General features: G+C 63.6%; 52 protein-coding genes (2 of these 52 running past the window's edge). 28 read left to right on the forward strand and 24 right to left on the reverse strand.

Annotated elements, in window-relative coordinates:
* The 8 genes from ACZ7GB_RS14810 to ACZ7GB_RS14845 form a co-directional block, all read right to left on the reverse strand.
* On the reverse strand, positions 1-297 hold the beginning of the coding sequence (locus ACZ7GB_RS14810) for a type II secretion system F family protein (RefSeq protein ID WP_078521894.1). Its footprint begins 663 nt before the window's first position; 297 of the gene's 960 nt are visible here — the first part of the coding sequence; its start codon is at positions 295-297; its stop codon lies off the left edge, out of view.
* A 12-nt stretch (positions 298-309) separates the two neighbouring features.
* Complete coding sequence (locus ACZ7GB_RS14815; protein ID WP_078571446.1) at positions 310-1767, reverse strand: CpaF family protein; 1458 nt, start codon at positions 1765-1767, stop codon at positions 310-312.
* A 19-nt stretch (positions 1768-1786) separates the two neighbouring features.
* Positions 1787-3058 (reverse strand): AAA family ATPase, encoded by a 1272-nt coding sequence (locus ACZ7GB_RS14820; protein ID WP_472159295.1) that lies wholly within the window; start codon positions 3056-3058, stop codon positions 1787-1789.
* Positions 3059-3319: 261 nt separating this feature from the next.
* The gene (locus ACZ7GB_RS14825) at positions 3320-3949 is read right to left on the reverse strand and encodes an OmpA family protein (protein ID WP_472159297.1); all 630 of its coding nucleotides are present in this window, start codon (positions 3947-3949) and stop codon (positions 3320-3322) included.
* Between the two features lie 17 nt (positions 3950-3966).
* A complete protein-coding gene (locus ACZ7GB_RS14830) occupies positions 3967-5358 on the reverse strand; it encodes a type II and III secretion system protein family protein (RefSeq protein WP_078545230.1) in 1392 nt (463 codons plus the stop codon).
* 210 nt (positions 5359-5568) lie between these two features.
* Complete coding sequence (gene cpaB / locus ACZ7GB_RS14835; RefSeq protein ID WP_078545232.1) at positions 5569-6438, reverse strand: Flp pilus assembly protein CpaB; 870 nt, start codon at positions 6436-6438, stop codon at positions 5569-5571.
* A gap of 115 nt (positions 6439-6553) precedes the next feature.
* The gene (locus ACZ7GB_RS14840; RefSeq protein ID WP_143595147.1) at positions 6554-6775 is read right to left on the reverse strand and encodes a hypothetical protein; all 222 of its coding nucleotides are present in this window, start codon (positions 6773-6775) and stop codon (positions 6554-6556) included.
* Between the two features lie 194 nt (positions 6776-6969).
* On the reverse strand, positions 6970-7239 hold the full coding sequence (locus ACZ7GB_RS14845) for a hypothetical protein (RefSeq protein ID WP_078545236.1): 270 nt from the start codon (positions 7237-7239) through the stop codon (positions 6970-6972).
* A gap of 354 nt (positions 7240-7593) precedes the next feature.
* Here ACZ7GB_RS14845 and ACZ7GB_RS14850 point away from each other — a divergent pair, with 354 nt between their 5' ends.
* Positions 7594-8484: a lytic transglycosylase domain-containing protein gene (locus tag ACZ7GB_RS14850; protein WP_347432029.1), complete on the forward strand. Its 891-nt coding sequence runs from the start codon at positions 7594-7596 to the stop codon at positions 8482-8484.
* 36 nt (positions 8485-8520) lie between these two features.
* Here the strand turns inward: ACZ7GB_RS14850 and ACZ7GB_RS14855 are convergent, their stop codons facing one another.
* From ACZ7GB_RS14855 to tldD, 5 genes are all read right to left on the reverse strand, one after another.
* Positions 8521-9150, reverse strand: a complete 630-nt coding sequence (locus ACZ7GB_RS14855) for a CoA transferase subunit B (RefSeq protein WP_078521878.1) — start codon at positions 9148-9150, stop codon at positions 8521-8523.
* A 3-nt stretch (positions 9151-9153) separates the two neighbouring features.
* The gene (locus tag ACZ7GB_RS14860) at positions 9154-9858 is read right to left on the reverse strand and encodes a CoA transferase subunit A (RefSeq protein ID WP_078521876.1); all 705 of its coding nucleotides are present in this window, start codon (positions 9856-9858) and stop codon (positions 9154-9156) included.
* 236 nt (positions 9859-10094) lie between these two features.
* A complete protein-coding gene (topA, locus tag ACZ7GB_RS14865) occupies positions 10095-12698 on the reverse strand; it encodes a type I DNA topoisomerase (RefSeq protein ID WP_472159299.1) in 2604 nt (867 codons plus the stop codon).
* 102 nt (positions 12699-12800) lie between these two features.
* A complete protein-coding gene (dprA, locus tag ACZ7GB_RS14870) occupies positions 12801-13931 on the reverse strand; it encodes a DNA-processing protein DprA (RefSeq protein ID WP_472159301.1) in 1131 nt (376 codons plus the stop codon).
* A 204-nt stretch (positions 13932-14135) separates the two neighbouring features.
* Positions 14136-15560 (reverse strand): metalloprotease TldD, encoded by a 1425-nt coding sequence (tldD, locus tag ACZ7GB_RS14875; RefSeq protein ID WP_472159302.1) that lies wholly within the window; start codon positions 15558-15560, stop codon positions 14136-14138.
* A 168-nt stretch (positions 15561-15728) separates the two neighbouring features.
* Between tldD and coxB the strand changes: the two genes are divergently transcribed.
* The 10 genes from coxB (at position 15729) to ACZ7GB_RS14925 (ending at position 24724) form a co-directional block, all read left to right on the forward strand.
* A complete protein-coding gene (gene coxB / locus ACZ7GB_RS14880) occupies positions 15729-16607 on the forward strand; it encodes a cytochrome c oxidase subunit II (RefSeq protein ID WP_093476891.1) in 879 nt (292 codons plus the stop codon).
* A 34-nt stretch (positions 16608-16641) separates the two neighbouring features.
* Positions 16642-17577, forward strand: a complete 936-nt coding sequence (cyoE, locus tag ACZ7GB_RS14885) for a heme o synthase (RefSeq protein WP_078545244.1) — start codon at positions 16642-16644, stop codon at positions 17575-17577.
* A 3-nt stretch (positions 17578-17580) separates the two neighbouring features.
* Positions 17581-17775: a hypothetical protein gene (locus tag ACZ7GB_RS14890; protein WP_078571429.1), complete on the forward strand. Its 195-nt coding sequence runs from the start codon at positions 17581-17583 to the stop codon at positions 17773-17775.
* Positions 17772-18365, forward strand: a complete 594-nt coding sequence (locus tag ACZ7GB_RS14895; protein ID WP_078521866.1) for a cytochrome c oxidase assembly protein — start codon at positions 17772-17774, stop codon at positions 18363-18365. The genes ACZ7GB_RS14890 and ACZ7GB_RS14895 overlap by 4 nt, the downstream gene beginning before the upstream one ends.
* Positions 18366-18382: 17 nt before the next feature.
* On the forward strand, positions 18383-19186 hold the full coding sequence (locus tag ACZ7GB_RS14900) for a cytochrome c oxidase subunit 3 (protein WP_472159303.1): 804 nt from the start codon (positions 18383-18385) through the stop codon (positions 19184-19186).
* A 72-nt stretch (positions 19187-19258) separates the two neighbouring features.
* Positions 19259-19939 carry an SURF1 family protein gene (locus tag ACZ7GB_RS14905; RefSeq protein ID WP_472159305.1) on the forward strand — a complete coding sequence of 227 codons (681 nt, stop codon included), beginning with the start codon at positions 19259-19261 and terminating at the stop codon, positions 19937-19939.
* A 9-nt stretch (positions 19940-19948) separates the two neighbouring features.
* Entirely contained in the window at positions 19949-21346 is a 1398-nt protein-coding gene (thrC, locus tag ACZ7GB_RS14910; RefSeq protein WP_078540226.1) for a threonine synthase, read from the forward strand.
* A complete protein-coding gene (locus tag ACZ7GB_RS14915; protein WP_078571425.1) occupies positions 21343-22602 on the forward strand; it encodes a M16 family metallopeptidase in 1260 nt (419 codons plus the stop codon). Before thrC ends, ACZ7GB_RS14915 begins: the two co-directional genes overlap by 4 nt.
* Positions 22602-23186 (forward strand): GNAT family N-acetyltransferase, encoded by a 585-nt coding sequence (locus ACZ7GB_RS14920; protein ID WP_078521856.1) that lies wholly within the window; start codon positions 22602-22604, stop codon positions 23184-23186. The genes ACZ7GB_RS14915 and ACZ7GB_RS14920 overlap by 1 nt, the downstream gene beginning before the upstream one ends.
* A gap of 134 nt (positions 23187-23320) precedes the next feature.
* Complete coding sequence (locus tag ACZ7GB_RS14925) at positions 23321-24724, forward strand: FAD-binding oxidoreductase (protein WP_472159307.1); 1404 nt, start codon at positions 23321-23323, stop codon at positions 24722-24724.
* A 123-nt stretch (positions 24725-24847) separates the two neighbouring features.
* Here the strand turns inward: ACZ7GB_RS14925 and ACZ7GB_RS14930 are convergent, their stop codons facing one another.
* The 3 genes from ACZ7GB_RS14930 to ACZ7GB_RS14940 are packed head-to-tail and all read right to left on the reverse strand — an operon-like array spanning position 24848 to position 26677.
* Positions 24848-25270, reverse strand: a complete 423-nt coding sequence (locus ACZ7GB_RS14930; RefSeq protein WP_078545260.1) for an NUDIX hydrolase — start codon at positions 25268-25270, stop codon at positions 24848-24850.
* Positions 25267-25797, reverse strand: coding sequence for an adenine phosphoribosyltransferase (locus ACZ7GB_RS14935; RefSeq protein WP_078521850.1), 531 nt, complete (start codon positions 25795-25797; stop codon positions 25267-25269). Before ACZ7GB_RS14935 ends, ACZ7GB_RS14930 begins: the two co-directional genes overlap by 4 nt.
* 7 nt (positions 25798-25804) lie before the next feature.
* Positions 25805-26677: an S-methyl-5'-thioadenosine phosphorylase gene (locus ACZ7GB_RS14940; protein ID WP_078604297.1), complete on the reverse strand. Its 873-nt coding sequence runs from the start codon at positions 26675-26677 to the stop codon at positions 25805-25807.
* Positions 26678-26814: 137 nt separating this feature from the next.
* Between ACZ7GB_RS14940 and ACZ7GB_RS14945 the strand changes: the two genes are divergently transcribed.
* Positions 26815-27693: a DMT family transporter gene (locus ACZ7GB_RS14945; protein WP_472159309.1), complete on the forward strand. Its 879-nt coding sequence runs from the start codon at positions 26815-26817 to the stop codon at positions 27691-27693.
* Here the strand turns inward: ACZ7GB_RS14945 and ACZ7GB_RS14950 are convergent.
* A complete protein-coding gene (locus tag ACZ7GB_RS14950; RefSeq protein ID WP_098409919.1) occupies positions 27683-28282 on the reverse strand; it encodes a flavin reductase family protein in 600 nt (199 codons plus the stop codon). The two genes, ACZ7GB_RS14945 and ACZ7GB_RS14950, sit on opposite strands and share 11 nt — an antisense overlap.
* A gap of 77 nt (positions 28283-28359) precedes the next feature.
* Between ACZ7GB_RS14950 and ACZ7GB_RS14955 the strand changes: the two genes are divergently transcribed.
* Together ACZ7GB_RS14955 and ACZ7GB_RS14960 are read left to right on the forward strand one after the other, a co-directional pair.
* On the forward strand, positions 28360-28842 hold the full coding sequence (locus ACZ7GB_RS14955; protein WP_472159310.1) for a GNAT family N-acetyltransferase: 483 nt from the start codon (positions 28360-28362) through the stop codon (positions 28840-28842).
* Between the two features lie 48 nt (positions 28843-28890).
* Positions 28891-29646: an EcsC family protein gene (locus ACZ7GB_RS14960; RefSeq protein WP_078545270.1), complete on the forward strand. Its 756-nt coding sequence runs from the start codon at positions 28891-28893 to the stop codon at positions 29644-29646.
* A 140-nt stretch (positions 29647-29786) separates the two neighbouring features.
* On the opposite strand, the gene ACZ7GB_RS14965 is transcribed toward ACZ7GB_RS14960, so the two are convergent.
* Positions 29787-31382 carry a GMC family oxidoreductase gene (locus ACZ7GB_RS14965; RefSeq protein ID WP_472159312.1) on the reverse strand — a complete coding sequence of 532 codons (1596 nt, stop codon included), beginning with the start codon at positions 31380-31382 and terminating at the stop codon, positions 29787-29789.
* A 168-nt stretch (positions 31383-31550) separates the two neighbouring features.
* Between ACZ7GB_RS14965 and ACZ7GB_RS14970 the strand changes: the two genes are divergently transcribed.
* The 4 genes from ACZ7GB_RS14970 to ptsP all read left to right on the forward strand — a co-directional run bounded on the left by ACZ7GB_RS14970 (position 31551) and on the right by ptsP (position 36955).
* Complete coding sequence (locus ACZ7GB_RS14970; RefSeq protein ID WP_472159313.1) at positions 31551-32759, forward strand: 3-deoxy-D-manno-octulosonic acid transferase; 1209 nt, start codon at positions 31551-31553, stop codon at positions 32757-32759.
* A 67-nt stretch (positions 32760-32826) separates the two neighbouring features.
* Complete coding sequence (locus ACZ7GB_RS14975) at positions 32827-33261, forward strand: DUF1178 family protein (RefSeq protein ID WP_078545274.1); 435 nt, start codon at positions 32827-32829, stop codon at positions 33259-33261.
* 156 nt (positions 33262-33417) lie between these two features.
* Positions 33418-34671 carry an aspartate kinase gene (locus ACZ7GB_RS14980; protein ID WP_078521836.1) on the forward strand — a complete coding sequence of 418 codons (1254 nt, stop codon included), beginning with the start codon at positions 33418-33420 and terminating at the stop codon, positions 34669-34671.
* Between the two features lie 40 nt (positions 34672-34711).
* Entirely contained in the window at positions 34712-36955 is a 2244-nt protein-coding gene (ptsP, locus tag ACZ7GB_RS14985) for a phosphoenolpyruvate--protein phosphotransferase (protein WP_472159315.1), read from the forward strand.
* Between the two features lie 143 nt (positions 36956-37098).
* On the opposite strand, the gene ACZ7GB_RS14990 is transcribed toward ptsP, so the two are convergent.
* Positions 37099-40167, reverse strand: coding sequence for an efflux RND transporter permease subunit (locus ACZ7GB_RS14990; RefSeq protein ID WP_472159316.1), 3069 nt, complete (start codon positions 40165-40167; stop codon positions 37099-37101).
* A gap of 10 nt (positions 40168-40177) precedes the next feature.
* Entirely contained in the window at positions 40178-41434 is a 1257-nt protein-coding gene (locus tag ACZ7GB_RS14995) for an efflux RND transporter periplasmic adaptor subunit (RefSeq protein WP_472159317.1), read from the reverse strand.
* Positions 41435-41752: 318 nt separating this feature from the next.
* Between ACZ7GB_RS14995 and ACZ7GB_RS15000 the strand changes: the two genes are divergently transcribed.
* Positions 41753-42055, forward strand: a complete 303-nt coding sequence (locus ACZ7GB_RS15000; RefSeq protein WP_078545282.1) for a hypothetical protein — start codon at positions 41753-41755, stop codon at positions 42053-42055.
* A gap of 50 nt (positions 42056-42105) precedes the next feature.
* On the opposite strand, the gene ACZ7GB_RS15005 is transcribed toward ACZ7GB_RS15000, so the two are convergent.
* The 3 genes from ACZ7GB_RS15005 to ACZ7GB_RS15015 all read right to left on the reverse strand — a co-directional run bounded on the left by ACZ7GB_RS15005 (position 42106) and on the right by ACZ7GB_RS15015 (position 45210).
* Complete coding sequence (locus ACZ7GB_RS15005) at positions 42106-43206, reverse strand: quaternary amine ABC transporter ATP-binding protein (protein WP_472159319.1); 1101 nt, start codon at positions 43204-43206, stop codon at positions 42106-42108.
* Positions 43199-44110: an ABC transporter permease gene (locus ACZ7GB_RS15010; protein ID WP_472159320.1), complete on the reverse strand. Its 912-nt coding sequence runs from the start codon at positions 44108-44110 to the stop codon at positions 43199-43201. The genes ACZ7GB_RS15005 and ACZ7GB_RS15010 overlap by 8 nt, the downstream gene beginning before the upstream one ends.
* A gap of 92 nt (positions 44111-44202) precedes the next feature.
* Positions 44203-45210, reverse strand: a complete 1008-nt coding sequence (locus ACZ7GB_RS15015; RefSeq protein ID WP_078602056.1) for an ABC transporter substrate-binding protein — start codon at positions 45208-45210, stop codon at positions 44203-44205.
* Between the two features lie 249 nt (positions 45211-45459).
* Here ACZ7GB_RS15015 and ACZ7GB_RS15020 point away from each other — a divergent pair, with 249 nt between their 5' ends.
* Together ACZ7GB_RS15020 and ACZ7GB_RS15025 are read left to right on the forward strand one after the other, a co-directional pair.
* Complete coding sequence (locus ACZ7GB_RS15020) at positions 45460-46545, forward strand: diacylglycerol/lipid kinase family protein (protein WP_472159321.1); 1086 nt, start codon at positions 45460-45462, stop codon at positions 46543-46545.
* On the forward strand, positions 46542-47327 hold the full coding sequence (locus ACZ7GB_RS15025; protein WP_078602054.1) for a metallophosphoesterase family protein: 786 nt from the start codon (positions 46542-46544) through the stop codon (positions 47325-47327). The genes ACZ7GB_RS15020 and ACZ7GB_RS15025 overlap by 4 nt, the downstream gene beginning before the upstream one ends.
* Here the strand turns inward: ACZ7GB_RS15025 and ACZ7GB_RS15030 are convergent, their stop codons facing one another.
* Positions 47328-47807 carry a MarR family winged helix-turn-helix transcriptional regulator gene (locus ACZ7GB_RS15030; protein WP_078522117.1) on the reverse strand — a complete coding sequence of 160 codons (480 nt, stop codon included), beginning with the start codon at positions 47805-47807 and terminating at the stop codon, positions 47328-47330.
* Positions 47808-48060: 253 nt separating this feature from the next.
* Between ACZ7GB_RS15030 and ectA the strand changes: the two genes are divergently transcribed.
* The 7 genes from ectA to ACZ7GB_RS15065 all read left to right on the forward strand — a co-directional run.
* Complete coding sequence (gene ectA / locus ACZ7GB_RS15035; RefSeq protein WP_255266394.1) at positions 48061-48591, forward strand: diaminobutyrate acetyltransferase; 531 nt, start codon at positions 48061-48063, stop codon at positions 48589-48591.
* A gap of 48 nt (positions 48592-48639) precedes the next feature.
* Positions 48640-49926 (forward strand): diaminobutyrate--2-oxoglutarate transaminase, encoded by a 1287-nt coding sequence (gene ectB / locus ACZ7GB_RS15040; RefSeq protein ID WP_093476885.1) that lies wholly within the window; start codon positions 48640-48642, stop codon positions 49924-49926.
* Positions 49927-49979: 53 nt separating this feature from the next.
* The gene (locus ACZ7GB_RS15045) at positions 49980-50381 is read left to right on the forward strand and encodes an ectoine synthase (RefSeq protein ID WP_075775937.1); all 402 of its coding nucleotides are present in this window, start codon (positions 49980-49982) and stop codon (positions 50379-50381) included.
* Between the two features lie 10 nt (positions 50382-50391).
* Positions 50392-51822: an aspartate kinase gene (locus ACZ7GB_RS15050; protein WP_281481441.1), complete on the forward strand. Its 1431-nt coding sequence runs from the start codon at positions 50392-50394 to the stop codon at positions 51820-51822.
* 165 nt (positions 51823-51987) lie between these two features.
* A complete protein-coding gene (locus tag ACZ7GB_RS15055) occupies positions 51988-53406 on the forward strand; it encodes a cytochrome ubiquinol oxidase subunit I (RefSeq protein ID WP_472159323.1) in 1419 nt (472 codons plus the stop codon).
* Entirely contained in the window at positions 53403-54416 is a 1014-nt protein-coding gene (gene cydB, locus ACZ7GB_RS15060) for a cytochrome d ubiquinol oxidase subunit II (RefSeq protein WP_472159324.1), read from the forward strand. The genes ACZ7GB_RS15055 and cydB overlap by 4 nt, the downstream gene beginning before the upstream one ends.
* Before the next feature lie 186 nt (positions 54417-54602).
* On the forward strand, positions 54603-56361 hold the 5' portion of the coding sequence (locus ACZ7GB_RS15065) for an FdhF/YdeP family oxidoreductase (protein WP_472159325.1). The gene runs 524 nt beyond the window's last position; the window shows 1759 of its 2283 coding nt (coding positions 1-1759); its start codon is at positions 54603-54605; the stop codon falls past the right edge of the window.

Genomic DNA, 56361 nt, shown 5'->3' on the forward strand with positions numbered 1-56361 from the left:
ACAGGCGAAGGCCATGATGCCGATCAGGGCCATCGGCGAGAAGGCGATATTACCCTTCTGCGCCTTGTCGGCCAGCAGCGAATAGAGCGGGATCGAGCGCGCATCGTTATGCTGCGTCGCTTCCTTGCGCAGGCGTTCCAGCACCTCTTCGCGCCGCTCGCCCTTGTTGAGCATCTCGAGGCGGCGATTGACCCGCTTGTTGAGCGAGATCGACTTGCCGAAGAACAGCAGATAGACGCCTTCGACGAGCAGAAGCACTGCGACGAAGATCAGCAGGTAGATAATGGGGGTCGCCATGGCGGGGTGTCCTTAGTCCTGCACGGGTTCGTAGATCGAAGCCGGCAGGTCGTAGCCCCATTGCCGGAACCGATCGGAATAATGCGAGCGCACGCCGGTCGCGGTGAAGCGGCCGATGATCTTGCCGTCGGGGGCGAGGCCGAGACGCTCGTAGCGGAAGACTTCCTGCATCGAGATCACGTCGCCTTCCATGCCGGTGACTTCCGTCACCGAGACCATGCGGCGCGAGCCGTCCTGCAGACGCGAGGCCTGCACGATCAGGTTCACAGCCGACGCGATCTGACTGCGCATCGCCTTCATCGGCATCTCGATGCCCGACATCGAGATCATGTTCTCCAGACGCGCCACGCCGTCACGGGCGGAGTTCGCGTGGATCGTGGTCATCGACCCGTCGTGGCCGGTGTTCATGGCCTGCAACATGTCGATCACTTCCTCGCCGCGCGTTTCGCCGACGATGATGCGGTCGGGACGCATCCGCAGCGCGTTCCTGAGACAGTCGCGCTGCGTGACCGCGCCCTTGCCTTCGACGTTGGGCGGACGGCTTTCCATCCGGCCCACATGGGTCTGTTGCAGCTGAAGTTCGGCCGTGTCCTCGATCGTCAGAATGCGCTCGGCGTTGTCGATGAAGGACGACAGCGCGTTGAGCGTCGTCGTCTTACCCGAACCCGTCCCGCCCGAGACGATCACGTTGAGACGCGTCGCGACCGCGGCTTGCAGATAGGCCGCCATTTCCTCGGTGAAGGCACCGTAATTGACGAGATCGTCGATCCCGAGCTTGTCCTTCTTGAACTTACGAATGGAGACGAGCGAGCCGTCCACCGCGATCGGCGGCACCATCGCGTTGAAACGCGAGCCGTCAGCGAGACGAGCGTCGACGTAAGGGTTGGATTCATCGACGCGACGACCCACGGCCGACACGATCTTGTCGATGATCCGCAGCAGGTGGCGTTCATCCTTGAAGGTGATGTCGCTCAGTTCGAGCTTGCCATCGCGTTCGATGAAGATCTGCTGCGGGCCGTTGACCAGAATATCGTTGACGGTCTCGTCCTTGAGCAGCGGCTCGAGCGGGCCGAGACCCATGACCTCGTCGTAAAGCTCCTGCTGCAGCGCCTGACGGTCCTGCGCGTTCAGCGCGACCGATAGCTCGGTCATCGCCTCGGCGGTGATGTCGGCGATCTCTGCGCGCAGTTCGCGTTCGGAGGCGTGCTCGAGCGCGGCGAGGTTCAGGTTCTCCAGCAGGCGCTTGTGCAGCTCCACCTTGAGTTCCTGAAGGCGCTGCTTGCGCTTCTTTTCCTTGTCGACGGCCACTGGATCGGCAGCGACCTTCGCGGGGCCCATCTTGCGATGGACCACCTGCGTCTTCGGCGCAGCGTCGATCGGCGGCGGCTTGGCGGCACCGGGCGCGGGCGGCGGGGGGGCGGCCTTGCCGTTGGTGGGCTTTGCCCCGTCTTTCTTGTAGCGCGAAAACATCTGGACGTGTCCTTTCGGGTCAGGCGGCCGCTTCGACGGCTTCGTTCAGCTCTACCAGCGAGCCGGCGAGCTTCTGGAATTCCTTGCGCAGCGGCACTTTCGGCGCCGAGAGCGCCAGCGGGAGCCCATGGTCGTTGGCCTGCGTGATCTGCTTGCCGCCATCGCTCATCAGCAGTTCGAGCGAGATATCGAGGCTCTCGGCCAGTCGCTTCACGCGGGCCTTGCCGTTCAGATCGGTGAATTTCGGCGCGCGGTTGAGCACGTAGCGCAGCTTCTCGGTCGGCAGCCCTTCGGATTTCAGTGCGCGCTGCATCCGCAGCACGTTCTGGGCCGAGCGCATGTCCAGCTCGATCAGCGCGAAGTAGAGATGCGCCTTGTTCAGCACCGTCTCGGTCCAGCTGACCACGGTCGAGGGCATGTCGATCACGACGAAATCGTAATGCGCGCGCGCCATGTCGATCAGGCGCTCCAGATCCTCGCCGCTCAGCAGATCGAGCGGCAGCATGTCGGTCGGCGCGGTCAGCACATCGAGCTTGTCATTGAAGCTGAGCATCGCCTGCCGGAAGGTTTCCTTATCCATATGCTCGGTATCGGCGAGCATCTCGTAGATCACCTCGCGACGCGGCAGGTCGAGATAGGTCGCCGCAGCGCCGAATTGCAGGTCGAGATCGAGCAGGCAGACCTTCGGCGAGGTCGACGGCGCTTTCTTCTTCTTCTTTTTGCCGTCGTGGATCGTCGCCATTTCCCAGGCGAGGTTCATCGCGAAGGTGCTCGCGCCGACACCGCCGGACAGGCCGTGGACCGGAAGAACGACACCATCATGGTTGCCGGTCGCCGCAAAGGTCGGGGCGTGCATGGGGGTCGACATCTCGGGTGGAGGCGCGGCTTGGCCCAGACGCTCGATCGCGTCATGGAGCGCACCTTCGGGAAGCGGGTAGGGGACGAAATCATCGGCCCCGAGGCGCAGCAGCTGATGCAGCGCGATCGGGCTGACCTCGTCGGCGATCAGGATGACGCGAATATTACGGTCCTTGGCCTCGGTGATGATGCCGGAGATCTTGGTCAGCTCATCCTCGTCTTCGCCATCCACGGCGATCGCGATGAACTCGAGCTGTTCCGCATCGGGTTGGCTCAGGAAGATCGCCGCTTCGTCAAAGGTAAGGTCGCCCCAGCTTTCACCAAGCTCGGTCTCCATATCCTCGATCAACAGGTCGAAATTCGACACATCGCGTGACACGGTGCACGCCTGAATCGGGGCCGGCTCCGAAGTCATGATAGCTGCTGCAGTCATTGCCTCTGTCCTCTTTTTCGTGACCCGCGGCGGGGTTCGGTTAACTCTGTTGCTACGCCGCAGACCGGACGCGACTCGCTGGACGCGCCTATTCCGTCGAGGATCAATCTCGTTTCCAATCTGGGCGACATTGGGGCCAGACTGTTTCAATTGTGGGATAAAGAGAGACGATAAAGAAAAACGGCGGGCTTTGTTGAAAGCGCCCGCCGTTCGGTACTGTGTCGTCTCGCCGCAGCGAGACAAATAGGTGAATCCAGAGCCTTAGTTGCCTTCGCCCCCGGCGCTCGCCGAGGCGATGTAGTCGCGATAGATCACCGCCGCATACTTGCCGTCGAGCAACATCGGTTTGCCCTTGGTCACGAAACCCGAGACCTCGGTGACGGTGCGGCGATTCTGTTCGTTCGGGGCCTGCGTGTAGACCAGCGGATGCGTTTCGCCGTAGGACACGAGCGCCTCGAGCCGAGACCGCGAGATGCCCTGCGAGACGAGGAAATTCACCACGGCCCGCGCGCGCCGCAGCCCCAGAGCCTTGTTGTAAGCGTTGGAGCCGACGAGGTCGGTGTGTCCGTAGACGCGGAAGCGCACTTCCGGGTTCTGCCGGATCCAGTTCGCCTGCATCAGCAGCGCATTGCGCGCCTGCGCATCGAGCACCGAAGAGTTGAAGGCGAAGTGCACCGTGTTGGGCACGTCAGCGGCGAATTTGCGCGTCATGTTGATGACGTAGCTTTGGCTGCCGCTCATCATCGCCTGATTCTGCGCGATGGCCGAGCCGAAGCCCAGCGACCCTTCCGTGGTCGAGCCGACCTCCGAGTTGAAGGTCTTGGTGCCTTCCGAACAGCCAGCCAGTACGGCCACGGCACCGACGGTGATCGCGAGAGTGCGTAGTTTCATGTTTCCAGCCATCTCGCTCACTCCATCACATAGCCATAGGAGCCGGAGAAGTCCTGCTTGGCGACTTCTGCAGCAGGGCCTTTTTGCGGCGCTTTGCCGCCCGAGGTTCTGCCGTTGAGGAACAGCTCGGACTCGGTTGGCGGCTTCAGGCGATCCGTCGGCAGCGCCAGCGTGTCACCCTTGACGGGCGAGACAAGATGCGGCGTCACGATGATCACCAGTTCGGATTGCTTGCGTTCGAATTCGGTCGAGCGGAACAGCGCGCCGAGCACCGGAACATCGCCGAGCCACGGGATCTGGCCCACGGAATCGTTGAAGTCGTCCTGAAGGAGGCCCGCGATCGCGAAGCTTTCGCCGTCGCGCATCTCGACCGTGGTCGAGGTCGAGCGTTTCTTGAAGGCGCTGACGTTGAACGTACCGCTCGTATAGCCGTTCGCCGTGTCGATCGAGGAGACCGAGGCGGCGATTTCGAGGTTGATCACGTCACCGTCCACCACACGCGGCGTGAAGGACATCTCGACGCCGAAGGGTTTGTACTGGATCGAGACATCGCCGTTGTTGAGCACCGGGATCGGATATTCGCCACCGGCGAGGAAGTCTGCGGACTGGCCGGAAAGCGCCGTCAGGTTCGGTTCCGCGAGGGTGCGCACCACGCCTTTGTTTTCCAGCGCTTGGATGAGAACGCCCAGCTGGAACGTGCCGCGGCCGATGCCAATGCCGATCCCGTTGTCGTAGGTCTGCGCGGGTGCGGTTGCGGTGGTGGTCCTCGTGCCGCCGAAGCCCGCACCCGCGCCCAAGGTTCCGTTCGGCCCAACGCTTGCATTGATCGAGGAGCTGAGGCTTTTGGCAACCGAGCGCTGCATCTCTGCGAAGCGCACTTTCAGCATGACCTGCTGCGTACCGCCGACCATCATCAGGTTCGACACCCGGTCCGGCGCGTAGCGATTGGCCAGCTCAAGCGCGCGGCTGAGTTTCTGCGCCGAGGAGACCGTGCCCGAAAGGACGATCCCGTCATTCGCAGTGCGCACCTGGATGTTCTCGCCGGGCAGGATCTGTTTGAGGCGTTCCTTGAACTCCGCGAGGTCCGGGGTCACCTGAACGTCGACATTCGAAACCAGCTTGCCATCGGCACCAAGGATCGTCAGCGTCGTCCGGCCCGGCACCTTGCCCAGCACGTAGATCGAGCGATCCGAAAGGGTCTGGATGTCCGCGATGCCGGGATTGGCGATCGAGAGTTCCGAAAACGGCGTGTCACTTTCCACGACCACCGCGCGGTTCAACGGAACCGTCAGCGGAGCTTGAGTTGCCCCGGACAGAATCCGCAACGTGTCTGCTTGCGCCGGGCTCATTACCGCGACGCTCAGCGCCATGCCGCATAGGCAGGCCTGCATTAAGGTTTTCAATTTCATCTGTGACCCTGCCTCTCCGATCACGCCACTCGCAAATCTTTTGTCTGCTTAGGGACTGTTTTGGTCCGTTATTGCAAAGGAGAATGCGCCAAGACCCGTTTTTTTGCAAGAATCAATGGATTGAGCGCCGTTCTTGATGTGGATAAACGGTCACATGTGAAAGCGGGGCCCCGTAGGACCCCGCACAAATGACTGATATTTGTCATTTATTTAGTTGGTGCAGGGGATCGGCGTCTCGATGACTTCCGTGCCCTTGCGGGTCTTGATCGTGCAGACCTGCGCTTTTTCTACCTTCTTGGCCTCTTGCTTCTGGATACCAAGCAGCTCGTCACGGTTGATTTCGATCTGGCCAAGCTGTGCGCTGTTGTCGAGGCCGACGAGCGAGAGGGTCAGGCGCCCGGTGTTCTGAGCGAGTGTCAGGGCCGCGACCTGCTCGGGGCTGACTTCGGCGGTGACCGAGCGGGCGATTTGGGTGGCTTTCGTGCGGTCAGGATCGGTGCTCTGATCGATCGCGATCAGTTTAAGGTTGCGGTCGATCAGCTTGGTCACCGGTTCATTGCCGATCTGACCGGACCAATAGACATCGACCAGATCGCCCGGGCGCAGAAAGCCCGAGACAGCCGAGGTCGAGGACACCTGGATCGTAAAGGCGCGGCGTCCGTCAGGAAGGCTCGCCATGATACCGGCATTCTGACCGGGTTGCGTCACGCGCGAGGCCAGGAGCACTTCGCCGGGTGTCAGTGCGCGCATCGAAGCCCGTTCGCGGGTGTCACCTTCGAAGAACGCGGCACGTGCTGCTTCCGGCGTGCCTTCCTTTGCCGCGATGACGGTGAAGGCATTTTGCGGGACCGCATTGGCCTGCATCTTGATCACGGCCAGATCCTTCGGTCCGAATTGCTCGCCGTATCTCAGCGGCTTGCGGACCACGACTACATCGGCAAGTTTCGGCGCGTCTTTTTGAAGCGCGGCCAGCTGATCGCGTTCGGCTTGAAACTGTGCAATTTGCCCCCGCGCCATCATGACTGCCACTCCCGCGAGGCCGACGCCTGCGACAAGGAAGAGAACAAAGATCAGTCGCATTGGTTCATCCTTCTGTTTTCTGAACGGCGACAATACCGCGACGAGAGTCGTTTAATTGCAGAGAAAAATGGCGAAACGTTGTCGTATGAACGGTCTCGGCGTGGAATTAGCCGGTCTAGCCGTCGCTGAGTTCTTCAACCGCGAAGGCCGGGACGACCTCTTGCTCGTCGATGAATTTCGAGATTTTGCCGGATGCGCCGGCGGTCTCCTGCCAAATCAATGCAGTCGCCATGAAGCCCAGGGCAACGAGAGACGATGTCAGCACGACCCAGTCGATCGTGACCGCGCCGTCTTCGTCGCGCAGCATGGGCTTTAATTTCCAAAACCGGTTGCTCATGTAATCCCCTCTCTGCGTGCTAAGAGCGTTGCGTTCAAATGGGTACCCAAACGTCATGTCCGAATTGCGGCGGCCGGAGGGATTTTTCACGAACGCGTCAGCAACGCACCCGCGCGCCCCCGAAGCATTGGGCTCTTTCGAAATGCAACGGGCCGCTCGAAGGCGGCCCGTAACGTCAATCTCAAGTCTGGCGATTAGCCGCCGGTCGAGTCGGTCGTGGTGGTGGTCGGCAGGAAGCCATCCGCCATGCCGCTGGACACTTCGCTACCGTCGAACGACTGGGTGACTTCCGCGCCGTCGAGGTACTCAGCAATCTTGCCCGACAGACCAGCGGTCTGGGTGCGGACCAGGGCCAGTGCAGCAGCGCCGAGGCCGACGACAGCAGCGGTCAGCACAACCCAGTCAACGGTCACAGCGCCGTCTTCTTCGTCGTGGAACTTCTTGATTTTGAAAAACTTCATCATGGTGTCTCTCCTAAGGTTTGTCTCTGCCCCGCGGTCTCGGCTGGCGTCCGTGCCGGTTTCCGTCTCGCGGTATGGGGACATATGGCCCCCGGAACGTGGCGCGATTTGGGCGCATCGCAGGCGATTTCGCGAAAATGAAAATCCTGCCTGACGAAGGCGCTAAGTCATTGTTAATTAAAGAAACAAAAAACTGACTTTTTGTGAGATTTGCATTTTGCGTCCGAGTTTCGGCCGCCAAACCACGATTCGTCGGCCTGAAAAGGGCGGATTTTCTGGAATTTTTCCGGGTTTTCGGGGATAGTCGGGCCAAAGCGGCCCTCGAGAGCCGCGCGAGGCAGTGAGCAGGTGGCGCAGATGCGCAAGGTTTTCGCAGGGATTCTCTGCAGTGCGATGGTGGCCGTGGTCGCGCCCGTGGGGGCCGAGCCTGCAGCCCCCGTCTTCAAGAGCGTGAAGCCCAAGACGGTCAAGCCGCCTGCGCCCGGCACCAAACGCTTCATCACGATTCAGATCGATCCCGAGGAACAGAAACGCCAGCTTGCTGCGATGGCGAAGCAGCCTTGGGAGCCGGAAACAGCCCCTGCCAAAGAGGACGGCGCGACGGGCGATGCACCGGCCTCTACGCCCACGCCGCGCGCGCCTGCGCATTACGCGTGGTATTGGAACAAGGTCTCGCCGCGCCTTGGAGAGCGGGCGGGTCGGTTCGATCAGGCAATCTCCGCGCTGTCGCAAGGGCCGAAGGGCACACGGGTGCGCGAGCCGCGGCTCAACGATCTCGCGAAGATCGCGCGCGCCCATGGCACCGATATTCTGCGCTCCACCATCGGGACCGAGGTCTCGCCCGCGCTGGTGCTGGCGATGATCTCGGTGGAGTCGGGCGGGCGCTTCGACGCGCAAAGCCATGCGGGGGCCGTAGGGCTGATGCAGCTGATCCCGGCCACGGCCGAGCGGTTCGACGTCGCAGACAGCAAGGACCCCGCGCAGAACATCGCGGGCGGGGTGAGCTATCTCGACTGGCTGATGAAGGAATTCGACCGCGATCCGCTGATGGTCATCGCCGCCTATAACGCAGGCGAGAACGCGGTGAAGAAGAATGACGGTGTGCCGCCCTATGCGGAGACGCGTGACTACGTGCCGAAGGTGTTGGCGGCGTGGAACGTGGCGCGGGGGCTCTGTGCGACGCGTCCGCAGCTGGTGAGCGACGGCTGCGTCTTCCAGGTCACCCAAATGGCAAAGAGCGGCCCCTGAGGGCCGCTCTTCCTGTCTCTAGCCTATGGAAGGCGATCAGTTGACGATCGTCGCCTCGGTCGCTTCGCGGATCTCGTCTTCGGTGACGCCCTCGGCGCATTCGACGATCTTCAGCCCGCCCTCGACCACATCGAGCACACCGAGATTGGTGATGATGCGGTTGACGACGCCGGTGCCGGTCAGCGGCAGGGTGCATTCCTTAAGCAGCTTGCTGTCGCCATGCTTGTTGGTGTGGTCCATCACGACGATGACGCGCTTCACGCCCGCCACGAGGTCCATCGCGCCGCCCATGCCCTTCACCAGCTTGCCGGGGATCATCCAGTTCGCCAGATCGCCATTCTCGGCGACTTCCATGGCGCCGAGGATCGCCATCGCGATCTTGCCGCCGCGGATCATGCCGAAGCTCATCGAGCTGTCGAAATAGACCGTGTTGGGCAGTTCGGTGATCGTCTGCTTGCCGGCATTGATCAGGTCGGGATCCTCTTCGCCCTCATAGGGGAAGGGGCCCATGCCGAGCATGCCGTTCTCCGATTGCAGCGTGACATGCACGCCCTCGGGAATGAAGTTCGGGACCAGCGTCGGGATGCCGATGCCGAGGTTCACATAGGTGCCGTCTTCAAGCTCCTGCGCCGCGCGGGCGGCCATCTGATTTCTATCCCATGCCATGGGTCAGGCCTCCTTCTTTTCGCGGGTGGTGACTTTCTCGATGCGCTTCTCGTGCTCGCCTTGGATCAGGCGGTGCACGTAGATGCCGGGCAGGTGGATGCAGTCGGGGTCGAGCGAGCCCACGGGCACGATCTCCTCGACTTCCATCACGCAGACCTTGCCGCACATCGCCGCCGGCGGATTGAAGTTACGCGCCGTCTTGCGGAAGATCGCATTGCCGGTCTCGTCGGCTTTCCACGCCTTCACGATGGAGACGTCGGCGAAGATGCCCTCTTCGAGGATGTAGTGCTCGCCGTTGAACACCTTCACCTCTTTACCCTCGGCGATCTGCGTGCCGTAGCCGGTCTTGGTGTAGAAGCCGGGGATGCCGTGGCCGGCGGCGCGCATGCGCTCTGCCAGCGTGCCCTGCGGGTTGAATTCCAGCTCGAGCTCGCCGCTCAGATACTGGCGCATGAATTCCGCGTTCTCGCCCACGTAGGACGACATCATCTTCTTGATCTGCTTGGTATCGAGCAGCTTGCCGAGGCCAAACCCGTCCACGCCGCAGTTGTTCGACGCGACCGTGATGTCCTTGACCTTGCTCTCGACCAGCGCGTCGATCAGCATTTCGGGGATGCCGCAAAGCCCGAAGCCCCCGGCCGCGATCAGCATTCCGTCGAAAAGAAGCCCGTCGAGGGCCTCTTCCGCGGAACCGTAAATCTTGTTCATGGATATCCTCCGCTCATGTGCGCGTGAAGATGACGCCGGGGCGGGGGGGAGTCAATTGCTGCGATGCGGCGAAGGCGGGTGCCAGGATCAACTTCACGCGTAAATAGACCGGGGGAGGGGACTCTGCCCCCGTCGCCGTAGGGCGACAAGGCTCAAGAGAGAGGGGGCTCTGCCCCCGCTCGCGATGCGAGCTCCCCCGGGATATTTTTACCAAGAGGAAGGGGCGCGCGAGCGCCTCACTCCTCGTCAGTCTTCTTGGTCGCCGTCTTTTTCGCCGCGGGTTTCTTCGTGGCGGTCTTCTTGGCGGCCGGTTTCTTTGCAGCGGGCTTTTTCGCGGCGGTTTTCTTCGGCGCGGCTTTCTTCTTCGTGCCGCCCTTCTTGGCCGCTTTCGCCTCAATTAGGGGCAGCGCCTCTTCGAGCGTGACGGATTCCGGTTCCAGCTCTTTCGGCAGGGTCGCGTTGATCTTGCCCCATTTGACGTAAGGCCCGTAGCGCCCCGGCATGACCGCGATCGGGCCGCCCTCGGGGTGTTCGCCCAGCTCCTTGAGCGGCTTCGCAGCCGCGCCGCGCCCGCCTTTGGCAGCCTTCTGGGCGATCACTTCCACGGCGCGGTTCATGCCGATGGTGAAGACTTCGTCGACCTCGGGCAGGTTCGCGTAGATCCGGCCCTTCTTGACGTAGGGCCCGTAGCGCCCGATCCCGGCTTCGACCAGCTCGCCATCTTCCGGGTGCGGGCCGATCTCGCGCGGCAGGCTCAAGAGCAGCAGCGCTTTCTCGAGGTCGATCTCTTCGGGCTTCCAGCCCTTGGGCAGCGAAGCACGCGGCGGTTTGGGCACATCCTCGGTCGGCTCGCCCTTCTGGACGTAAGGGCCGAAGCGACCGACACGCAGCGTGATCGCCTGATCTTCGTCATAGCCCAGCACCTTGCCGTCGAGCGCCTGCACCTCGTCATCGCCATCGGGCGCCGACAGAGGCCGGGTGAAGCGGCATTCGGGGTAGTTACCGCAGCCGATGAAGGCCCCGCCGGAGCGCGCGGTCTTCAGGTGCAGCTTGCCACTGCCGCAAAGCGGGCAGATGCGCGGGTCGGACCCGTCGGGGCGCGGCGGATAGAGATGGGGGCTGAGAACCTCGTCGATCTTGTCGAGCACTTCCGAGATACGCAGCTCCGACGTCTCTTCCAGAGCCGCCGAGAAATCGCGCCAGAACCGCTTGAGCACTTCCTTATAGTCGCGATCGCCGGCCGAGATATCGTCGAGCTGGTCTTCCAGATCGGCGGTGAAATCGTATTCGACGTAGCGCTTGAAGTAATTCGACAGGAAGGCCGTCACCAGCCGCCCGGTATCCTCGGGCATAAGGCGGTTCTTGTCCTTGCGCACATAGCCGCGGTCCTGAATCGTCGTGACGATCGAGGCATAGGTGGAGGGGCGCCCGATGCCGAGCTCTTCCATCCGTTTGACCAGCGTCGCCTCGGTGTAGCGCGGCGGCGGTTGGGTGAAGTGCTGCTCGGGCGTGATGTCGCCCTTCTTCGCCTCTTCGCCCTCGTGAATCTGCGGCAGGCGGTTGCTGTCCTCGCCCTCGTCATCGTCGCGGCCTTGGTCGTAGACTTTCAGGAAGCCGTCGAACACGACGACGGAGCCGGTCGCGCGCAGTTCGACCTGCTCATCGCCGGAGCCGACGAGAACGGTCGTGCGCTCGAACCGGGCCGCTTCCATCTGGCTCGCGATCGTGCGCTTCCATATCAGGTCATACAATTTCCACTGATCGTCGGAGAGCTTCAGCTTGTCGGGCGATTTCGACATATCCGTCGGGCGGATACATTCGTGCGCTTCCTGCGCGTTCTTCGCCTTGTTCTTGTACATCCGCGGGGACTTCGGAACGTAGCTGTCGCCGAACTTGTCCTTGATCGCATCGCGGGCCTGCATCACGGCCTCGGGGGCCATGTCGATGCCGTCGGTCCGCATATAGGTGATGTGACCGGCCTCATAGAGACGCTGCGCCGCCGACATCGTGGCCCGCGCCCCAAAGCCGAACTTGCGGCTGGCTTCCTGCTGGAGCGTCGAGGTCATGAAGGGCGGGTAGGGGTTGCGGTTGGCGGGTTTCGCCTCGACCGAGGTCACGGTGAGATCGCGCGACGTGATCGCCTGCACTGCCATCTCGGCCGCGGTCTCGTTCTCGAGGTCGTATTTCTCGAGCTTCTTGCCGCCCAGAACCGACAGGCGCGCCTCGTATTCCTGACCGCGCGGCGTCGTCAGGATCACCTTGACCGTCCAGTATTCGCGCGGCTTGAAGGCTTCGATCTCCATCTCGCGCTCGACGATGAGACGCAGGCAGACGGACTGCACGCGGCCCGCCGATTTCGCGCCGGGCAGCTTGCGCCACAGGACCGGCGAGAGGTTGAAGCCCACGAGGTAGTCGAGCGCGCGGCGGGCCAGATAGGCCTCGACCAGCGGGGCATCGACATCGCGCGGATGCTTCATCGCCTCGAGGATTGCGGTCTTGGTGATCGCGTTGAAGGTGACGCGGGAAACGTTCTTGCCCTTGAGCTTCTTCTCCAGCGCTTCCTGCAGGTGCCACGAGATCGCTTCGCCTTCGCGATCGGGGTCAGTTGCGAGGATCAGCGTGTCGTCATCTTTCAGCGCGTCGGTGATCGCCTTGATGTGCTTCTTCGAGTCGCTCGCGACTTCCCATTTCATCTCGAAATCGTGCTCGGGATCGACCGAGCCATCCTTCGGAGGCAGGTCACGGACGTGGCCGAAGGAGGCGAGCACGGTGTAGTCAGACCCTAGATATTTGTTGATCGTCTTGGCCTTGGCAGGGGATTCGACGACAACAACAGCCATAAGGTCCTCACTATTCAGTGCAAAAAGGGTCTGGGCGCGGAACATGTGGGCGTTTGGGGCGAATTGTCAATGCGTCCTGACCCTGAGGTAATCCCTTCCCCCTTAGAGCGGACGGCTGATCAGACCGCCGCGATGCCGCTCTATCCGGCCCTCGATTTCGAGCGCGGTGAGGGCCTGCGAGAAGGCCGCCGCGGGCACGTCGAGATCGCGGATCACCTGATCCTCGGCGGTGGGGGAGGGGCCGAGACGTTCGAGGATCTTCGCGCCGAGATCGCCGCTTTTCACGCCGCGCAGCGTTGGCGGAGGGGGCGGCGCAGGGTGCGGTTCGGGTGGGGCTGCGCGGGCGTTCAGCGCGGCCAGCACATCCTCGGAGCCGCGCACCAAGGTCGCCCCGTCGCGGATCAGCGCATTGCAGCCGCCCGCGCGCCCGTCCATCGGATGGCCCGGCACGGCCATGACCTCGCGCCCCTGATCGAGCGCGTCGCGTGCGGTGATCAGGCTGCCCGATTTCAGCGCCGCCTCGACCACGACGACGCCCGCGCTCAGCCCCGAGATGATCCGGTTGCGCGCAGGGAAGTGGCGCGCCTGCGGCTGGGTGCCGGGCGGAGCTTCGGTCAGCCGCAGTCCGGTCTCAGCCATTTGTTGGGCGAGCGCCATGTTCTCCTGCGGATAGATCACATCGATGCCGCCCGCCTGCACCGCGATTGTCCCCGTGGGCAGGGCGGCCTCATGGGCGGCGGCGTCGATCCCGCGCGCCAGTCCGGAGACCACGCAGATGCCCGCCTCTCCGAGACCTTCGCTCAACCGCTTCGCCATGCGCAGCCCCAGCGAAGAGGCATTGCGCGCGCCGACCAGTGCGATCATCGGGCGGGTGAGCAACTCCTGCTGGCCAAGCGCCCAGAGCACGGGGGGCGCGTCGTCGATCTCGGCGAGCGCTGCGGGATATCCCGGCCCGCCATGGATCAGCAGTTGCGCGCCCGCCGCCTTGCCCGCCTTGATCTCGGCACGGGCCTGTTTCTCGGGGCAGGGGGTGTAATCGGCGACGCCCGCCGCGCGGGCCACTTCGGGCAGAGCCGCGAGCGCTGCCGCAGCAGAACCATGTTCGCCGATCAATCTGTGGAAGGTTGTAGGCCCGACACGTCGGGAACGAATGAGGCGAAGAACCGGCAGTTCATCTTCTTCCGTGGTGGGTGGGGTGAAGGGGGTGGGGTAAGAAAACAAATCTGTTTCCATCCGGCCCTCCGCCTCAATCGCCCACCCTTTCTGCCGCGTTAGTCTTAATAACTCGTTACCAAAACCCGTGTCGTAACGCGTTTGGGATAAATTTTTCACGTTTTGGTTGCAGATTTTCGACGCTACCGATTTGCAGCATTGGGAAGCCGGGTCGGTCTTCCCGGCCCGTCTGCCCTGCGCCTGCTACGATTCCCTTTATGCGGCTTATGCAGCAGAGCCGCCCACGGTCAGGCCGCCGATCATCAGGGTCGGCTGGCCGACACCCACCGGCACCCATTGGCCCGCCTTGCCGCAATTGCCGATGCCGGGATCAAGCGCGAGGTCGTTGCCGATGGCGCGGATATGTTGCATCGCGGTCGGCCCGTCGCCGATCAGGGTCGCCCCGCGCACCGGCGCGCCGACGACACCGTTCTTCACGCGGTAAGCTTCGGTGCAGTTGAAGACGAATTTGCCGTTGGTGATGTCGACCTGACCGCCGCCGAAGCCGACCGCATAGATGCCGTCCTTCAAATCGGCGAGGATCTCGCCCGGATCGGCATCGCCGCCCAGCATGTAGGTGTTGGTCATCCGCGGCATCGGGGCATGGGCGAAACTCTCGCGCCGCCCGTTGCCGGTGGCCTCCACGCCCATCAGGCGGGCGTTCTGGCGGTCCTGCATGTAGCCCACCAGCACGCCATCCTCGATAAGCACGTTCTTGCCCGAGGGCGTGCCCTCGTCGTCGATCGTGATCGAACCGCGCCGGTCGGGGATCGTGCCGTCATCGAGCACGGTGACGCCTTTCGCCGCCACCTGCTGACCCATCAGCCCGGCGAAGGCCGAAGATTTCTTGCGGTTGAAATCGCCTTCCAGCCCGTGCCCGACCGCTTCGTGCAGCAGCACGCCCGGCCAGCCCGGGCCAAGCACCACATCCATCACGCCCGCAGGCGCGGGCTCGGCGCGCAGGTTCACCAGCGCGATGCGCAGCGCCTCGCGCGCGACCGGCTGCCAATGCGCGGGCTCGATCAGGCCCGACAGGCCGAACCGCCCGCCGCCGCCATGTCCGCCGGACTCGCGCCGTCCGTTCTCTTCCACGATGACCGAGATGTTGATCCGCGCCATCGGGCGGATATCCGAGACCAGCCCACCCTCGGGGCGCAGGATGAACACTTCCTGCAGGCTTGCCGCCATCGAGGCCGAGACCTGCACCACGCGCGGGTCGAGGTCGCGGGCGAACGCGTCGATCTCGCGCAGGATGTCGATCTTCGCGGCGAAGGGCGTGTCCGAGACCGGATCGGCATCACTATAAAGATGCAGGTTCGTGCCTTTGGGCGGGGGCGCCATCGTGCCGCCGCCATCGCCCACGGCCAGCCGCGCCGTCTCTGTCGCCCGCTTCAGCGCGGCTTCGGAAATCTCGGTCGAATGGGCATAGCCCGCCACATCGCCCTTCACTGCGCGCAGGCCGAATCCTTCGGAGGCATCGTAAGAGGCGGTCTTGACGCGCCCGTCATCGAAGACCAGCGCCTCGGACCGGCGCTGTTCGAGAAACAGCTCGCCATCCTCAGCCCCTGCGGTCGCTTCACGCAGCAGATGCAGCGCGCGATCCTGGTCGAGCTTGTCCTCGAAAGGGGCGAAACGGTCGGGCTTGGTCATCTGGACTCCTGCTAAGGCGATCAATTTTGACAAAATGTCGCAGCTTTTGCTTGCGCCACCCTCCCAATATGATTTTAAAGTGAGAACACGCAACGGTGAACGGTTTGGGAGATCCGAACGCCGTCGGGCGGCAGGGAGAAACGCCGCCAAAAGGGAGACATGGGACTTATGCGCTTTGCAAGCAAGGGCCGCGGCATCGCGGCCGCTGTCACGTCGGCTGTTATGTTGACGCTCGTCGCCGGGCAGGCCTCGGCTCAGGACATGATCAAGGGGCTGCCGGTGATCGGTAAGCCGCATCTGGGCGGCACGGGGTTCCAGCCCGCGTCCTCGAACCTCGCGGAAGATCAGCAATGGCTCGACCATATGCTGCTGGTGATCATCGCCGCGATCTGCGTTTTCGTGTTCGCGCTGATCATCTACGCGATCCTGCGCTTCAACAGCCGCGCCAATCCGACGCCGCGCAGCTTCACCCATAACACGCCGCTCGAGATCACCTGGACCTTCGTGCCGATCGTGATTCTCGTGGCGATCGGGGCGTTTTCGCTGCCCGCGCTGTGGAATCAGCAGGAAATCCCGGAAGGCGACATCACCGTGAAGGTGACCGGCTACCAGTGGTACTGGGGCTACGAATACCCCGATGAGGGCGTGGCGTTCGATTCGCTGATGCTCGCGAAGGACGAACTCGCAGATCATGGCTATGCGCCCGACGAATATCTGCTGGCAGCTGACAACGCGATGGTGGTGCCCGCGGGCAAGACGATCGTCGTGCAAGTCACTGGCGCGGACGTGATTCACAGCTGGACCGTGCCGGCCTTCGCCGTGAAGCAGGACGCCGTGCCGGGCCGGATCGCGCAATTGTGGTTTAAGGCCGATCAAGAAGGTGTGTATTTCGGCCAGTGTTCGGAGCTTTGCGGCACCAATCACGCTTACATGCCCATCGTGGTCAAAGTTGTCTCACCGGAAGTTTACGCTAACTGGCTTGAGCGTGCGAAGAATGACTTCGCCTCGGTCGAGACGGATGGCGCGGTTCGGGTCGCACAGAACTGAATTCATTGTGCGATAACACCCGAGGGACGCTTTCATGAGTGACATCAGCTATATCCGCCAACAGGACAACGAGGCGCGGTTCGGCGACTACATCGCGCTTCTGAAGCCGCGCGTGATGTCGCTGGTGGTCTTCACCGCCTTCGTCGGCCTCGTGGTTGCGCCGAATCCGGTGCATCCCTTCGTTGGCTTCGTCGCGATCCTGTTCATCGCGCTGGGCGGCGGTGCCTCGGGCGCGCTGAACATGTGGTATGACGCGGATATCGACCGCATCATGCGCCGCACCCGGAACCGTCCGATCCCGGCGGGCCGCATCTCGGAGCGCGAGGCGCTGGGCTTCGGCCTCGCGCTGTCGGGTATCTCCTGCGTGATGCTGGCGCTGGCCACGAATATCTTCTCGGGCCTGTTCCTCGCCTTCACCATCTTCTTCTACGTCGTCGTCTACACGATGTGGCTCAAGCGGGCGACGCCGCAGAACATCGTGATCGGCGGCGCGGCGGGCGCCTTCCCTCCGATGATCGGCTGGGCCGTGTCGACGGGTGGCATCTCGATCGAATCCGTGGCGATGTTCCTTCTCGTCTTCCTCTGGACGCCGCCGCATTTCTGGTCGCTCGCGCTGTTCATGAAGGCCGATTACGACGAGGCGAAAGTGCCGATGCTGACCTCGACCCATGGTCGTCTGGTCACGCGCAAGAACATCCTGTTCTACGCTTTCATCCTCGCTCCCATCGCGGTCGGCACGGGTTTCACCTCGATCGGTGGCCCGGTCTATTTCGCGACGGCGCTGATCATGAATGCGCTGTTCATCAAGGGCGCGATCGACATCCACGCCCGCACCGAAGCGCAGGCGGAGGCCGACAAATACGCGGTCGAGAAGCGCTTCTTCTATTTCTCGCTCATCTACCTCTTCGCGCATTTCGCAGCTTTGCTGGCCGAAGCGGGGCTGAGCTATATCGGTTTGGGAGTCTGGTAAGCGATGGCAATCACCCGGGACAGTGACCTTCATATCCGTCGGTTCTCGCGCAATGCGGGGCTGGGCGCGGTTCTTCTCGGGTTCGTCGCAATCGTCTTCGGCCTGACCGTGGTCAAGGTCGAGAACGGCTCGAAAATGGAAGCCTACGACCACCAGCCGCGCGCCTCCGTGCTGCCGGCGGAAGGGGCCGCGAAATGACCCAACGCCCCGCAGATCGGTCGAACACGCGCGTGCTGCTCTCGCTGCTCGCGGTGATCGTCGTGATGGGGGCAGGGGCTTGGGCTGCGGTGCCGTTCTACAACTGGTTCTGCAAGACGACCGGCTATGGCGGTACGACCAACACCGCCGAGGTGCTGCCCGACAAAGTGCTCGACCGCGAGATCCTCGTGCGTTTCGACGCCAATGTCGCGCGCGGCATGCCGTGGGAGTTCAAGCCGGTCCAGACCGAGATGAAACTGAAGATCGGGCAGAACGGGCTCGCCTTCTACGAGGCCTACAACCCGACCGATCATCCGATCGCGGGCACGGCGAGCTACAATGTCTCGCCCGACGTGGCTGGTTACTATTTCGACAAGATCCAGTGTTTCTGCTTCACCGAACAGGTGCTGCAACCCGGGGAGAGGGTGCAGATGCCGGTGAGCTTCTTCGTCGATCCCGACATCGTCGAGGATGCCGATGCGAAGCGGATTCACGCGATCACGTTGAGCTATACTTTCTATGAAACCGACCTTCCCGAGCCGGAGGAAACTGCCTCGGTCCGTCAAAGGGAGACGGAGACGGTCAACTAGCCATCGGAGGGAGACGCATGGCCCACGCAAAGAACCACGACTACCACATACTACCGCCCTCGATCTGGCCCCTCCTCGGGGCCGTTGGTGGCTTCATCATGCTCTTCGGGGCGGTGCTCTGGATGCAGAGCATTACCCATTACGTCTTCTTCGGCGGCCTGCTCGTGGTGCTCTACACCATGTATGGCTGGTGGTCGGACGTAGTCCACGAGGGCGAAGTGGGCGATCACACCCCGGTGGTGCGCATCGGCCTGCGCTATGGCTTCATCCTGTTCATCATGTCCGAAGTGATGTTCTTCGCGGCTTGGTTCTGGAGCTTCTTCAAGCACGCCATGTATCCGATGGGCCCGATGAGCCCCATCCAGGATGGCGTCTGGCCGCCCGAGGGGATCGTGACCTTCGATCCGTGGCACCTGCCGCTGATCAACACCGTGATCCTGCTCCTGTCGGGCGTGACGCTCACCTGGGCTCACCACGCGCTGGTGCATGAAAACGACCGCAGCCAGGTCAAGCAGGGCCTGATCCTGACGGTGATCCTCGGCGCCTGTTTCACGGTGCTGCAGGCCTACGAGTACAGCCACGCGGCCTTCGGTCTGGCGGGCAATATCTACGGTGCCAACTTCTTCATGGCGACGGGCTTCCACGGGGCGCACGTCATCATCGGGACGATCTTCCTGCTGGTCTGCCTGATCCGCATCGTGAAGGGCCAGATGACCCAGAACGAGCATGTCGGCTTCGAGGCCGCCGCCTGGTACTGGCACTTCGTCGATGTGGTCTGGCTCTTCCTGTTCGCGTCGATCTATATCTGGGGCAGCGCGTAAGCGCCCCCGGCCATCACACGCAAATGCGCAGATCGGCGCGGGGGGCGACCCTCGCGCCGCTTTGTTGGAGGCTTGATGAAACGCTACATCTTTCCGCTGCTGCTGGGCATTGTCGGCTGCACGATCCTGATCTCGCTCGGCATCTGGCAGGTGCAGCGCCTTGGCTGGAAAGAGGCGATGCTGGCCGAGATTTCCGCCAAGATCGAAGGCCAGCCGCAGGCGCTGCCGACCAAGGGCACCGACACCAAGCCGCTGAAATACGAACCCGTCACGGTAAGCGGGAGCACGACGGGGCAGGAGATCCTCGTGCTTTCGGGCCAGAAGGGCGTCGGCGCGGGCTACCGGGTCATCGACGCTTTCGAGACCGATCAGGGCCGCAAGATCCTGCTCGATCGCGGCTTCATCCCCGAGGGTGAAAAGGGCACCGACCGCCCCGCCACGGAGCTTACCGTCACCGGCAACCTCCATTGGCCCGAAGAGGCCGACAGCTATACCCCCGAGCCCGATGCCAAGACCGGCATCTGGTTTGCCCGCGACGTGCCCGCGATGGCTGCAAAGCTCGGCACCGAGCCGATCCTGATCGTCGCCCGCACCGTTCAAGGGGCCGCGCAGGGCATAACGCCGGTCCCCGTCACAATCACCGGCATCCCGAATGACCACCTCGGCTACGCGATCACCTGGTTTTTGCTCGCAATCGTCTGGGCTGGGATGACAATCTTTCTTCTCTGGCGTATCAGGCGGCAACAGGCCTGAGGATTGACGATGCGTTATGTTTCCACTCGGGGCAAAGCCCCGGTTCTGAATTTCGGCGATGCGATGCTGACGGGGCTTGCCCGTGACGGCGGGCTTTACGTGCCCGAGACCGTGCCGCAGTTCTCCGCCGATGAGATCGCCGCGCTCGCAGGGCAGCCCTACGAGGAAGTCGCGTTCCGCGTGATGAAGCCGTTTGTCTCCGAGACCTTCTCGGACGAGGAGCTGCGCGGCGCCATCACCCGTGCCTATTCCGGCTTTGGCCATGTCGCCCGCGCGCCGATGGTGCAGCTGGCGCCGAACCATTTCCTGCTGGAGCTGTTCCACGGCCCCACGCTCGCGTTCAAGGATTTCGCGATGCAGGTGATCGGGCAGCTCTTCCAGATCGAACTGCAAAAGCGCAACCAGAAGATCACCATCGTCGGCGCCACCTCGGGCGATACCGGCTCGGCGGCGATCGAGGCCTTCCGCGGGCTCGACAATGTCGACGTGTTCATCCTCTTCCCGCATGGCCGTGTATCCGAAGTGCAGCGCCGCCAGATGACGACGCCCATCGAGAGCAATGTCCACGCGCTCGCGCTCGATGGTGATTTCGACGATTGCCAGGGCAAGCTGAAGGACATGTTCAACGACTTTGACTTCCGCGATGAGGTCGGTCTGGCGGGCGTGAACTCGATCAACTTCGCCCGCGTGCTGGCCCAGATCGTGTATTTCTTCTCCTCCGCCGTGGCGCTTGGCGCGCCGCATCGCAAGGTCTCCTTCACCGTGCCCACCGGCAATTTCGGCGATATTTTTGCGGGCTTCCTTGCGAAGGAAATGGGCCTGCCGGTCGAGCGTCTGGTGATCGCGACGAACCAGAACGACATCCTGCACCGCTGCCTCGAGAAGGGCGATTACACCAAGCAGGGCGTCACGCCCTCGATCTCACCGTCGATGGATATCGAGGTGAGTTCGAACTTCGAGCGCGCGCTGTTCTGGGCCTATGGCAAGGACGGGGCCGCGATCGAGAAGCTGATGGACGAGCTGAAAACCGAAGGCTCCTTCACCGTCTCCGAAAACGCGATCGGTGCGCTGCGCGACATCTACGACAGCGGTTCGGTTGGCGAGGCGCGCACGATGGAAGAGATCGGCGATACGCTCAAGGAAACCGGCGAACTGCTCTGTCCGCATTCCGCAGTCGGCGTGAACGTCGGCAAAACGGCGGTCGCGCGTGACCCGGCCACGCCGATGATCACGCTCGCCACCGCGCATCCCGCCAAGTTCCCCGATGCTGTGGAAGAGGCGACGGGCATCCGCCCCGACCTGCCGCCGCGCATGGCGGATCTGTTCACCCGCGAGGAGCGCGTGACCCGCGTGCCGAATGACCTTGCAGACCTTGAAGCCCTGATCCGGGAGCGCCGCCGCACATGATCGAAATGACCACCCTGAAGAACGGTCTGCGCATCATCACCGAGTCGATGCCGGGCCTCGCCTCTGCCGCGATCGGCGTCTGGATCACGGCCGGTGGCCGCCACGAGCGCCCCGAACAGAACGGCATCGCGCATTTCCTCGAACATATGGCGTTCAAGGGCACGAAGACGCGCTCGGCGCTGCAGATCGCGGAAGCGATCGAGGACGTGGGCGGCTATATCAACGCCTATACCTCGCGCGAGATGACCGCCTATTACGCCCGCGTGCTTGCCGAGGACGTGCCGCTCGCGCTCGACGTGATTTCGGACATTCTGCTGAACCCGGTCTTCGATCAGCGCGAGATTGAGGTGGAGCGCGGCGTGATCCTGCAAGAGATCGGCCAGTCGCTCGACACGCCCGACGATGTGATCTTCGACTGGCTGCAAGAGGCCGCGTATCCCGATCAGCCGATGGGCCGCACGATCCTCGGCCCGGCGGAGAAGGTCCGCAGCTTCGCGCGTGACGATCTCTCGGCTTTCGTGACCGAACATTACGGCCCCGATCAGATGATCCTCTCGGCGGCGGGTGCGGTCGATCACGCGGAGATCGTGAAACGCGCCGAAGATATCTTCGGCGACCTGCGCCCCGCGCTGAACCCCGCGCCCTATCCGGCGAAATGGATCGGCAACGAGCGGCGCGAGATCAAACAGCTCGAACAGGCGCATTTCGCGCTTGGCATCGAGTCGCCCAGCTATCGCGATGCCGACCTCTACACCGCGCAGGTCTATTCGGTGGCGATGGGCGGGGGCATGTCCTCGCGCTTGTTCCAGAAGATCCGCGAAGAACGCGGGTTGTGCTACACGATCTTCTCGCAGGCAGGCGCCTACGAGGATACCGGTATGTTCACCGTCTATGCGGGCACCTCCGGCGACGAGGTCCGCGGTCTGGCCGAACTGACCATCGACGAGTTGAAACGTGCCGCCGAAGACATGACCGAGGTCGAGATCGCCCGCGCCCGCGCCCAGATCAAGGCGGGGCTTCTGATGGGGCTGGAAAGCGCCTCGGCGCGTGCCGAACGCATGGCGCGCAGCCTCTATATCTGGGGCCGCGTGCCCGGGATAGACGAGGCCTCGGCGCGGATCGACAGCGTCACCCGCGATGCGGTGCGCGATTTCGGCGAACGGCTCGCCATCGGCGGGCGCACGGCCATGGCGCTTTACGGCCCGGTCAAGGATGCGCCCGAGCTCGGGGAGCTGCGCGAAAGGCTCGCCGCCTGATGTTCGCGCGTCGTCGTCAGCTGCGGATCGATACGGATCGAATGATCCTGCGTCCGCCGCAGCATGGGGATTATCGTCCTTGGGCCAGCCTGCGCGAGGACAGCCGCGACTTCCTGACCCCGTGGGAGCCGAGCTGGTCCTCCGATCACCTCAGTCGCAAGGCGTTCTCGAACCGGGTCTATTGGGCGGCGCGCGCGATCGCGAATGGCACCGCCGTTCCCGTCTTCCTGTTCTCGCGCCGCGACGACATTTTTCTGGGGGCGATCACGCTCGACAATATCCGGCGCGGACCGGCGCAGGCGGGCACGCTGGGCTATTGGATCGGCCAACGCCACGCGCGTCATGGCTATATGCGCGAGGCGATCGAGGCCGTGGTTCATTACGCTTTCACGAAGCTCGACCTGAGCCGCATCGAGGCAGCTTGTCTGCCGGAGAACGCGGCCTCGCGCGGGGTGCTGGAGAAGTCCGGTTTCAAATATGAGGGTGTTGCGCAGAGCTACCTGCAGATCAACGGGCGCTGGCGCAATCACGTCCTCTATTCCAACCTGCGCTCGGATCGCCGGGGACGGACGGATGTCCGATAGGAACGGATATGCTGGCGACGGACGTCCGGCCCTTCGCTTGCGCTTCGGGCGTTCGCCGGGGCGTCCTTCCACTGGAAGGCCGCTGATCCCGGCTCACCCCCCAGGATATTTCAGCCAAGCCGAAGGAGGCAGAGATGCGCACCGCTGCTGATGAGAGTTTCGTCGAGACGCTGCGGGACGCGGTGCCGGGCCTGAGTCTCGGGGCGCCGGGTGCGTCCTATCTGGAAGAGCCGCGCGGGCGGTATCACGGTCTGGGCGGCGTTTTGGTGAAGCCGACGTCGACCGAAGAGGTCGCGGGGGTTCTGAAGCACAGCCACGCGGCGGGTGTGGCCGTGCTGCCCTATGGCGGGGGCACCGGTCTGGTCGGCGGCCAGATCACCGAAGATGGCCCCGCGCCGGTGATCCTGAGCCTCGAGAAAATGAATGCCGTCCGTGCGGTCACCGGCCATGTGCTGGAGATCGAGGCTGGCGCGACCTTGCACGAGGCGCAGCAGGCGGCGGAAGGCGCGGAGCGGCTGTTCCCGCTGACCATCGCGAGTCAGGGCTCTGCCCGGATCGGCGGTGTGCTGGCGACCAATGCGGGCGGGGTGAACGTGCTGCGTTATGGCAATGCGCGCGAGCTGTGTCTGGGCGTCGAAGCGGTTCTGGCTGATGGCACGGTGATCTCGGGCCTCAAGCATCTGCGCAAGGACAATACCGGCTACGATCTGAAGGACCTGCTGATCGGCTCCGAAGGCACGCTCGGGATCATCACGGCGGCGACCCTGCGGCTGTTCCCGCGCCCGGCGGCGGTCGGCACGGCGATGATGGTGGTCGAAAGCCCCGCCGCCGCGCTGGAACTGCTGGAACTGGCCGAGGCGCGGATGCCGGGCTGCGTGTCGGCCTTCGAGATGATCTCGGGGCAGGGGCTGCGCTTTCTCGACGAGGTTGGGCCGGAGGTGCATCAGCCTTTTGAGGCGCGCCCCGACTGGTCGGTGCTGATCGAGATCGGTTTGCCCGAAGGGCTGGCGCCGGAGGAGGCGCTGGCAGAGCTGTTCGAGGCGGCCGAGGGGCTGGTCAGCGACGGGGTGATCGCAAGTTCCGAAAGCCAGCGCGCCCAGATGTGGGCCCTGCGCGAGAGCCTGCCGGAAGCGAACAAGCGGATCGGGTCGATTTCGAGCCATGACATCTCGCTGCCGCTGCCGAAACTGGCTGCTTTCATCGAAGAGGCGCGTGGCGCGCTTCTCGACCTCGGCAATATCCGGATCAACTGCTTCGGCCATGTCGGCGACGGCAATCTGCATTTCAACGCGTTCCCCGCCGAGGGGCGCGACCGCAAGGAATACGAGAACCTGCGCCGCGCGATCCCCGAAACGGTCTACGATCTGGTGGACCGTTTCGGCGGCTCGATCTCGGCCGAGCACGGGATCGGGCGGCTGAAAGTGGGTGATCTGGAGCGCTACGGCGATCCCGGCAAGCTGGCCGCGATGCGCGCGATCAAGGCGGCGCTCGACCCGAAAGGCATCCTGAACCCCGGCGCGGTGCTGGCGGAGCGCTGAGGGCCAAGAGAAACGCGCCCCGCCAGGAGAGCAGGCGGAGCGCGGCGTTCTGGTTCACGTGTCATTGCAAGCAGCCGAACCATCAGGCCGGCTCAGGGTAAGTCGATTCGCGTAAGAAAGACGTTAACGCGGTCCCAGCGCGGCGGCCTGCCGGGCAATCCGTGCCACGTCACGGCTGAGGGGGAAATCCTCCTCCATCCGGTCGATAGCGACCCAGCGTGCATCCAGCGCGTCGTCGTCCGCGACCGGCTCTCCGGCCTGCCACTGGCATTCGACCGCGACCAGCACGAAGTGATGCTCCAGCGTGCCCTTTCCATCCTCCGCGAGGACGTCGAGCGCGTTGAAGGCATGGGTGGCCCGCGCCTGCACGCCGGTTTCCTCCAGCAACTCGCGTTCTGCCGCCGCAAGAAGCGTCTCGCCGAACTCGACCTTGCCGCCGGGAAAGCCCCAGAGCCCGGCATCGGGCGGGTTCGCCCGCTGCACCAACAGCGCCTGTCCGTCGCGGATCACGACGGCAAGAATGGCGGGTGTCGGGCGGGGGCTCACGCCCCCTCGAATTCGCACAGAACGCTGACATTCATGCCGCGATCTTCGAGCAGCTTGCGCCCGCCCAGTTCCGGTAGATCGACGATGAAGGACAGGCCCACGATCTCGCCGCCGACGCGCTCGATCAGCTGGATGCCCGCCTGCGCGGTGCCGCCGGTGGCCAGAAGATCGTCGACGACCAGAACCTTCTCGCCGGGCTTGATCGCATCCTCGTGCATCTCCATCACCGCCTCGCCATATTCCAGCTGGTAGGCCTGCGAAATCGTCTGGCCGGGCAGCTTGCCCTTCTTGCGGATCGGCACGAAGCCTTTCGACAGCTGATGCGCGATCGCGCCGCCGATGATGAAGCCGCGCGCCTCCAGACCCACCACCTTGTCGATCTGCTGGCCCGCCCACGGGTGCAGCAACTGGTCGATCGCCATGCGGAAGCCACGCGGATCGGCGAAGAGCGTCGTCACATCGCGGAACATGATCCCCTCATGGGGGAAATCGGCAATGGTGCGGATATAGTCTTTGACGTTGGTCATGGGATCCTCAGAGGTCGAGCACGCGGCCCGCGATGGTCTTCAGTTTGCGCGCCATCTCGGGGTCGCACTTGTCGGGGGCGGTCATGATCGCGCTGTCGAGGGCGTGGGTGCAGCCGGTGGCGCAATCGCCCGCCGCGCCCTTCAGCAGACCGGGCAGAGCCGCGACCAGATCGCGCGCCTTATCGGCGTTCTTCATCGCGACGGCAACGACCTGCGCCACATCCACGGCATCATGATCGGGGTGCCAGCAGTCGTAATCGGTGATCATCGCGACACAGGCATAATGCAGCTCCGCCTCGCGGGCGAGCTTGGCCTCGGGCATGCCAGTCATGCCGATCACGTCGGCGCCCCATTGGCGGTAAAGCTCGCTCTCGGCCTTGGTCGAGAATTGCGGGCCCTCCATCGCGACGTAGGTGCCACCCTCATGGACGCTCACGCCGGTTTTGCGCGCGGCCTCGGCGCAGGCGGCCGAGAGGTCGGAGCAAACAGGATGTGCGACCGAGACGTGGCCCACCATGCCGGGGCCGAAGAAGGTTTTCTCACGCGCGAAGGTGCGGTCGATATACTGGTCCACGATCAGGAAATCGCCCGGCGCATAGGCCTCTTTCAGCGAGCCCACGGCGGAGACGGCGATCAGATCGGTGACGCCCAGCTGTTTCATCGCGGCGATATTGGCGCGGTAGGGAACGGTGGTCGGCGTCTCGACATGGCCGCGCCCGTGGCGGGGCAGGAAGGCCATCTTCACACCGTCCAGCGTGCCGGTCAGCACCTGATCGGAGGGCGCGCCGAACGGCGTCTCGACGGTGATCCATTCGGCCCCTTCGAGCCCGTTGATCTGATAGACGCCCGAGCCGCCGATCACCCCGATCATTCTGTCCATTCTGCGCATCCTTCGCCTGTCTTTTCCGCGTCGCGGCGAGCCTAAGCGCCACGGCCCCGGGAGGAAAGAGGGATTGCAGCCACTTGCCGCGCGGTCTATCGGCGCAGGGGGATATGGGAGTCCCCACGGGAGGATCTATGGAAAATATCCGCGGCTCGGTGCTGATGGTCGTCGCGATGGCGGCCTTCGCGATGGAAGACATGTTCGTCAAATCCGCCTCGACCCATCTCGCGGTGGGCGTGGTGCTGATGCTGTTCGGCCTCGGCGGGATGGCGGTCTTCGCAGTACTCATCACCGCGCGCGGGCAGCGTCTGCTGCATCCGGCGCTCGCGTCGAAACCCCTCCTGATCAAGCTCGCGCTCGAAGTGGTGGGGCGTCTTGGCTACACGCTGGGGATTGCGCTGACGCCGCTCTCGAATGCCTCCGCCATCCTGCAGGCGACGCCGCTCGTGGTGGTCGCGGGCGCCGCGGTGGTGTTTTCCGAACGCGTCGGCATCCGCCGCTGGGTCGCGGTGGGGATCGGGTTCATCGGCGTGCTGATCGTGCTGCGCCCCGGCCTCGATGGTTTCGTCCCGGCCGCACTCTGGACTGTGCTGGGGATGCTGGGCTTTGCGGGGCGCGATCTGGCAACGCGCGCCTGCCCGCCGGTTCTGTCGAATTTCCAACTCAGCTTCTACGGTTTCATGATGCTGATCCCGACCGGCGTGCTGATCCTGCTGATCTTCGGCGGTGTGACGACGCCCGATCTCTTTGCGCTGCGCGACGTGGCCGGTGCGGTGGCCTTCGGCAGCCTCGCCTATTGGTCGCTGACCAAAGCGATGCGGATGGGCGAGGTCTCGGTCATCACGCCCTTCCGCTACACCCGCCTGATCTTCGCGCTGATCCTCGGCGCGGTGGTGTTCGGCGAGCGGCCCGATGCGGCGATGATCGTGGGCGCAGCCCTGATCGTGGCGAGCGGTCTCTACACGCTCGTCGAAGGTCGCCGCAGCCGGGCGCGCGCCCGGATCAGAGCTTAGGCCGCAGCATCTCGAAGGTTTCCGACACGGCCGCGTAATCGCCGCGATTGCCGAGCCGCACGAGACGGTCGGGCGGCGCATAGAGCCCGTCCTTCAGGCAATCGTCCGCGATATGGATGCCCGTCACCTCGCCATGCACGAGGTAATTCCCCTCGCCCAGAAGCTTGATCACCTGCACCACGCGACATTCGAGCGAGGCAGGCGCCGCCGCCACGCGCGGGCAGTCGATCGTCTCGCATTCCGCCTTCTCGATCCCGCATTCGGCGAACTCATCCGTGCCGGCCGGAAAATTCGCGCAGGAGGCGTTCATCTGATCCTTCAGCGCATAGGTCACGAGATTGGCGCAAAACACGCCCGCTTCGCGCAGCTGCGAGACGCTGTCCTTCGTGCCGTCACGGTCGGGCTTCACCCCGGTCGAGGAGAAGATCACCTGAGGCGGCGTATAGGCGACCGCGTTGAAGAAGGAGTAGGGCGCAAGGTTGTCGCCCATCTCGCTGCGCGTCGAAATCCAGCCGATCGGACGCGGGGCGACGATGGAATTGAACGGGTTGTGGGCGAGAGGGTGGCCATCTGAAGTGCGATAGAACATGCTTTCTCCTGTTTGATCCCGAACTTAGCGCATGCTACCGCGCAGGAAAGGGGCAGCCTGAAAGGGGCGGCGGGCGTATGTATCAGCTCGAACAAGAGACGGCGGAAGACTGGTGGGAGGTCGAGGCGCTCTATGACCTCTGCTTCGCGCCGGGCCGCACGGCGCTGTCCTCCTACCGGCTGCGCGACGGGGTCGATCCGGTGCGCCCGCTTTGCCTGACGCTGCGCCAGGACGGCATCCTCGCCGCCGTGATCCGCTTCTGGCCGGTCAGGGTCGGCGGCAAGCGCGTGCTGCTGCTGGGGCCGATCGCGGTCCACCCGACGCGGCAGGGCGAAGGTCTGGGCGGAATCCTGATGCATGAAAGCCTCTCGCGCGCCGCCGATCTGGGCTGGGAGCGGGTGCTGCTGGTGGGCGACGCGCCCTATTACCAGCGCTTTGGCTTTGCAAAGCTCGACGATGTCGAGATGCCGCCGCCCACCAATCCCGACCGCGTTCTGGGGCTCGAACTGGTGCCCGGCGCCTGGGAAAGCGTGCGCGGTCAGGTCGAGAAAGACGACTGATTGCCGAAGCGCCTCCGCCGCCCCATATCAGGGAAAGGCAAGGAGGCGATGATGGCAGATATTCTTCCCCCCGTGAGCGACCCGGCGATTCTGGGTCAGCTCGACTCGCTCGCGAAACGTCACCGCGCGGCGGGCGGCGTGGTGATGCAGGTGATCGGCTATATCGGAGGCTCCGCCGAGGGGCTCTTGGGCAAATTGCCCACCCCCGTGCGCAATGGGCTGGATGGGGCGACGGAACGCGCGCTGTCAGGCGCGATGACCGCGGCTGAGCGCTCGCGCGGGATCGTCTCGGACCGGCCCGACTGGATGAACCGGACGCTGACCACCGCGATGGGCGCGGCGGGCGGTGTCGGGGGCTTGGGCAGTTCGCTTGCGGAATTGCCCTTCACGGTCACGATGTTGCTGCGCGCCATTCAGGGCATCGCCGCCGAACATGGCTTCGATCCGGCCTCAGAAGAGGTGCGGCTGGAATGCCTGCGGGTCTTCGCCTCTGCCGGGCCGCTCGAGGACGATGACGGGATGGATCTGAGCTTCCTCGCCGCACGGGCCACGATCACCGGGCCGAGCCTGAAATCGCTGATCGCAAAGGTCGCGCCGCGCCTGTCGATCGTGCTGGGTCAAAAGCTTGCGGCTCAGGCGGCCCCGGTTCTTGGCGCGGTCGCAGGTGCGGCCGTCAACTACGCCTTCACCAGCTATTATCAGGAAATCGCCCGCGTCCATTTCGGTCTCAAGCGCCTAGCCCGCGACACCGGCACCGATGAGGGCGTGCTGCGCGAGGAGTTGGTCGCCCGCATCGCCAAGTGATTGAAGCGCCGCGCCTCTGGCTGCAGTCGGATGCCTCCGGCGGGGATATTTAGACCAAGAGGAAGGAACGCCGTTCTTCCCCTTGGCGAAAATATCCCGGGGGGCTCCGAAGGAGCGGGGGCAGCGCCCCCTCCGAACCCTCAGCCCTTCGCGTCCTCGAGGATCATCTGCGCGGCCTTCTCGGCGATCATCATCGTCGGCGCGTTGGTGTTGCCCGAGGTGATCGTCGGCATCACCGAGGCATCCGCGATGCGCAGTCCTTTCAGCGCCTTCAGCCGCAGCCGCGAGTCCACCACCGCGCCGTCATCCGAGCCCATCCGGCAGGTGCCGACGGGGTGGAAGATCGTGGTGCCGATATCGCCCGCCGCTTTCACAAGATCCGCCTCGGTCTGATAGTCCGGGCCGGGCTTGTATTCCTCGGGTTTGTATTTCGCGAATGCCGGTTGCGAGGCGACGCGGCGGACCTGCCGGATCGCTTCGGCGGCGACGCGGCGGTCGCCCTCGGTCGAGAGGTAATTCGGCGCGATCTCGGGATGGGCGCGGAAATCGGGCGAGGTGATATGCACATGGCCGCGGCTTTCGGGGCGCAGGTTGCACACGCTTGCCGTCATGCCGGGGAAGGGGTGGACCGCATCGCCGAACTTGTCGAGGCTGACCGGCTGGACGTGATATTCCAGATCGGGCGTCTCCTTCTCGGGGAAGCTGCGCGTGAAGATGCCCACCTGCGAGGGCGACATCGACATCGGCCCCGAGCGGAACAACGCATATTCCATCCCGATCTTCGCTTTGCCCCAAAGGGTCGAGGACATGGTGTTGAGGCTTTTCACGCCCGAGACCTTATAGATGAGGCGCAGTTGCAGGTGGTCCTGCAGGTTCTCGCCCACGCCATCGACCTCGGCCACCGGGGTGATGCCATGCTCGGACAGCACGTCACCGCGCCCGATCCCTGACAGCTCGAGGATCTGCACCGAGCCGACCGAACCGGCGGAGAGGACGGTTTCGCCCGCCGTCACGTCATGGCTCTGGCCGTTCTGATTATAGCGGATGCCGACGACGCGGCCCTCCTCGATCAGGAGTTTCTCGACCTGCGCATTGGTCTCGATCCGCAGGTTCGGGCGTTTCATCGCGGGTCTCAGGAAGGCTTTCACCGCGCTCCAGCGCCAGCCGGCTTTCTGCGTGACGTGGAAATAGCCGCCGCCCTCGTTGGTGCCGGTGTTGAAATCGTCGGTGCGCGGGAAGCCTGCCTCCTCAGCGGCTTCGAGGAAGGTGTCGAGCATCTCCCAGCGCACGCGGGCTTCCTCCACCCGCAATTCGCCGCCCGCGCCGTGCAGATCGCTCTCGCCGCGATAGAAATCTTCCTGCTTCTTGAACAGCGGCAGCACGTCGTCCCAGCTCCAGCCGGGATTGCCCGACTGCGCCCACATATCGTAATCGCGCGCCTGACCGCGCATGTAGATCATGCCGTTGATCGAGGAGCAGCCGCCGAGGATACGCCCGCGCGGATAGAGCAACTCGCGCCCGTTCAGCCCGGCATCGGCTTTCGACTTATAGCCCCAATCGGTGCGCGGATTGCCGATGCAGTACAGGTAGCCCACCGGGATATGCACCCAGTGGTAATTGTCGCGCCCGCCTGCTTCCAGCAGCAGCACCTTGTTTTTCGGATCTTCCGACAGACGGTTCGCCAGAACGCAGCCTGCGCTGCCACCGCCGACCACGATGTAATCGTATTGCTCCATGAGCCCCTCCCGAACTGCGCCTCCGGGCAAGACTTTCGCAAGCTGCCGCCCGGGAAACAAGGCCATGACCCGTTCATTCGCGCAAAGTCGCTTTGCGAAAACGCAAGGAGGGGCTTGCCTGTGAGGGGGGTGATCCGTTCTATGGCGCAAATCTCGCCGGAGCCTTTCATGGTCCTTTACCGCCTTCTCGTCAGTATCGCGAGCCTGCCCGTTCTGGCGGCGCTGCTCTGGCGCGTTCTGCGCGGGCGGGAGAGCGGGGCTGCATTGGCGGAGCGGTTGGGCGGCGGGGAGGCCGCGCCGCGCCGTCTGTGGCTGCACGCGGCTTCGAACGGCGAGTTGACCTCCGCAAAGCCTTTGATCGATGCGCTGCTGGCCGCAGAACCCGCGGTGCACCTGTTGGTGACGGTGAACACGGTGACGGCGCGCGAGCTGGGACAGGGCTGGGCCGATCCGCGCATCGCGATCCGCATGGCCCCGCTCGATCATCGCGCCGCGCTGCGACGGTTTCTGTCGCGGCATGATCCCCGCGCGCTCGTCGTGGTCGAGAACGAGCTTTGGCCGAACCGCATGGCTCTGATGGCCGATGCACAGCGGTCGATCTTCGTGATCGGGGCGCGGATGTCAGCCCGCTCTGCGGCGCGCTGGGCGAAGATCGGGATGGCGCAGACGATGATCGCCCAGATCACCGCACTCTCGGCGCAGGATGCGGGGTCCGAGGCGCGGTTCCTCGACCTTGGCCTGCCGCGTGATCGACTTTTGCCGCCCGCCAATCTCAAGACGGCGATCACCGTCGCACCCGGTGTGCCGCTCGACTGGCAGCGCAGCGATACGGTGCTTGCCGCGTCGACCCATGAGGGCGAAGACGCGCCGATCCTTGCCGCCTTCGCGAAGGCGCGCGCGCGCCGCCCTGACCTGCGCCTGATCCTCGCCCCGCGCCATCCGCGCCGTGCGCCCGAGATCGCGGCGCTGATCGCCAAGGCCGGGCTGCGCCATACCACTCGCTCGAAGGACGAGCCTCCGACGGCGGAGGTCTATCTGGCCGATACGCTGGGCGAGATGGGCCGCTGGTATGCGAGCGCAGGCCTATGTTTCGTAGGCGGCTCGCTCGTCGAAAAGGGCGGCCATACCCCCTATGAGCCCGCAGGCTTCGGCTGTGCCTTGCTGCACGGTCCCGATGTCGCGAATTTCGCTGAGGCCTTTGCGGCACTCGACGCGGCAGGCGGGGCACAGCTTTGCGAAACCGAAGCCGATCTTGCGACCGCTTTCACCACGATTGACGCCGACGCGCAGGCCGAAATGGCTAGCGCCGCACGGGGGGCTCTCGGTCCGCCTGCCGATGTCGAAAGCCTTGCAAAGGCGCTCCTCGCACGGCTCTGAGCGACGGCGACGCGCTTGCATTGCGGCCTAAAACGCTTATTTCCATATGCATCCGGGAGATGCAGACATGATCCGTTATACGCTGCAATGCGAGAATGAGCACCGCTTCGACAGTTGGTTCCCCTCGGCCTCCGGGTTCGAGGCGCTCAAATCCGCAGGCCAGTTGGAATGTGCGATCTGCGGTTCGAAAAAGGTCGAGAAATCGCTGATGGCGCCGCCTGTCGCACAGACGCGCAAGACGGGCGAGCCCGCCGCCGAACGCCCTCTCTCGCAGCCGCAATCCGAGGCCGAACAGGCCCTCGCCGCGATGCGCCGCGAGATCGAGAAGAATTCCGATTACGTCGGCATGAACTTCGCCACCGAAGCGCGCGCCATGCACGAAGGCACCGCCAAGAAACGTGCGATCCACGGCGAGGCGAAGCCTGAAGAGGCGCGCAAGATGCTGGAGGACGGGCTGCCGGTTCTGCCGCTGCCCTTCCTGTCGACTCGCAAGACGAACTGACCCTTTTCGCTCTTTCCAAATATCCCGGGGTGAATTCGCGCGAGCGAAGAGGGGCAGCGCCCCAGCGCCGATCTGAGACCCTCGAAACGCCAAATCTCTTGCGCGGCCCAACGGCTTGAGCTAGCAGAGGCCCGACTCTGCCCAAGGGGGATTTCCATGCCCATTCTGGTGATGAAATTCGGCGGCACTTCCGTCGCCGATCTCGACCGGATCGCCAACGCCGCCGAAAAGGTGAAGCGCGAAGTCGAACGCGGTTACGATGTCATCGTGATTGTCTCGGCGATGTCGGGCAAGACCAATGAACTCGTCAACTGGGTCGAGACGACCTCGCCGCTCTATGACGCGCGCGAATACGATGCCGTGGTCGCCTCGGGCGAGAATATCACAGCTGGTCTGATGTCGCTGCGCCTGCAGGAGATGGGTGTCTCCGCGCGCAGCTGGCAGGGCTGGCAGGTGCCGATCAACACGACCTCGGCGCATGGCGCGGCGCGCTTCGTGTCGATCCCGCGCGAAAATCTCGACCAGAAATTCTCCGAAGGCTTCAAGGTCGCGGTGATCGCGGGCTTCCAGGGGCTTTCGCCGGAAAACCGGATCACCACGCTCGGCCGGGGCGGCTCCGACACGACCGCCGTGGCTTTCGCCGCCGCATTCGGCGCGGAGCGTTGCGACATCTACACCGATGTCGATGGCATCTACACCACCGACCCGCGCGTCTCCTCCAAGGCGCGCAAGCTCGACCGCATCGCCTTCGAGGAGATGCTGGAACTCGCGAGCCTCGGGGCGAAGGTTCTGCAAACCCGCTCGGTCGAGCTCGCGATGCGCTACAAGGTGCCGCTGCGCGTGCTAAGCTCCTTCGAGGAAACCACGGAGAATTCGGGCACTCTGGTCTGCGACGAGGATAAAATCATGGAATCGAAAGTTGTCTCCGGCGTCGCCTTTTCCCGCGACGAAGCGAAAATGACCCTCGTGACGGTCGAGGACCGCCCCGGCATCGCCAGCGCGATCTTCGGGCCGCTCGCGGATGCGGGGGTGAATGTCGACATGATCGTCCAGAACATCTCCGAGCGTCAGGCCGAGCATGAGGTCAAGGTCACCGACATGACGTTCTCCTGCCCGGTCAATCAGGTCGCCCGCGCCCGCAAGGCGATGGAAGACGCCCGCGACGCAGGGCTGATCAAATTCGACGAGCTGGTCGCCGATGAAGACGTGGCAAAGATTTCCGTCGTGGGCATCGGTATGCGCTCCCATGCGGGGGTCGCGGCGAAGATGTTCAAGGCGCTGGCCGCTGAAAACGTCAACATCAAGGTTATCGCTACGTCGGAAATCAAGATTTCGGTGCTGGTCGACCGCAAATATCTGGAACTGGCGGTTCAGGCCCTGCATGATGCCTTCGAACTCGACAAGGCCTGAGTAACCCGAAGGGCCGCAGAAACAGGGACGACCTGCGCGGATGGTGGAACTGAGCGAAAGTGATAGTCGCACGCTGTTGCGACGCCTGCGCGATACGCTGGCCACGGAGGGCGACGGGCAGGACCGGCTCAATCACATCACGCAGATCATTGCGGATTCGATGGGCACCGAAGTGTGCTCAATCTACCTGTTCCGCGATCCCGAAACGCTCGAGCTTTGCGCAACCGAAGGCCTGAAGGCAGAGGCTGTCCACCACACGCGGATGCGGCTGGGCGAGGGTCTCGTGGGCCGCGTGGCGCGGTCGGGCCGGCCGATCAACTCCGCCGATGCACCCTCCGAGCCGGGCTTCCGCTACATGCCGGAGACGGGCGAAGAAATCTATTCCAGCTTCGTCGGCGTGCCGATCCAGCGCGTGGGCGAGAAGCTGGGCGTGTTGGTCGTGCAGTCGAAGGACGAGCGCAGCTTCTCGGATGACGAACTTTACGGGCTCGAGGTCGTCGCGATGGTGCTGGCGGAAATGACCGAGCTGGGCGCCTTCACAGGCGGCGAGAATTCCGAGATCGGCGCGACGCATCGCTTCCCGGTCATGTTCCGCGGCGCGACGGGGCAGGAGGGCGCCGCCGAAGGCCGCGTCTGGCTGCACGAGCCGCGCGTCGTCGTGACCAACCCGGTGGCCGAGGATCCCGAGGCCGAAGCTGCGCGCCTCGAAGAGGCGATCACCGAACTGCGTGGCAAGATCGACGAGATGCTCGCCAGCCCGACCCTGATCGACAAGGATCAGCGGCAGGTGCTGGAGACCTTCAAGATGCTCGCGGCGTCGAAGGGCTGGAAGCGGCGGATGCTGGAAGACATCACCGCGGGTCTCTCTGCCGAAGCTGCGGTGGAGAAGGAACAGAACGCCGCGCGCGACCGGATGCGTAAGGCGCCCGATCCCTACCTGCGCGAACGGCTCAACGATCTCGACGACCTGTCGAACCGCCTGCTGCGCCAGCTGACGGGGCAGGGCAGCGATACCGGGGCCGAGATGCCGGAGAACCCGGTGCTGGTAGCGCGCAATATCGGCCCGGCGGAACTGCTCGATTACGACCGCAAACTCAAGGGCGTGGTGCTGGAGGAGGGCTCCGTCGGCTCGCATGCCGCGATCGTCACCCGCGCGCTCTCGATCCCGCTGGTGATCCATGCGGGCCGGATCACCGCCGAGGCGCTGAACGGGGATCCGATCCTCGTCGACGGCGATCAGGGCGTGGTGCATCTGCGGCCCGAGGAAAGCGTCGCCCACGCCTTCCGCGACAAGATCGCGATGCAGGCGGAGGCGCAGAAACGCTACGCCTCGTTGCGCGACCAGCCCGCGATAGACAAATCGGGCCAGACCGTCTCGCTGATGATGAATGCGGGGCTGATGGCGGATCTGCCTTCGCTGAAGGGCTCCGGCGCCGACGGGGTGGGCCTGTTCCGCACCGAGCTGCAATTCCTGACCCGCACGAAGGTGCCGCGCCGCAATGAACTCGTGCAGCTCTACAAGCGGGTGATGGACGCCGCCGACGGGAAGCGGGTGAATTTCCGTACGCTCGATATCGGCTCCGACAAGGTCGTGCCCTACATGAAGCCGCAGGACGAGCCGAACCCCGCGATGGGCTGGCGCGCGCTGCGAGTGGGGCTCGACAAGCCGGGGATTCTGCGGATGCAGCTGCAGGCTCTGCTACGCGCCGCCGACGGTCGCCCGACCTCGATCATGTTCCCCTTCATCGCGCTGCCCGAGGAATTCTACGCCGCGCGCGACACGCTGCTGCGGGTCCGCGACCGCGAGGCGCAGATGGGCCGCCCCGTGCCCGAAGAACTGCGCATCGGGGCGATGCTGGAAACCCCGAGCCTCGGTTTCGCCCCCGACAGCTTCTACCGCGATTGCGATTTCATCTCGATCGGCGGCAACGACCTGAAGCAGTTCTTCTTCGCCGCCGACCGCGAGAACGAACGCGTGCGCCGCCGCTACGATACGCTCGACGGGTCCTTCCTGAACTTCCTCGAACGGATCATCGCGCGCTGCGCGGTCTCGGACACCCATCTCAGCTTCTGCGGAGAGGATGCGGGCCGCCCGATCGAAGCGCTGACCTTCGCGGCGCTCGGGATCCGCACGCTCTCGATGCGGCCCGCGTCGATCGGCCCGGTCAAACACCTGATCCGCCGCGCCGATCTGGGCGAACTGCGGCAGGTGATCCAGCAGGCACGCAACGCTGGCCAATCCAGCGTGCGCCCCGCCGTGACGAGCTACCTCGCGCATCTCTGAGCGGGGCAGGGGCGTTGCCCCTCTTTCCTCCGAAATTCACGATCAAAATGAATTGGTCCACGGCGAAGCTCTGACACTTCGCCTTGGCCCAAATATCCCGCGGGGGTCTGGGGGCGCGAAGCCCCCAGCCTTGTCTTTATGCGTCAGCCTGCGGCCAGACGCTTCGCTTCCGCTTCCTTGAACGATTTATCCGAGGGCGCGATGAACGTGTAGAACATCGGCACCACGAACAGCGTGAACATCGTCCCGATCAGGATCCCCGAGAAGATCACGAGGCCCATCGCCTTGCGCGCCTCTGCGCCCGCGCCTTGCGCGAGGATCAGCGGCACCACGGCCAGCGCCATTGCGGCGGTGGTCATCAGGATCGGCCGCAGACGGGTCTGCGCGGCTTTAACAATGGCCTGCCTGCGGGTGAGGCCCGATTGCTCGCGCTGCTGATTGGCGAATTCGACCATCAGGATCCCGTGTTTCGTGATCAGACCGACCAGCGTGATCAGCCCCACCTCGGAATAGATGTTGAGCGTGCCCAACCCGAGGTTCAGCGGCAGCACCGCCCCGAAGATCGTCAGCGGCACTGTCATCATGATGATGAAGGGGTCGCGGAAGCTCTCGAACTGCGCGGCGAGCACGAGGTAGATCACCAGCACGGCCGCCGCGAAGGCGATGATGATGGTGTTGCCCTGCTGCGTCTCGATCCGGGACTGGCCCGAATAGTTGATGAAGAACCCCTCCGGCATCACCTGATTGGCGATGTCGACGATGGTCTGCACGCCCTCGCCGGTGGACCCACCGGGCAGGGGGAGCGCCGTGATCGTGGCCGCGTTCAACTGATCGAACTGTTCGATCGAGGCCGCGTTTACCCCGGTGTCGATCTTCACAAGCGAAGACAGAGGGATCATCGCCCCCGAGGAGGAGCGCACGAAGTAGCGGCCCAGCTCTTCGGGATTCGCGCGGAACTCCTGCGGCACCTGCGGGATGATGTCGTAGCTGTTCGAGTCGCGGTCGAACTGCGCCACTGACGCTTCGCCCACCAGCAGCCCCAGCGTCGAGCCGATATCGGAGACCGGCACGTTCAGCGCCGCCGCCCGGTCGCGGTCGATCGTGACATTGACCTGCGGGCTGTCGAAGTTGAGCGAGTTCTGCACGACGATGAACTTGCCCGAGGCCTGCGCCTTGTTCTTGATCTCCTCGGCCACCTCGGCGACGCGTTTCGCGGAGTGGATCGACTGGATCACCACCGAGATCGGCAGGCCGCCCCCGGTGCCCGGCAGCGACGGGGGCGCGAATGCGAAGCCCTTCAACCCGGTCGATTTGCCGAGATCGCCTTGGATCTCCTGCTGGATCTCCGCCTGGCTGCGGGTGCGGTCCGCCCAGTCCTTGAGCGCCCAGATATAGATACCCTGAGAGCTGTCCCCGCCGAAGCCTGCGATCGAGAAATCGGTGCGCACTTCCGGGATATTGGACGTGTCACGCCCGACCTGGTCGATATATTTCTGGGTGTAGTCGCTGGTCGCGTAGCGTGGCCCGTTCAGGATCGCGAAGAGCGCGCCGTTATCCTCATCCGGGGCAAGCTCGGAATTGGTGTTCATCAGCATGAACCCGGTCACGCCCACGAGCGAGGCGACAATCAGCAGGGTGATCCCCCGCAGATCGAGCGAGCCATCGACGCGCCGCCCGTACCAGCCCGAGAGCCGGTCGAAATTGCGGTCGACGAAGGCCTGGAAGCCCTTCGACTCGCCATGTCTCAGCAGGCGGCCCGACATCATGGGCGTGATCGTCAGGGCGATCACCCCCGACAGGATCACCGATCCCGCCAGTGCGAAGGCGAACTCTCGGAACAACTGCCCCGTCAGCCCGCCGGTGAAGCCCAGAGGGGCGAGCACCGCGGCCAGCGTGATCGTCATCGCGATGACCGGCCCGGTGATCTCTTTCATGCCCTGCACGGCGGCCGGGATCGGTTTCATTCCCTCTTCGATATGTCGGTGGATATTCTCCACCACCACGATCGCGTCATCGACCACGAGGCCGATCGCCAGCACCATTGCCAGCAGTGTGAGAAGGTTGATCGAGTATCCCAGCGCCAAGAGCACCGCGAGCACCCCGATCAGCGAGAGCGGAATGGTCACGATGGGCATCGCCACCGAGCGCAGCGACCCGAGGAACAGCAGGATAACCACGGTCACGATTGCGACCGCCTCGCCGATGGTCTTGAACACCTCGTGGATCGAGGCCGAGATCGTCTCGGTCGAGTCGTAGACCAGCTGGATCTTCATCCCTTCGGGGAGCGAGGCGTTGATGTCGGGCAGCGCCTTGCGCACCGCCGCCGCCGTATCGAGCGGGTTGGCGGCGGGCGTCGGGTAGACGCCGAGGAACGTGCCCTCCTTGCCCTCGAAAGTGACGATCTCGTTCTCGGAGGCTTTGGCGAGTTCGATCTTCGCGACATCGCGCAGCCGCACCACGTCGTCGCCCTTGCCCGAGATCGGCAGCTTGCCGAAGGCTTCGGGTGTCTGCAGCGTGGATTGCAGCGTGATCGACTGGGCGACGTATTCGTTCTTCGTCTTGCCCGGGGCCGAGAGGAAGTTCGACGCCTGAATCGCGCCCACGACTTCCGATGCCGTGACGCCGCGCGCGGCGAGCTTGTCCGGATCGATCCAGACCCGCATCGCGTAATCGGAAGCGCCGATGATCTGGGTCTGGGCCACGCCCGGAATCGTGGACATGCGCGGACGGATCACCCGGCGCAGATATTCGGTCAGCTGCTCGGGCGTCATATTGGGATTGAGCGCCGCGAGATACATCAGCGCGAAGGTCTGGCCGGTGCCCTTCTGGATCACCGGGTCTTTCGCCGCCGAGGGCAGCTGGCCCTTGACCTGCTGCACCTTCGAGAGCACCTCGGTCATCGCCGCGTCGGAGTTCGACCCGAGCTTCATGTGGACCGAAATGACCGAGGCCGAGGGCCGCGACTGGGTGGTGACGTAATCGACGTTCTCAGTGGTCGCCACGGCGGCGGCCAGCGGCGAGGTGATGAAGCCCTGAATCAGTTCGGGCGAGGCGCCGGGATAGGCGGTGGTGATCGTGACCACCGTTTCCTCGACTTCCGGATATTGGCGGACGGGCAGGTTGAAATACGCCTGTGCGCCCAGCAGGAGCATGAACGCGCCCAGCACCATCGACAGGACGGGGCGGCGGATGAAGATCTCGGAGATGTTCATGGGCTTGGCCTTACTGCGCCTTCGCGCCGTCTGATGTCGTGTCCGATGCCCCGTCAGAGGCGGCGTCCGAAGCGCTATCCGCGGAAGCGTCCGACGTCGCGTCGGAGTTTGCCTGCGCGTTGCCCTCCATGCCGAAGGCTTTCATCACCTCTTCGGTGGAAGGCGCGTCGGGATCGGGCGAAATCGCGTTGTCGATGCTCACCGTCGCGCCGGAGTTCAGCTTGTTCTGGCCCGCGTTGACGACCATGTCGCCCGCCTCCAGCCCCTTCGTCACTTCGACGAGCGTGCCCGAGCGGCGTCCGAGCGTGATGAAGACCTGCTTGGCCACCAGTTGCGGCTGGTCCGCGCCTTCGGGCGTTTGCTTGCGCACCACGAAGACCGAGTCGCCGTAGAGGTTGGAGCTCACCACCGTTTGCGGCAGCGCGATCACGTTGTCCTCGGAGGGCAGCACGACCGTGACATGGACGAACTGGCCGGGCGTCAGCTTTCCTTCGCCATTGGGCACCTCGGCGCGCAGGGTCACGAGCCGCGAATTCGGGTCGATCTTGGGTTCGATGCCGGTGATCTGGCCTTCCAGATCGACCGAGCCGTCCTCGGTCTTCACCTTGACGGTCTGGCCCGCTTCGGCGTGCCGCGCCTGCTGTTCGGAGAGGGTGAAATCGACGCGCATATGGTCGCGATCCTGCAGGGTCGCATAGGTGGTGCCGGTGCCGACATACTGGCCGACCTCCACCTGCGGGATGCCGATGATGCCCGCGAAGGGCGCGGTCAGGCGCTTTTTCTCGAGCACGGCCTGCAGCTTCGCGACGCTTGCGCGCGCTTCCTGCGCGCTGGCTTCAGCCTGATCGAGATTGGACGTGGCGGACACGCCCCGGTCGGCAAGCTGGCGCGCGCGCTTGAGATTGGTCTCCGCCAGATCCTGAGCGGCCTTGGCCGAGGCCAGATCGGCGCGCTCGGAGCTGTCGTCGATCTGCATGAGGACCTGGCCCTTCTCGACCTTGTCATTCGCCTTGAAATGGATCTCCTGCACGGTGCCGCCCATTTCGACGGCCAGTTCGGTGCCGCGCACGGCGGCGGCGGTGCCGATCGCCTCGAGGCCCGGCTGCCAGGTGATCGGCTTCACTTCGCTGACCGAAACCGCCACGGGGGGCTGTGTCATGTTTGCGAAGAACTGCGCGATCATCTTCGAGCGGAAAAGGTTGTAGCCGACGACGCCACCCACCACGAGGATGAGCGCGACGAGGGCGATGAGGAGGCGTTTGATCATTTGGCTGTCCCGTCAAAATCCCTGTTTGCACGCAAATACGACCCCGCCGGCCGAGCTGCGCGCGATTTCTGAACCATTTGGTTCACGTCCTTGTCATGTCAATACGCGAGTGACGTTAAAAGGATGGGTCACAGTGCCGTGAAGGCAAGGCGGAAAGTCTGTGCGTCAGAGCAATTACAGGGCTTCACGAATGCTCACCTCGCGAAAATCTGATTTTTCTGTGCTCGACGGTGAAGAAGAGTGCATTATCTCAATCTGTACCTGCGATCCTGACGACCTGACGTCGCTTTGCAGCGATGTCTGGTTTTAGGAGTTTATATGGATCCCCTGTCTTTTATGCGCATCGGCTTCGAGGCCGCGCGGATCGGCTTTGAGGCCCAAGCGGTGATTTCGATGCGCGTCGCGGGAATGATGGGGCTCTGGGATGTCTCCCCGCTCGAATCGCTCCAGATGGTGCAGGAAAAGCCCGTGGCGGTCGTAGCTGCGGCGGAGGCTGCCGCATTCGCGCTTCTACGGGGGCAGACGGCAGATCGCGCGATTTCGGCGTCGATCACGCAGATCGGAAATCACACCAGCGCCAATATGACGCGATTGTCGCGTCGTGGGCCCAGCTGGCTCTGACGGCACGAGCCGGGCAGGGCCGCCACGCTGACGCGGCGACCCCGTAGTCATCAGGCGGCGCTGTCTTCCTCGACCTCGTCATCGCCTTCTTCGACGCTTGCGGGCGTCACCATGGCGGTCAGGATCGTCGTCATGTCGACCATGCCGATCGGCTTGTTGGCCGCGTCGACAACCGTCGCCGTGCGCACCTCGGCATCGGCCATCCGGCGCGCGATCTTTTCGAGCACCGAGCTGGCTTTCACCTTCATCTTCGGCAACTCGCCCTCGGGCAGCGGCAGCGCGATGGTTTCGGCGCGGATCACGCGACCACGGTTCACCTCGCGCACGAACTCGGCGATGTACTCGTTCGCCGGGCGCAGCACGATTTCCTGCCCCGTGCCGACCTGATTGAGCGCGCCGTCACGCAGGATCGCGATCTTGTCGCCAAGGCGCAGCGCCTCGTCGAGGTCGTGGGTGATGAAGACGATGGTCTTCTTCAGCTCGGCCTGCAGGTCCAGAAGCACCTTCTGCATATCCATCCGGATCAGCGGATCGAGTGCCGAGAACGCTTCGTCCATCAACAGGATGTCCGCGTCGTTGGCCAGCGCGCGGGCGAGGCCCACCCGCTGCTGCATCCCGCCCGAGAGCTGGTTCGGATAGTTATCCTCGTAGCCCGCGAGCCCGACGCGCTCGATCCATTTCTTCGCGATCGGCTCGGACTCCTTGCGGTCGATGCCCTGGATATCCAGCCCGTAGCAGGTGTTTTCCAGCACGGTCCGGTGCGGCAGAAGCGCGAACTTCTGGAACACCATCGCCGTCTCATGGCGACGGAATTCCCGCAGCTCCTCTTCGTTCATCTTCACCACGTCGCGGCCGTTATAGAGGATCTCCCCGGCCGTGGGCATGATCAGCCCGTTGATGTGGCGGATGAGCGTCGATTTGCCCGAGCCCGACAGACCCATGATCACCGAGATCTTGCCCGGCGGCAGGGTAAGGTTGATGTCTTGCAGGCCCAGAACATGCTTGTGCTTGTCGTTGAGCTCTTCCTTGCCCATGCCGGCCTGCACCTTCTCCACGTAATCTTTGGGGCGCGCCCCGAAGATCTTGTAGAGATTGCGGATCTCGATGCCCGAGCGGTTGCCGGTATCGGTGTTGGTCGTGGCATCAGTCATGGCCAGCCTCCGAATGTTTCTGCAGCCGCTTGCCGAACGCCTGGCTCGCGCGGTCGAAGATGATCGCGATCGCAACGAGTGCGAAGCCGTTCAGGAAGCCGATGGTGAAGAACTGGTTGTTAATCGCCTGCAGCACGTTTTTACCGAGGCCACCAACGCCGACCATCGAGGCCACGACGACCATCGCCAGCGCCATCATGATGGTCTGGTTGACGCCCGCCATGATCGTCGGCAGCGACAGCGGAAGCTGCACGCCCCAGAGCTTCTGACGGGGATTGGCACCGAAGGCGTCCGCGGCTTCGATGACTTCCTTGTCCACGAGGCGGATGCCCAGATTGGTCAGGCGGATCATCGGCGGAATCGCGTAAATCACCACAGCGATCACGCCCGGCACCTTGCCGATACCGAAGATCACGACGACCGGGATCAGGTAGACGAAGGATGGCATGGTCTGCATGACGTCGAGCACCGGCGTCAGGATTTTCTGCATCCGGTCCGAGCGCGCCATCAGGATGCCGATCGGCAGGCCGAGGATGATCGCGATCAGCGTCGCCACCGTGACCATCGCGAGGGTGGTCATCGTGTCCTCCCACAGGCCGAAGATGCCGATGAAGGCAAGACCCATGGACGAGCCGAGCACGATCTTCGTATTGCGCGAGGCGAACCACACCACGACGAGGATCAGCGCGAAGATGACGAACCACGGCGTGTCCACGAAGGCGTGTTCGAGGGTGTTGAGAAACCATTGAAGCGGCCGGGTGGCCGCGTCGATTTGATCGGAATAGGCGCGGACGATGCCGCGAAACCCGTCGTCGATGCCCATGCGCATATGACGCAGGGTGGAGTTGGGAAGGGAAGGGAACTCACACATCAGTTCCGGCAAGCCCCAGCATGAAGATGCCATCTTGTTATGTCCTCCGGTCGATTATTTGCGCCGGTTTAAAGAAAACGCGCGCGAGGCTCCCCTCACGCGCGCCAAAATCTCGGATCGCCCGCTCAGAGCGCGTCCTCGACCTTCTTGATCACATCGTCAGAAAGCCAAGCCTTCCAGACGTCCGGATAGTTCTCGAGGAAGTAGTAAGCGGTGTCCTCGTTGGTGCCTTGGTTGTCGGCCTGCCATGCGAGGAATTCGCCCACGGTCTTGTTCGACCATTCACGCTTGCCAAGGTAGTCCATCGCCACCGCGTTGTTCTCGGCGAATTCCTTGGTCACGACGGTGTACACGTCCGAGGTCGGGTAGGCGTTGGGCTTGGGATCGACGCAATCGGCCTGCGAGTTGCACTTGTCCCAGGCTTCCTTGTCGCCCTCGACGCCCGCGTCGAGCTTGACCATCGGGTATTTGCCGAGGATCGCGGTCGGGGCCCAGTAGTAACCCAGCCAGCCCTTCTTGGACTCGTAGGCATTGGCGATCGAGCCGTCGAGGCCAGCAGCCGAACCGGTGTCGACCAGCTTGAAGCCCTTCTCCTCGGCCTTGTGAGCCTTGAAGCGGTTCGCGGTGGAGATCTGGCAGTTCCATCCCGACGGGCAGTTGTAGACGCCGCCGATGGACGGCTCTTCGGGATCGGGGAACAGGTCGGGATGCGCCAGCGCATCGTCGACCGTCTTGATCTCGGGGTGCTCGTCAGCGACGTATTTCGGGATCCACCAGCCTTCTTCGCCGCCATCCTTGAGGATTTCGGCAGCGATCACGAGGCGATCTTCGCTGACGGCCTTGTCGAGCGCGACCTTCACCGCGTTCACCCAAAGCTCGGGCGCGATGTCGGGCTCGCCCTTTTCGTTCATCGAGGTGAAGGTGGGCATCGTGTCGCCGGTCACCAGCGTCACGTCACAGCCGTAGCCGTTTTCGAGAATGATCTTGTCGACCCAAGCAGCGACCCCGGCCGAAGCCCAGTTCATTTCGGCTTCGGTAACGGAACCACATTCGCCATCGGCGGCGAAGGCGGGCGCCGAGAAGGTCGCCAGCGGCAGTGCCGTCAGTAACGCAGCAAGCGCTTTCTTGTTCATACAGTTCTCCTGTTGTGGCAGCTTTGATTGAAGCGATCCGCGCGGGCTGCCGCCGTGATATCGGTCGCGTTAAGTCCCGGTTTTTCCCCAGGTTGGAATCTTCGCACAGTCACGCTCACGCGATAACGGTCGCAAGACTTGCCAAATTCCGACACTCTATGTCGTAAATAACCAAGTCCCGAGGCGCAACCTTTTCACGGACCTTTCCACCTCCCTGCGGCGTTACAGCCGCGACGAAGAGGTGACATCATGACTGCCGAGCCGAAGGATTCCGTCAAACCGGAGAATGATACGGGGCCTGAAAGCCTCGTGGATCGAGACGCGAAATCCGCGCTCCAGTCCGGGTTGGATGACGAAAAGGGCGATGAAAAATTGACGAATGGCACCCCGCCGGAGCCAAGCGTCGCATTACGCCGACAGGCGGTCGCGCTGATCGCGAACCCCTCTTCGGGTGGCAACGCGAAAGATGAAGAGGCGATCCGCCGCGCGATGGATGCGCTTGGTGACGGTGCGTCGCTTTACCGGTGGTCGCCGGAAAGCGACATTGTGGCGACCGTCCGCAAGGCGCTCGACGACGGTGCGGAGATGATCGTCGCAGCCGGCGGCGACGGCACTGCGATGGCCGTCGCGGGTGCGCTGGTGGGGCAGGAGGTGCCGATGGCGGTGCTGCCGCTTGGCACGTTCAACTTCTTTGCGCGGGGCCTGCGACTCTCCGAGAATGCGGAGGAGGCGGCGCGCGCGATCCGCGAGGGCAGCGCCCATCCGATCCGGGTCGGCGAGGTGAATGGGCGGGTGTTTCTGAATAATGCGTCGCTCGGTATCTACCCGTCGATCCTCAAGGCGCGCGAAGATATTTACGCCCGCTGGGGCCGTCGCCGGATCGTGGCGCATTGGTCGGTCTTCAAGACCTTCCTGCGCTTTCAGCGCCCGATGCGGCTGAAGATCACGGCGGACGGGGAAACTAGGAACCGCCGCACCGCGCTCGTCTTCATCGCGCGCTCGGCCTATCAGCTCGATTTCTTCGGGCTCGACGGGGCGACGGTCATCAGCGACGACGCCTTCGCCGTGCTGGTCGCGAAGGCGCAGAGTCGTCGCGACCTCTTCCGCCTGTCGTCGCGGCTGGTGCGCCGCAAAACCAAACAGGGCGAGGATTACGAATTGATCCGCGCGAAATCCTTCGAGATCGAAACCGCCCGCGGGCGCGGCCTGCTGGCCTTCGACGGTGAGAAGTGCCGCGAAGAAAGCCCGTTCCGCTTCAAGATGTCCGACGCGCCGCTCTGGATCGTGCTGCCAGCCAAGGACACGGACACCGAGACCCAAGACGCTAACGCATGACCCGTATCGTTCACCTTTCCGATCTGCATTTCGGGCGCAGCCTGCCCGAGCTCGAGGCGCCGCTGCTGACAGCGGTGAACCGGCTCGCGCCGGATCTGACGGTGATCTCCGGAGACTTCACGCAGCGCGCCCGGCGCGGCCAGTTCGCGCAGGCACGGCTGTTCGTGGAGCAGATCGAAAGCGAGACCCTTTCGGTGCCCGGGAACCATGACACACCGCTCGACAATCTCTTCCTACGGATGCTCAAACCCTTCGGGCGCTACAAATCCGCGATCAATCATAATCTGGAGCCGGTTTTCGAGACCGATCACCTCAAGGCGGTCGGCGTGAACACCGTGAACCGTTTCGCCTGGCAGCGCGGCAAGGTGCCCGAGCGCACGATCTCCCGGCTGTGTCGGGAATTCGGCGAGGCGGGCGAGAGGCTGCGAATCGCGGTGATGCACCATCCGCTCGAACATGGGCCCGAAGTCGACAAGGCGCTCATGGACGGGGCAGGGGATGCGCTGGAGGGGATGTCGGACTGCGGCGCGGATCTCGTGCTCTCGGGGCATCTGCACACCGGATCGGTGGCGCCTTTCTCGGCGGTGCCGGGCATTTTGTTCGTGCAGGCGGGGACGGGCCTGTCCTCGCGCCTACGCGGCGAGCCCAATACGTTCAATGTGATTGAAGGGGGGCGCGACGCTCTGTCGATCACGCTCTACGGCGCGCGCGACATGAGCTTCGAGCCAATCGGGGCCGACGAATTCACGCGGGGCCCCGATGGGGCTTGGGTCAAAGGCTGATCAGTTCGGCTTGCCCGAAATGTCGCCCCAATCCAGAACCGGCGCCGCGTCGATGTCATGCGCGTCGAGCATCGAGGCCACGCGCTCGAGCGAGGCAATGATCTGCGCCTGCTCCCAATCTTCCAGCGCCTCGAAGCGGCGAACGAAGATCTGTTGCAGCGCATCGGGGGCCTCGTCGATCGCGCTCGCGCCAAGTTCGGTAATCACGATATCGGTCTGACGGCGATCCCGCTCGGAGCGCTGACGGGTCACCATGCCCTTGCGCTCGAGCTTGTCGATCAGCGCCGTCATCGTCGCCTGACTCACGCCCATGCGCTGCGCGATCGCCTTCGGTGTGGACCAACCTTTTTCGGAAATCACCTGCAGCACGCGGAACTGCGCAGGCGTAAGCCCGGCAGCCTTGGCCAGGTCGCGGCCGAACATTTCGGTCGCGCGCAGGATTCTACGCAAAGCGATCAGGCTCGTATCGACACGCTCCATCAGGCGGCGGGCCCCTTTTTTATCAAGACGACCCAGTATCGCAGAGAGTTCCGTGCTCTGCAATTGCTTGGCTTTGCTAAGTTTATCGTGTTCGTTTTTACTCATTTGCTTTGTCATGCTAATGGTATTTAGGGCTTATAAGCAAGAATATAAGGCTGTGAGCGGAACTTTTCCGGGTTCCATTAGTTAGGTGGTTGAAATTTTCGACCACATGAACTACTTAGGCTACCGAAGCAAACGAGAGGAAAGAGCCGTGCCGCAAGTCGAGTCGATCAAGAAGGGTTCTAAACTGGTCTTCCGTAAGCCGGAGTCCGAAGACGGCAGCGAAATCTGGAAGCTGATCCGCCGCTGCAAGCCGCTTGATGAAAATTCGATGTATTGCAACCTTCTGCAGTGCGATCACTTCGGGGACACCTGTGTCCTCGTGGAGCGCGAAGGCGAAGTTGTCGGCTGGATTTCGGGCTACATCGCCCCGTCCGAGCCGGACACGTTCTTCGTGTGGCAAGTGGCTGTTTCCCCCGACGCACGCGGTCTTGGCCTTGGTAAGCGCATGCTGCGCCACCTCATCCAACGCGACGTCGCCGAAGACTGCACCAAGTTGAAGACGACCATCACCGAAAGCAACGAAGCGAGCTGGGCGCTCTTCCGCTCCTTCGCACGTTCGATCGGCGGCGAGCTGACCGATGAGGCGCACTTCCACGAAGAAGACCATTTCGACGGCCATGCCTCGACCGAGCATATGGTCACCATCACCTTCCCCGAGGAGGCGCGTGCCGCCGCCTGATCTCAGGCCGCGTACCCTCCTCATTCCCCCAATTCTATGGAGTCTCCCATGACCGTTCATTCGACGGATAAGACGATCTTTACCCAACGCGAATCTGAGGCCCGCTCCTACTGCCGTGGCTTCGATACCGTTTTCACCAGCGCGCAAGGCTCGGAGCTGACCGACGCCGAGGGCAACACCTATATCGACTTCCTCGCCGGTTGCTCGTCGCTGAACTACGGGCACAACGACCCGGACATGAAGCAGGCGCTGATCGAGCACCTGACCGAGAACAAGATGGGTCACGCGCTCGACCTGCACACCGACAGCAAGGCCAAGTTCCTGAGCGCTTTCGAGGAGCACATCCTCGCGCCGCGCGGCATGGACCATAAGCTGATGTTCATCGGCCCGACCGGTGCGAATGCCGTCGAAGCCGCGATGAAGATCGCGCGCAAGGCGACCGGCCGCACCAACATCATTGCCTTCACCAACGGCTTCCATGGCGTGACCATGGGTGCGCTGGCGGCGACCGGTAACGGCTACCACCGCGGTGGCGCCGGCATGGACACGCATGGCGTGACCCGCATGCCGTACGACGCCTATGCCGATGGTGTGGATTCGGTCGCGCTGCTCGACCAGATGCTCTCGGACGCCTCGGGCGGTATCGACGCTCCGGCGGCGATCATGCTGGAGACGGTTCAGGGCGAGGGCGGTCTCAACGCCGCAAGCCCGGAATTCGTGAAAGGCGTCGAGCAAGTCGCCCGCAAGCACGGTGCGCTGTTCATCATCGACGACATTCAGGCTGGCTGCGGCCGCACCGGCACCTTCTTCTCCTTCGAGGAGATGGATGTGATGCCGGACGTCGTGACCCAGGCGAAGTCGATCTCGGGCTTCGGCATGCCGATGGCGCTGGTTCTGGTGCGTCCTGACTATGACGTGTTCGGCCCGGCTGAGCATAACGGCACCTTCCGCGGCAACACCCATGCCTTCGTGACCGCCACCGTGGCGATCGAGAAGTTCTGGGCCGACGACAAGTTCCAGAAGGAACTGGCCGTGAAATCGGACGTCCTGCGTGAAGGTCTGGCCGCTGTGGCCGATCTCGTGCCGGGTGCCTTCCTCAAGGGCCGTGGTCTGATGCAGGGTGTCGATGTCGGCACCGGCGAACTGGCTTCGGCGATCTGCGGTCGCTGCTTCGAGAAAGGTCTCGTGATCGAGACTTCGGGCAATGACGACCAGGTCGTGAAGGTCCTCGCACCGCTGACCACGCCGATGGAACAATTCCGCAAGGGGCTGGAAATCCTGCGCGAAGCCGCCACCGAGGTGACGGGCGAGCGCACGGATATCGCGGCGGAATAATCCGCCACTGCCTCCCCCAGCGACCAAGAAATTCAGATACGGAGACACATCACATGATCGTTCGTGATTTCAACAAGCTTAAGAACACCGACCGCGACGTGTCCGACGCCGATTGGAGCAGCGTGCGCATGCTGCTCGCCGACGACAAGATGGGCTTCAGCTTCCACATCACCACGCTGAAGGCCGGTTCGGACCACACGTTCCACTACAAGCACCATTTCGAGAGCGTGTACTGCATCTCGGGCAACGGCCATATCACCGAGCTCGACAACGGCACGCGCCACGAAATCAAGCCGGGTGTGATGTATGCGCTGAACCTGCATGACCATCACCGCCTCGTCGCGGGTGACGAAGACCTCGTCATGGCCTGCTGCTTCAACCCGCCGGTGACCGGCAATGAGGTTCACCGTGAGGACGGCTCGTATGCGCCGGCCGAAGAACTGGAAAATTCGTAAGGGGGCCAAATTGACCCACCAGAATCACACAGTCGAAAAGATCGGCGGCACGTCGATGAGCCGCGTGGACGAGTTGCTCGACACGCTGTTCATCGGAGACCGCAAGGGCGCCGATCTTTACAACCGCATTTTCGTCGTCTCGGCGTTTGGTGGCATCACCAATCTGCTGCTCGAACATAAGAAGTCGGGCGAGGCGGGCGTCTATGCGCAATTCGCCAAGGCCGATAGCGAACATGGCTGGCACGAGGCGCTGAGCCGCGTCTCGTCCGCGATGGTCGAAGCCCACGAGAGCGTGCTGACGCATCCGGGCGACATCTCGCAGGCCACCGAATTCGTGCGCGAGCGTATCGAAGGCGCGCGCAACTGCCTGATCGACCTGCAGCGCCTGTGCTCCTACGGGCACTTCCGGCTCTCGCAGCACATGCTGCAAATCCGCGAGCTGCTGTCGGGTCTAGGCGAGGCGCATTCCGCCTTCGTCACCACGCTCCTGCTGCAGCGCAACGGCGTGAACGCACGTCTCGTCGACCTCTCCGGTTGGCGCGACGAGACCGATCACGACCTCGAAGGCCGGATCATGGGGGCGATGAAGGATGTCGACCCTGCGTCCGAAATGCCGATCGTGACGGGCTATGCGCAATGCGCCGAAGGCCTGATGCGGGAATTCGACCGTGGCTATTCCGAGGTGACCTTCTCGATGCTCGCAGCCCTCACCGGCGCGCGCGAGGCGATCATCCATAAGGAATTCCACCTGTCCTCTGCCGACCCGAAACTGGTGGGCGAAGGCAAGGTGCGCAAGCTGGGTCACACGAACTATGACGTGGCGGACCAGATGTCGAACATGGGCATGGAGGCGATCCACCCGAAAGCCGCCAAGACCCTGCGCCAGGCGGACGTTCCGCTGCGCGTCACCAACGCGTTCGATCCGGGCGATCCGGGCACGCTGATCGACGACAAGCCTGCCAAGGAAGCGGCGGTCGAGATGGTGACCGGCCTCGATATCATCGCGCTGGAAGTGTTCGAACAGGACATGGTCGGCGTGAAGGGTTACGACGCCAAGATCCTCGAAGTGCTGACGCGTCATGGCGTGCGCATCGTGTCGAAAGCGTCGAACGCCAACACGATCACGCACTATGTCGACGCGCCGATCGAAGTGCTCCAGAAGGTCGAGAAAGACCTCTGCGAAATCTACCCGTCGGCGGAAATCTCGGCGCGGATGCTGTCGATGGCTTCGGTCATCGGGCGTGACCTGAAGGGCCTCTCGGTTCTGACCCGAGGTCTGCAGGCAATCGCCAAGGACGGCATGGAAAGCCTCGGCGCGACCCAAGGTCCGCGCAATGTCGATGTGCAATTCGTGCTCGAACGCGGTGATCTGAAACCCGTTATCAAGGCGCTCCATGAGGAGTTCATCCCGGAAGAAAGCGCCCTCAAACAAGTCGCCTGAAATAAGCGACATTGAACTGATGAAGCCCGTGCGGATCTCCGTGCGGGCTTTTTTCTTTGGCTGCGACAACCCGTCCCAGTTGGGCTTTGAACCACGTTCCGGCGGTTGCCGTATCCTCGGGCAAGTCTAGTTCTTATCACGCAACGTGCAGAAACGCGGACGGCCATGAGCATTTTCGACATACCGACACTCGATCTGGCGCGGGCACAATTCGCCTTCGTCGTCTCGGCGCATATCGTCTTTCCAGCCTTCTCCATCGGGACGGCAAGTTACCTGATGGTGCTGGAAGCCCTGCGGATGATTACGGGCAAGGAGGTCTTCCTGAGGATCTTCGAGTTCTGGAAACACATCTTTGCAGTGGTCTTCGGCATGGGCGTCGTCTCGGGCGTCGTGATGTCTTACGAGTTCGGCCTGAACTTCGCGCATTTCTCCGACAAGGCGGGACCGGTGATCGGGCCGTTGATGGGCTACGAAGTGATGACCGCCTTCTTCCTCGAGGCGGGCTTCCTCGGGATCATGCTCTTCGGGCGCAACCGGGTGAACAAGTGGATCTACATGTTCGCCGTGACGATGGTGGCCTTCGGCACGCTGCTCTCGGCTTTCTGGATCCTCTCGGTCAACAGCTGGATGCAGACGCCCGCGGGCTTTGCGATGAACGATGTCGGCCAGTTCATCCCGAAGGATTGGTGGGAGGTGATCTTCAATCCCTCGCTGCCCTATCGCTTCGTGCATATGGTGCTGGCGGCCTACCTGACCACGGCGCTCGTCGTGGCCGGGGTCGGGGCTTGGCATCACATCAGGGGCACGGCGGATGACGCGGTGCGCACGATGTTCCGTATGGCCGTGGCGATGATCCTCGTGACCGCGCCGATCCAGATCCTTGCAGGCGACCAGCACGGGCTCAACACGCTCGAACATCAGCCCGCCAAGATCGCGGCGATGGAAGGGCATTGGGAGACCAGCAAGGGCGCAGGCCTGATCCTGTTCGGCATTCCGAACCCGAGCCAGGAGCGCACCGATTACAAGATCGAAGTGCCCTATGCGTCCTCGCTGATCCTGACGCACTCGCTCGACGGCGAAGTGCCCGGCCTCGGGGACTTCCCGGCGAATGAACGCCCGCCGATGACGATCGTCTTCTTCACTTTCCGCATCATGGTGGGTCTTGGCTTCGCCTTCGCGGCGATCGGGCTCTGGGGCGGCTGGCTGATGTGGCGCAAGCGCCTGCACGAGCCGGGGCTGTTCCACAAAGTCGCGCTGGTTTTCGCGCCGGGCGGGTTCCTCGCGATCATCATGGGCTGGTTCACCACCGAATTCGGCCGTCAGCCCTATACGGTCTATGGCCATTTCACGACGGCGGAGTCGGTGTCGAACCTCAGCCATGGCGCAGCCTGGGCGGCGCTGATCGGCTTCGTGGTCGTTTATGCCTTCCTGTTCGGCTCGGGCACCTTCTACCTGCTGCGACTGATGCGGCGCGGGCCGGAGTCGGCGGAGCCGGTGGAGAACACGCCGCAGCGCGCCGGCGGCGTGGCAGGCGCGATGCTCGCCAACGATGTGACGACCGAGAAAGAGGAGGCCCACGCATGAGCGGCTTCGCCCACTACCTGCCCGACATCTGGGCCGCGATCATCGCCTTCGCGATCCTGACCTATGTGGTGCTCGACGGGTTCGACCTCGGCATCGGCATCCTCTTTCCCTTCCTCGGCTCCGAGGAGAACCGCACCCGCGCGATGAATTCGGTCGCGCCTGTCTGGGACGGTAACGAGACATGGTTGGTGATGGGCGGGGGCGGGCTGCTCGCCGTCTTCCCGCTGGCCTACGGGATCATCCTGAACGCGCTTTATGTTCCGATCATCATCATGCTGCTCTCGCTCGCCTTTCGTGGCGTGGCCTTCGAGTTTCGCGGCAAGACCCGGCGCTGGCAGAAGCTCTGGGACAAGGCGTTCTTCGGCGGCTCGCTGATCGCGACGCTGGCGCAGGGTGCGATCCTCGGCGGGCTGCTGCGCGGCCCCGAAGTGACCGGGCGCACCTTCACCGGCGGCCCGTTCGACTGGGTGAGCTGGTTCTCGCTCGGCACGGCGCTGGCGCTGGTCGCGGGCTACGTGATGCTGGGCTCGGCTTGGCTCGTCATCAAGACCTCGCACGGGCTCTACGATCTCGCGCGCCGCGTCGGGCAGGTCTCCCTGATCGCGACGCTGGGCTTTATCGGCTTGGCCTCGCTGGCGACCCCGTTCCTGCATCCCGAATATTATCACCGCTGGTTCCAGTGGCCGGGCGTCATCTGGAGCGCGGTGGTGCCGCTGTTGCTGCTGGCGGCGGGGTTCGGCTACTGGAAGGGCATTCGCTCGGACCGGGGCGTGGTCGCCTATCTGTCCGGTATCGCGATCTTCGTTCTGTGTTTCGCGGGGCTCGGCCTGTCGATCTTCCCCTATATCGTGCCCGCCTCGATCACGATCCGCGAGGCGTCCACCACGGCGATGTCGCAGGGCTTCATTCTGGTCGGCGCGGCGATCTTCCTGCCGATCATTCTGGCCTATACGGCCTATGCCTATTGGGTGTTCCGCGGCAAGACATCGGAGCATGAGCATCACTACTGAGTGAGGCTACGGGACGGCCGGAACCGACCGGGCGCAGGCAGGGTTGGAACGATGTGACCCACATCCCGCGCATCATAAGCAGAGCCTTTCCCTCTGCGGTCTTCAGCCGGTCGGCTGGCCTGCGCGCGCCCGTCGGGGCGCGCGCAATTTCATATGCGCGGATCGATCCCGGAGGAGCTACGCGCCATGTCTGACAAGCTTGATAAACTACCCGAAGAAAGCGGCCCCTCCGGTGGTTGGGGCTCGATGCGAGGCATCGCCCGGGTCTTCGGCGACTCCTGGCCCTCGCCGGACGTTCTGCGCGAGCTGGAGCGTCAGAACAAACCGGGCGGTCTCATGTGCTCGTCCTGCGCCTTCCCGAAACCCGCAAATTACCACCCGTTCGAATTCTGCGAGAACGGGGCGAAGGCGACGCTGTGGGAGATGACCAAGTCGCGCCACACGCCGGAATTCTGGGACGATCACACGGTCTCGGACCTGATGGACTGGTCCGACCACGAGCTGGAGAAGACCGGCCGTCTGACCGCGCCGATGCGCTACGACCGCGCCACCGATCGCTATGTCGAGGTGAGCTGGGACGAGGCCTTCTCGGAGATCGGGTCGATCCTGAAAGGCCTGCCGAAGCAGGAGGTGGTCTTCTATTCCTCGGGCCACGCCGGGCTGGAGGCCAGCTACCTCTGGGCGCTGATGGCGCGCGCCTATGGCAACAACAACCTGCCGCAAAGCTCGAATATGTGTCACGAGACGACGTCGGTCGGCCTGAAGAAGGTGATCGGGTCGTCGGTGGGCACGGTGCTTTGGGAAGACTTGGAGGAGACCGATTGCTACTTCTTCTTCGGCCAGAACCCCGGCACCAATTCGCCGCGCTTCCTGCATCCGCTGAAGGCGGCGAAGGATCGGGGCGCGAAGATCGTCACCTTCAACCCGGTGAAAGAGCAGGGGCTCGTCAGCTTCGTCGATCCGCAGAACATCCGTGACATGGCGACGGGGCGTGAGACGATCATCTCCGATCAATATCACCAGCTCAAAGCGGGCTCGGATATCGCGGCCCTGACCGGCCTATGCAAAGCGGTCATCGAAGAGGACGAAAAAGCGCAGGCACAGGGCCGTGCCGCGATCATCGACTGGGACTTCCTGAAGGAACACGCGGTCAATTATGACGGGTTCCTGACCTTCTGCCGCACGACACCGTGGGACAAGATCACCGAGGAATGCGGGCTGTCCGAGGCCGAGCTACGGCAGGCGGCCGACGTCTATATCCACGCCGAGAAGGTCATCGGCGTTTATGGCATGGGGCTGACCCAGCACGCCCATGGCGCGACCAATATCGGCATGCTGGTGAACTTCCTCGCGCTGCGCGGCAATATCGGGCGCAAGGGCGCGGGCTGTTGCCCGGTGCGCGGACACTCCAACGTGCAGGGCCAGCGGACCGTCGGCATTGCCGAGAAGGCCAAGCTGATCCCGATGGACAAGCTCCGCGAGCTTTACGGCTTCGAGCCGCCGCAGGAAGACGGCTATCACATCGTCGACGCGGCGCAGGCGATGATGGAGGGCAAGGTCTCGGCCATGTTCTCGCTTGGCGGTAACCTCGTGCGCGCGCTGCCCGATAGCGAGCGGATCGAAGAGGCGTGGCCGAAGCAGAAGCTGACGGTGATGATCTCTACCAAGCTCAACCGCTCGCATCTCTATCCGGGCGAGGTGGCCTATATTCTGCCGTGTCTCAGCCGGTCCGAGAAGGACGAGCAGGAAACCGGCAATCAATATGTCTCGGTCGAGGACAGCTTCTCGAAAATCCACGGCTCGCTCGGCAAAAGCGCGCCCGCCTCGGACAAGCTGAAGTCCGAATTGGCGATCACCTGCGGCATCGCGAAAGCCGCCTGCGATCCGAACCCGAAACTGCAATGGGACGAATGGGTGAAGGATTATTCCGTCGTCCGCGATCTGA

The organism is Thioclava sp. PTB-PU3-1 (genome assembly GCF_055666785.1).

What these genes read in the sequence shown, in the direction of transcription:
- tldD (WP_472159302.1), bottom strand. Translation starts at nt 15,560, where the DNA reads ATGACCAAGCCCGACCGTTTCGCCCCTTTCGAGGACAAGCTCGACCAG.
- cpaB (WP_078545232.1), bottom strand. Translation starts at nt 6,438, where the DNA reads ATGCGACTGATCTTTGTTCTCTTCCTTGTCGCAGGCGTCGGCCTCGCG.
- ACZ7GB_RS14990 (WP_472159316.1), bottom strand. Translation starts at nt 40,167, where the DNA reads ATGAACATCTCCGAGATCTTCATCCGCCGCCCCGTCCTGTCGATGGTG.
- ACZ7GB_RS14890 (WP_078571429.1), top strand. Translation starts at nt 17,581, where the DNA reads ATGGCAATCACCCGGGACAGTGACCTTCATATCCGTCGGTTCTCGCGC.
- cyoE (WP_078545244.1), top strand. Translation starts at nt 16,642, where the DNA reads ATGAGTGACATCAGCTATATCCGCCAACAGGACAACGAGGCGCGGTTC.
- ectB (WP_093476885.1), top strand. Translation starts at nt 48,640, where the DNA reads ATGACCGTTCATTCGACGGATAAGACGATCTTTACCCAACGCGAATCT.
- ptsP (WP_472159315.1), top strand. Translation starts at nt 34,712, where the DNA reads ATGGTGGAACTGAGCGAAAGTGATAGTCGCACGCTGTTGCGACGCCTG.
- topA (WP_472159299.1), bottom strand. Translation starts at nt 12,698, where the DNA reads ATGGCTGTTGTTGTCGTCGAATCCCCTGCCAAGGCCAAGACGATCAAC.
- ACZ7GB_RS14830 (WP_078545230.1), bottom strand. Translation starts at nt 5,358, where the DNA reads ATGAAATTGAAAACCTTAATGCAGGCCTGCCTATGCGGCATGGCGCTG.
- ACZ7GB_RS14995 (WP_472159317.1), bottom strand. Translation starts at nt 41,434, where the DNA reads ATGATCAAACGCCTCCTCATCGCCCTCGTCGCGCTCATCCTCGTGGTG.
- ACZ7GB_RS15020 (WP_472159321.1), top strand. Translation starts at nt 45,460, where the DNA reads ATGACTGCCGAGCCGAAGGATTCCGTCAAACCGGAGAATGATACGGGG.
- coxB (WP_093476891.1), top strand. Translation starts at nt 15,729, where the DNA reads ATGCGCTTTGCAAGCAAGGGCCGCGGCATCGCGGCCGCTGTCACGTCG.
- ACZ7GB_RS14820 (WP_472159295.1), bottom strand. Translation starts at nt 3,058, where the DNA reads ATGACTGCAGCAGCTATCATGACTTCGGAGCCGGCCCCGATTCAGGCG.
- ACZ7GB_RS14895 (WP_078521866.1), top strand. Translation starts at nt 17,772, where the DNA reads ATGACCCAACGCCCCGCAGATCGGTCGAACACGCGCGTGCTGCTCTCG.
- ACZ7GB_RS14965 (WP_472159312.1), bottom strand. Translation starts at nt 31,382, where the DNA reads ATGGAGCAATACGATTACATCGTGGTCGGCGGTGGCAGCGCAGGCTGC.
- ACZ7GB_RS14920 (WP_078521856.1), top strand. Translation starts at nt 22,602, where the DNA reads ATGTTCGCGCGTCGTCGTCAGCTGCGGATCGATACGGATCGAATGATC.
- ACZ7GB_RS14935 (WP_078521850.1), bottom strand. Translation starts at nt 25,797, where the DNA reads ATGACCAACGTCAAAGACTATATCCGCACCATTGCCGATTTCCCCCAT.
- ACZ7GB_RS15055 (WP_472159323.1), top strand. Translation starts at nt 51,988, where the DNA reads ATGAGCATTTTCGACATACCGACACTCGATCTGGCGCGGGCACAATTC.
- ACZ7GB_RS15005 (WP_472159319.1), bottom strand. Translation starts at nt 43,206, where the DNA reads ATGACTGATGCCACGACCAACACCGATACCGGCAACCGCTCGGGCATC.
- ACZ7GB_RS14960 (WP_078545270.1), top strand. Translation starts at nt 28,891, where the DNA reads ATGATGGCAGATATTCTTCCCCCCGTGAGCGACCCGGCGATTCTGGGT.
- ACZ7GB_RS15045 (WP_075775937.1), top strand. Translation starts at nt 49,980, where the DNA reads ATGATCGTTCGTGATTTCAACAAGCTTAAGAACACCGACCGCGACGTG.
- ACZ7GB_RS15015 (WP_078602056.1), bottom strand. Translation starts at nt 45,210, where the DNA reads ATGAACAAGAAAGCGCTTGCTGCGTTACTGACGGCACTGCCGCTGGCG.
- ACZ7GB_RS14955 (WP_472159310.1), top strand. Translation starts at nt 28,360, where the DNA reads ATGTATCAGCTCGAACAAGAGACGGCGGAAGACTGGTGGGAGGTCGAG.
- ACZ7GB_RS14970 (WP_472159313.1), top strand. Translation starts at nt 31,551, where the DNA reads ATGGTCCTTTACCGCCTTCTCGTCAGTATCGCGAGCCTGCCCGTTCTG.
- ACZ7GB_RS14850 (WP_347432029.1), top strand. Translation starts at nt 7,594, where the DNA reads ATGCGCAAGGTTTTCGCAGGGATTCTCTGCAGTGCGATGGTGGCCGTG.
- ACZ7GB_RS14940 (WP_078604297.1), bottom strand. Translation starts at nt 26,677, where the DNA reads ATGGACAGAATGATCGGGGTGATCGGCGGCTCGGGCGTCTATCAGATC.
- ACZ7GB_RS15010 (WP_472159320.1), bottom strand. Translation starts at nt 44,110, where the DNA reads ATGGCATCTTCATGCTGGGGCTTGCCGGAACTGATGTGTGAGTTCCCT.
- thrC (WP_078540226.1), top strand. Translation starts at nt 19,949, where the DNA reads ATGCGTTATGTTTCCACTCGGGGCAAAGCCCCGGTTCTGAATTTCGGC.
- ACZ7GB_RS14900 (WP_472159303.1), top strand. Translation starts at nt 18,383, where the DNA reads ATGGCCCACGCAAAGAACCACGACTACCACATACTACCGCCCTCGATC.
- cydB (WP_472159324.1), top strand. Translation starts at nt 53,403, where the DNA reads ATGAGCGGCTTCGCCCACTACCTGCCCGACATCTGGGCCGCGATCATC.
- dprA (WP_472159301.1), bottom strand. Translation starts at nt 13,931, where the DNA reads ATGGAAACAGATTTGTTTTCTTACCCCACCCCCTTCACCCCACCCACC.
- ACZ7GB_RS15000 (WP_078545282.1), top strand. Translation starts at nt 41,753, where the DNA reads ATGGATCCCCTGTCTTTTATGCGCATCGGCTTCGAGGCCGCGCGGATC.
- ACZ7GB_RS14945 (WP_472159309.1), top strand. Translation starts at nt 26,815, where the DNA reads ATGGAAAATATCCGCGGCTCGGTGCTGATGGTCGTCGCGATGGCGGCC.
- ACZ7GB_RS14950 (WP_098409919.1), bottom strand. Translation starts at nt 28,282, where the DNA reads ATGTTCTATCGCACTTCAGATGGCCACCCTCTCGCCCACAACCCGTTC.
- ACZ7GB_RS14915 (WP_078571425.1), top strand. Translation starts at nt 21,343, where the DNA reads ATGATCGAAATGACCACCCTGAAGAACGGTCTGCGCATCATCACCGAG.
- ACZ7GB_RS14860 (WP_078521876.1), bottom strand. Translation starts at nt 9,858, where the DNA reads ATGAACAAGATTTACGGTTCCGCGGAAGAGGCCCTCGACGGGCTTCTT.
- ACZ7GB_RS14855 (WP_078521878.1), bottom strand. Translation starts at nt 9,150, where the DNA reads ATGGCATGGGATAGAAATCAGATGGCCGCCCGCGCGGCGCAGGAGCTT.
- ACZ7GB_RS14980 (WP_078521836.1), top strand. Translation starts at nt 33,418, where the DNA reads ATGCCCATTCTGGTGATGAAATTCGGCGGCACTTCCGTCGCCGATCTC.
- ACZ7GB_RS14840 (WP_143595147.1), bottom strand. Translation starts at nt 6,775, where the DNA reads ATGAGCAACCGGTTTTGGAAATTAAAGCCCATGCTGCGCGACGAAGAC.
- ACZ7GB_RS14925 (WP_472159307.1), top strand. Translation starts at nt 23,321, where the DNA reads ATGCGCACCGCTGCTGATGAGAGTTTCGTCGAGACGCTGCGGGACGCG.
- ACZ7GB_RS15030 (WP_078522117.1), bottom strand. Translation starts at nt 47,807, where the DNA reads ATGGAGCGTGTCGATACGAGCCTGATCGCTTTGCGTAGAATCCTGCGC.
- ACZ7GB_RS15025 (WP_078602054.1), top strand. Translation starts at nt 46,542, where the DNA reads ATGACCCGTATCGTTCACCTTTCCGATCTGCATTTCGGGCGCAGCCTG.
- ACZ7GB_RS14975 (WP_078545274.1), top strand. Translation starts at nt 32,827, where the DNA reads ATGATCCGTTATACGCTGCAATGCGAGAATGAGCACCGCTTCGACAGT.
- ACZ7GB_RS14845 (WP_078545236.1), bottom strand. Translation starts at nt 7,239, where the DNA reads ATGATGAAGTTTTTCAAAATCAAGAAGTTCCACGACGAAGAAGACGGC.
- ACZ7GB_RS14815 (WP_078571446.1), bottom strand. Translation starts at nt 1,767, where the DNA reads ATGTTTTCGCGCTACAAGAAAGACGGGGCAAAGCCCACCAACGGCAAG.
- ACZ7GB_RS14825 (WP_472159297.1), bottom strand. Translation starts at nt 3,949, where the DNA reads ATGAAACTACGCACTCTCGCGATCACCGTCGGTGCCGTGGCCGTACTG.